Origin of the sequence: Pseudomonas sp. 86_A (assembly GCF_017491705.1) — a bacterium.
GTDB lineage: Bacteria > Pseudomonadota > Gammaproteobacteria > Pseudomonadales > Pseudomonadaceae > Aquipseudomonas > Aquipseudomonas koreensis.
Genome location: NZ_JAFGYS010000003.1, coordinates 228108 through 285778 on the forward strand (window position 1 = coordinate 228108; position 57671 = coordinate 285778).

50 protein-coding genes (2 of these 50 cut by a window edge) are annotated in these 57671 nt (G+C 60.6%); 28 read left to right on the plus strand and 22 right to left on the minus strand.

The annotated features are described in order from the left end of the window. A protein-coding gene (locus J5M57_RS06630; protein WP_207848243.1) for a retention module-containing protein crosses the window boundary here: on the minus strand, positions 1-4522 show its 5' portion. It extends 4082 nt beyond the left edge of the window; only the first 4522 of its 8604 coding nucleotides appear in the window; the start codon lies at positions 4520-4522; its stop codon lies beyond the left edge, outside the window. A 512-nt stretch (positions 4523-5034) separates the two neighbouring features. Here J5M57_RS06630 and J5M57_RS06635 point away from each other — a divergent pair. The 3 genes from J5M57_RS06635 to J5M57_RS06645 all read left to right on the plus strand — a co-directional run bounded on the left by J5M57_RS06635 (position 5035) and on the right by J5M57_RS06645 (position 10229). Next, the gene (locus J5M57_RS06635; RefSeq protein ID WP_064586502.1) at positions 5035-6393 is read left to right on the plus strand and encodes a TolC family outer membrane protein; all 1359 of its coding nucleotides are present in this window, start codon (positions 5035-5037) and stop codon (positions 6391-6393) included. A gap of 154 nt (positions 6394-6547) precedes the next feature. Further along, entirely contained in the window at positions 6548-8710 is a 2163-nt protein-coding gene (locus J5M57_RS06640; RefSeq protein ID WP_207848244.1) for a type I secretion system permease/ATPase, read from the plus strand. A gap of 160 nt (positions 8711-8870) precedes the next feature. Then, positions 8871-10229, plus strand: a complete 1359-nt coding sequence (locus J5M57_RS06645) for an HlyD family type I secretion periplasmic adaptor subunit (RefSeq protein ID WP_207848245.1) — start codon at positions 8871-8873, stop codon at positions 10227-10229. A 149-nt stretch (positions 10230-10378) separates the two neighbouring features. Here the strand turns inward: J5M57_RS06645 and J5M57_RS06650 are convergent, their stop codons facing one another. Both J5M57_RS06650 and J5M57_RS06655 read right to left on the minus strand, forming a co-directional pair. After that, positions 10379-10975, minus strand: a complete 597-nt coding sequence (locus tag J5M57_RS06650; protein WP_207848246.1) for a DTW domain-containing protein — start codon at positions 10973-10975, stop codon at positions 10379-10381. Between the two features lie 18 nt (positions 10976-10993). Further along, the gene (locus J5M57_RS06655; protein ID WP_007956593.1) at positions 10994-11887 is read right to left on the minus strand and encodes a LysR family transcriptional regulator; all 894 of its coding nucleotides are present in this window, start codon (positions 11885-11887) and stop codon (positions 10994-10996) included. A 383-nt stretch (positions 11888-12270) separates the two neighbouring features. Here J5M57_RS06655 and speB point away from each other — a divergent pair, with 383 nt between their 5' ends. The 6 genes from speB (at position 12271) to J5M57_RS06685 (ending at position 17881) form a co-directional block, all read left to right on the plus strand. Then, on the plus strand, positions 12271-13221 hold the full coding sequence (gene speB / locus J5M57_RS06660; RefSeq protein WP_003222717.1) for an agmatinase: 951 nt from the start codon (positions 12271-12273) through the stop codon (positions 13219-13221). Positions 13222-13231: 10 nt separating this feature from the next. Then, positions 13232-13654, plus strand: coding sequence for a nuclear transport factor 2 family protein (locus J5M57_RS06665; RefSeq protein ID WP_207848247.1), 423 nt, complete (start codon positions 13232-13234; stop codon positions 13652-13654). A gap of 55 nt (positions 13655-13709) precedes the next feature. Next, the gene (locus J5M57_RS06670; RefSeq protein ID WP_083366655.1) at positions 13710-15212 is read left to right on the plus strand and encodes a cytosine permease; all 1503 of its coding nucleotides are present in this window, start codon (positions 13710-13712) and stop codon (positions 15210-15212) included. Positions 15213-15397: 185 nt separating this feature from the next. Further along, on the plus strand, positions 15398-16777 hold the full coding sequence (locus tag J5M57_RS06675; protein ID WP_064586496.1) for a sodium:solute symporter: 1380 nt from the start codon (positions 15398-15400) through the stop codon (positions 16775-16777). Positions 16778-16863: 86 nt separating this feature from the next. Further along, on the plus strand, positions 16864-17589 hold the full coding sequence (locus tag J5M57_RS06680; RefSeq protein ID WP_169841016.1) for an MBL fold metallo-hydrolase: 726 nt from the start codon (positions 16864-16866) through the stop codon (positions 17587-17589). Between the two features lie 43 nt (positions 17590-17632). Further along, positions 17633-17881: an acyl carrier protein gene (locus J5M57_RS06685; protein WP_169841017.1), complete on the plus strand. Its 249-nt coding sequence runs from the start codon at positions 17633-17635 to the stop codon at positions 17879-17881. 202 nt (positions 17882-18083) lie between these two features. Here the strand turns inward: J5M57_RS06685 and J5M57_RS29070 are convergent, their stop codons facing one another. Both J5M57_RS29070 and J5M57_RS06690 read right to left on the minus strand, forming a co-directional pair. Then, positions 18084-18212: a PA1414 family protein gene (locus tag J5M57_RS29070; protein ID WP_007914492.1), complete on the minus strand. Its 129-nt coding sequence runs from the start codon at positions 18210-18212 to the stop codon at positions 18084-18086. 142 nt (positions 18213-18354) lie between these two features. Then, a complete protein-coding gene (locus J5M57_RS06690) occupies positions 18355-19248 on the minus strand; it encodes a LysR family transcriptional regulator (protein ID WP_207848248.1) in 894 nt (297 codons plus the stop codon). Positions 19249-19352: 104 nt separating this feature from the next. Between J5M57_RS06690 and J5M57_RS06695 the strand changes: the two genes are divergently transcribed. Further along, the gene (locus J5M57_RS06695) at positions 19353-20534 is read left to right on the plus strand and encodes an MFS transporter (RefSeq protein ID WP_207848249.1); all 1182 of its coding nucleotides are present in this window, start codon (positions 19353-19355) and stop codon (positions 20532-20534) included. Here J5M57_RS06695 and J5M57_RS06700 read toward each other — a convergent pair. The 3 genes from J5M57_RS06700 to J5M57_RS06710 form a co-directional block, all read right to left on the minus strand. Next, positions 20479-21411, minus strand: a complete 933-nt coding sequence (locus J5M57_RS06700; protein WP_064586491.1) for a DMT family transporter — start codon at positions 21409-21411, stop codon at positions 20479-20481. The two genes, J5M57_RS06695 and J5M57_RS06700, sit on opposite strands and share 56 nt — an antisense overlap. 268 nt (positions 21412-21679) lie before the next feature. Beyond that, positions 21680-22084, minus strand: a complete 405-nt coding sequence (locus tag J5M57_RS06705; RefSeq protein ID WP_207848250.1) for a DUF2177 family protein — start codon at positions 22082-22084, stop codon at positions 21680-21682. 102 nt (positions 22085-22186) lie between these two features. Next, on the minus strand, positions 22187-23023 hold the full coding sequence (locus J5M57_RS06710; protein WP_169841021.1) for a S1-like domain-containing RNA-binding protein: 837 nt from the start codon (positions 23021-23023) through the stop codon (positions 22187-22189). A 341-nt stretch (positions 23024-23364) separates the two neighbouring features. On the opposite strand from J5M57_RS06710, the gene J5M57_RS06715 reads away from it, so the two are divergent. The 3 genes from J5M57_RS06715 (at position 23365) to J5M57_RS06725 (ending at position 25416) form a co-directional block, all read left to right on the plus strand. Then, positions 23365-23553, plus strand: a complete 189-nt coding sequence (locus J5M57_RS06715; protein WP_016985943.1) for a hypothetical protein — start codon at positions 23365-23367, stop codon at positions 23551-23553. A 206-nt stretch (positions 23554-23759) separates the two neighbouring features. Then, positions 23760-24476 carry a TorF family putative porin gene (locus tag J5M57_RS06720; protein ID WP_064586488.1) on the plus strand — a complete coding sequence of 239 codons (717 nt, stop codon included), beginning with the start codon at positions 23760-23762 and terminating at the stop codon, positions 24474-24476. 70 nt (positions 24477-24546) lie between these two features. After that, positions 24547-25416 (plus strand): DUF6279 family lipoprotein, encoded by an 870-nt coding sequence (locus tag J5M57_RS06725; protein ID WP_083366660.1) that lies wholly within the window; start codon positions 24547-24549, stop codon positions 25414-25416. A 77-nt stretch (positions 25417-25493) separates the two neighbouring features. On the opposite strand, the gene J5M57_RS06730 is transcribed toward J5M57_RS06725, so the two are convergent. Further along, positions 25494-25886, minus strand: coding sequence for a transcriptional regulator (locus J5M57_RS06730; RefSeq protein ID WP_083366661.1), 393 nt, complete (start codon positions 25884-25886; stop codon positions 25494-25496). Between the two features lie 256 nt (positions 25887-26142). On the opposite strand from J5M57_RS06730, the gene J5M57_RS06735 reads away from it, so the two are divergent. The 3 genes from J5M57_RS06735 to J5M57_RS06745 all read left to right on the plus strand — a co-directional run bounded on the left by J5M57_RS06735 (position 26143) and on the right by J5M57_RS06745 (position 27877). After that, positions 26143-26418 (plus strand): hypothetical protein, encoded by a 276-nt coding sequence (locus J5M57_RS06735; RefSeq protein WP_169841023.1) that lies wholly within the window; start codon positions 26143-26145, stop codon positions 26416-26418. A 262-nt stretch (positions 26419-26680) separates the two neighbouring features. Next, positions 26681-27265 carry a papain-like cysteine protease family protein gene (locus tag J5M57_RS06740; RefSeq protein ID WP_207848251.1) on the plus strand — a complete coding sequence of 195 codons (585 nt, stop codon included), beginning with the start codon at positions 26681-26683 and terminating at the stop codon, positions 27263-27265. Positions 27266-27277: 12 nt separating this feature from the next. Continuing rightward, the gene (locus J5M57_RS06745) at positions 27278-27877 is read left to right on the plus strand and encodes a hypothetical protein (protein ID WP_083366664.1); all 600 of its coding nucleotides are present in this window, start codon (positions 27278-27280) and stop codon (positions 27875-27877) included. A gap of 61 nt (positions 27878-27938) precedes the next feature. Here J5M57_RS06745 and J5M57_RS06750 read toward each other — a convergent pair whose 3' ends face one another. Then, positions 27939-29279: a DEAD/DEAH box helicase gene (locus J5M57_RS06750; RefSeq protein WP_064586482.1), complete on the minus strand. Its 1341-nt coding sequence runs from the start codon at positions 29277-29279 to the stop codon at positions 27939-27941. A gap of 191 nt (positions 29280-29470) precedes the next feature. Between J5M57_RS06750 and J5M57_RS06755 the strand changes: the two genes are divergently transcribed. After that, positions 29471-30769, plus strand: a complete 1299-nt coding sequence (locus J5M57_RS06755; protein ID WP_207848252.1) for a mechanosensitive ion channel family protein — start codon at positions 29471-29473, stop codon at positions 30767-30769. A gap of 90 nt (positions 30770-30859) precedes the next feature. Here the strand turns inward: J5M57_RS06755 and J5M57_RS06760 are convergent, their stop codons facing one another. The 3 genes from J5M57_RS06760 to J5M57_RS06770 form a co-directional block, all read right to left on the minus strand. Continuing rightward, positions 30860-31717, minus strand: a complete 858-nt coding sequence (locus tag J5M57_RS06760) for a carboxylate/amino acid/amine transporter (RefSeq protein WP_083366666.1) — start codon at positions 31715-31717, stop codon at positions 30860-30862. Between the two features lie 326 nt (positions 31718-32043). After that, positions 32044-32643, minus strand: a complete 600-nt coding sequence (locus tag J5M57_RS06765; protein ID WP_083366667.1) for an FMN-dependent NADH-azoreductase — start codon at positions 32641-32643, stop codon at positions 32044-32046. A 229-nt stretch (positions 32644-32872) separates the two neighbouring features. Continuing rightward, on the minus strand, positions 32873-33187 hold the full coding sequence (locus J5M57_RS06770) for a 3-phosphoglycerate kinase (RefSeq protein WP_207848253.1): 315 nt from the start codon (positions 33185-33187) through the stop codon (positions 32873-32875). A gap of 49 nt (positions 33188-33236) precedes the next feature. On the opposite strand from J5M57_RS06770, the gene J5M57_RS06775 reads away from it, so the two are divergent. The 5 genes from J5M57_RS06775 (at position 33237) to aqpZ (ending at position 38513) form a co-directional block, all read left to right on the plus strand. Further along, positions 33237-34160, plus strand: a complete 924-nt coding sequence (locus tag J5M57_RS06775) for a LysR family transcriptional regulator (protein ID WP_207848254.1) — start codon at positions 33237-33239, stop codon at positions 34158-34160. Between the two features lie 14 nt (positions 34161-34174). Then, entirely contained in the window at positions 34175-34978 is an 804-nt protein-coding gene (locus tag J5M57_RS06780) for an alpha/beta hydrolase (RefSeq protein WP_207848255.1), read from the plus strand. A gap of 3 nt (positions 34979-34981) precedes the next feature. Beyond that, positions 34982-35545, plus strand: coding sequence for a peptidylprolyl isomerase (locus J5M57_RS06785; RefSeq protein WP_207848256.1), 564 nt, complete (start codon positions 34982-34984; stop codon positions 35543-35545). Positions 35546-35633: 88 nt separating this feature from the next. After that, positions 35634-37466, plus strand: coding sequence for an ABC transporter ATP-binding protein (locus tag J5M57_RS06790; protein WP_083366672.1), 1833 nt, complete (start codon positions 35634-35636; stop codon positions 37464-37466). A 351-nt stretch (positions 37467-37817) separates the two neighbouring features. Then, the gene (gene aqpZ / locus J5M57_RS06795; protein ID WP_207848257.1) at positions 37818-38513 is read left to right on the plus strand and encodes an aquaporin Z; all 696 of its coding nucleotides are present in this window, start codon (positions 37818-37820) and stop codon (positions 38511-38513) included. A 111-nt stretch (positions 38514-38624) separates the two neighbouring features. Here the strand turns inward: aqpZ and J5M57_RS06800 are convergent, their stop codons facing one another. After that, positions 38625-39749, minus strand: a complete 1125-nt coding sequence (locus tag J5M57_RS06800; RefSeq protein ID WP_207848258.1) for a GNAT family N-acetyltransferase — start codon at positions 39747-39749, stop codon at positions 38625-38627. A 279-nt stretch (positions 39750-40028) separates the two neighbouring features. Between J5M57_RS06800 and J5M57_RS06805 the strand changes: the two genes are divergently transcribed. Then, entirely contained in the window at positions 40029-41360 is a 1332-nt protein-coding gene (locus J5M57_RS06805) for a putative porin (protein ID WP_207848259.1), read from the plus strand. A 179-nt stretch (positions 41361-41539) separates the two neighbouring features. On the opposite strand, the gene J5M57_RS06810 is transcribed toward J5M57_RS06805, so the two are convergent. The 5 genes from J5M57_RS06810 to aceK form a co-directional block, all read right to left on the minus strand. Continuing rightward, a complete protein-coding gene (locus J5M57_RS06810; protein ID WP_064586470.1) occupies positions 41540-41773 on the minus strand; it encodes a zf-HC2 domain-containing protein in 234 nt (77 codons plus the stop codon). Continuing rightward, entirely contained in the window at positions 41767-42381 is a 615-nt protein-coding gene (locus J5M57_RS06815; protein WP_207848260.1) for an RNA polymerase sigma factor, read from the minus strand. The genes J5M57_RS06810 and J5M57_RS06815 overlap by 7 nt, the downstream gene beginning before the upstream one ends. Positions 42382-42501: 120 nt before the next feature. Then, positions 42502-43623, minus strand: coding sequence for a beta-ketoacyl-ACP synthase III (locus J5M57_RS06820; RefSeq protein WP_169841036.1), 1122 nt, complete (start codon positions 43621-43623; stop codon positions 42502-42504). 404 nt (positions 43624-44027) lie between these two features. Further along, positions 44028-47939 (minus strand): ATP-dependent RNA helicase HrpA, encoded by a 3912-nt coding sequence (hrpA, locus tag J5M57_RS06825; RefSeq protein WP_207848261.1) that lies wholly within the window; start codon positions 47937-47939, stop codon positions 44028-44030. Between the two features lie 213 nt (positions 47940-48152). After that, positions 48153-49874 (minus strand): bifunctional isocitrate dehydrogenase kinase/phosphatase, encoded by a 1722-nt coding sequence (gene aceK, locus J5M57_RS06830; RefSeq protein WP_207848262.1) that lies wholly within the window; start codon positions 49872-49874, stop codon positions 48153-48155. A 423-nt stretch (positions 49875-50297) separates the two neighbouring features. Between aceK and J5M57_RS06835 the strand changes: the two genes are divergently transcribed. Together J5M57_RS06835 and J5M57_RS06840 are read left to right on the plus strand one after the other, a co-directional pair. Continuing rightward, entirely contained in the window at positions 50298-51923 is a 1626-nt protein-coding gene (locus J5M57_RS06835) for a methyl-accepting chemotaxis protein (RefSeq protein WP_207848263.1), read from the plus strand. A gap of 85 nt (positions 51924-52008) precedes the next feature. Then, complete coding sequence (locus J5M57_RS06840) at positions 52009-52917, plus strand: DMT family transporter (RefSeq protein ID WP_207848264.1); 909 nt, start codon at positions 52009-52011, stop codon at positions 52915-52917. Positions 52918-53046: 129 nt separating this feature from the next. Here J5M57_RS06840 and J5M57_RS06845 read toward each other — a convergent pair whose 3' ends face one another. After that, positions 53047-53910, minus strand: a complete 864-nt coding sequence (locus tag J5M57_RS06845; protein ID WP_207848265.1) for a DMT family transporter — start codon at positions 53908-53910, stop codon at positions 53047-53049. A 555-nt stretch (positions 53911-54465) separates the two neighbouring features. On the opposite strand from J5M57_RS06845, the gene J5M57_RS06850 reads away from it, so the two are divergent. After that, on the plus strand, positions 54466-54888 hold the full coding sequence (locus J5M57_RS06850) for a hypothetical protein (protein ID WP_347709555.1): 423 nt from the start codon (positions 54466-54468) through the stop codon (positions 54886-54888). A gap of 35 nt (positions 54889-54923) precedes the next feature. Continuing rightward, entirely contained in the window at positions 54924-55082 is a 159-nt protein-coding gene (locus tag J5M57_RS06855; protein WP_207848267.1) for a hypothetical protein, read from the plus strand. A 60-nt stretch (positions 55083-55142) separates the two neighbouring features. On the opposite strand, the gene J5M57_RS06860 is transcribed toward J5M57_RS06855, so the two are convergent. Together J5M57_RS06860 and cysK are read right to left on the minus strand one after the other, a co-directional pair. Beyond that, the gene (locus tag J5M57_RS06860) at positions 55143-56081 is read right to left on the minus strand and encodes an aspartyl/asparaginyl beta-hydroxylase domain-containing protein (RefSeq protein ID WP_064586461.1); all 939 of its coding nucleotides are present in this window, start codon (positions 56079-56081) and stop codon (positions 55143-55145) included. Positions 56082-56265: 184 nt separating this feature from the next. Further along, positions 56266-57240 (minus strand): cysteine synthase A, encoded by a 975-nt coding sequence (gene cysK / locus J5M57_RS06865; protein WP_169841043.1) that lies wholly within the window; start codon positions 57238-57240, stop codon positions 56266-56268. A 127-nt stretch (positions 57241-57367) separates the two neighbouring features. Here cysK and J5M57_RS06870 point away from each other — a divergent pair, with 127 nt between their 5' ends. Then, a protein-coding gene (locus tag J5M57_RS06870; RefSeq protein ID WP_207848268.1) for a DUF748 domain-containing protein crosses the window boundary here: on the plus strand, positions 57368-57671 show its 5' end (the start). The gene runs 773 nt beyond the window's last position; only the first 304 of its 1077 coding nucleotides appear in the window; it begins with the start codon at positions 57368-57370; its stop codon lies beyond the right edge, outside the window.

Consider the following 57671-nt stretch of genomic DNA (forward strand, 5'->3'; position numbering starts at 1 on the left):
TGTAACTCACCACGCCAGTGGTGGCGTTGAAACCGGTGATGGTGAGCGTGCTGCCCAGCGGTGTGGTGACCGATTGCGGGAAACCTGCCGCAACGCCGTTGGTAACGACGGCGATGCCACCGACGGTCAGCGTGGTGACGCCGTCCAGTGCGGTGATGGTGAAGGTGCCGCTTTGGGTCAACGCTGTTGAGTCTGGCGCGCTGCCGTCGCTGAGGTTTTTCTCGTAGACAGTGAGTTCACCGCCATTCACGTCGAGGCCGCTGATGACCACTGGATCGTCGTTGTTGTGGACCTGTAGAACGAGGTTCGCAGTGCTGGTGTCGCCATCGGAATCGGTGATGGTGTAGGTGAAGGTTTCAGTGCCGTTACCACCGCCGTGCAGGTTTTTGAAGTCAGCATCGGTCGGGTTCAGCGTGTAGGTGTAAGTGCCGTCGGTTTGCAGTACCAAGGTGCCGTAAGTGCCGGTGAACGTGCCGGCTGTCACGGGCCCCGTAGGTACGCGGTCAGCGCCTTGCACGTCATTGGTCAGCACGTTGCCGGTCAGCGTCAGGTTGGTTTCTGACGCGGTGTTGGCGTTGCTGTCGTTCACTGCTTTTGGCAGGTCATCGATGATATTGACGTCGAGCGTTGCGTTGGCGGTGGTGCCGTTGTCATCCACCACCGTGACGGCGAATTGCTCGGGCAGGTTGTTTGCGCCGTTGGCGGTTGGGTGGGCGTCGTTGTGATCGAGGGTGTAGCTGTAGCTGACCACGCCAGTGGTGGCGTTGAAGCCGGTGATGGTCAGTGTGCTGCCTAGCGGTGTGGTGACCGATTGCGGGAAACCTGCGGCCACGCCGTTAGTGACCACAGCGATGCCACCGACGGTCAGCGTGGTGACGCCATCCAGTGCAGTGATGGTGAAGGTGCCACTTTGGGTCAGTGCGTTGGCATCAGGGGCGCTGCCGGTGCTGAGGTTTTTTTCGTAGACAGTGAGTTCACCGCCATTCACATCGAGGCCGCTGATGACTACCGGATCGTCGTTGTTGTGGATCTGTAGAACGAGGTTCGCAGTGCTGGTGTCGCCGTCAGAATCGGTGATGGTGTAGGTGAAATTCTCGGTGCCGTTGCCACCGCCGTGCAGGTTTTTGAAGTCGGCATCGGTGGGGTTCAACGTGTAGGTGTAGGTGCCGTCGGTGTGCAGTTCCAACGTGCCGTAAGTGCCGGTGAAAGTCCCGGCAGTGACAGGCCCGGTGGGTACGCGGTCGGCGCCTTGCACGTCGTTGGTCAGGACGTTGCCGGTCAGCGTCAGGTTGGTTTCTGACGCGGTGTTGGCGTTGCTGTCGTTCACTGCTTTTGGCAGGTCATCGATGATATTGACGTCGAGCGTTGCGTTGGCGGTGGTGCCGTTGTCATCCACCACCGTGACGGCGAATTGCTCGGGCAGGTTGTTTGCGCCGTTGGCGGTTGGGTGGGCGTCGTTGTGATCGAGGGTGTAGCTGTAGCTGACCACGCCAGTGGTGGCGTTGAAGCCGGTGATGGTCAGTGTGCTGCCTAGCGGTGTGGTGACCGATTGCGGGAAACCTGCGGCCACGCCGTTAGTGACCACAGCGATGCCACCGACGGTCAGCGTGGTGACGCCATCCAGTGCAGTGATGGTGAAGGTGCCACTTTGGGTCAGTGCGTTGGCATCAGGGGCGCTGCCGGTGCTGAGGTTTTTTTCGTAGACAGTGAGTTCACCGCCATTCACATCGAGGCCGCTGATGACTACCGGATCGTCGTTGTTGTGGATCTGTAGAACGAGGTTCGCAGTGCTGGTGTCGCCGTCAGAATCGGTGATGGTGTAGGTGAAATTCTCGGTGCCGTTGCCACCGCCGTGCAGGTTTTTGAAGTCGGCATCGGTGGGGTTCAACGTGTAGGTGTAGGTGCCGTCGGTGTGCAGTTCCAACGTGCCGTAAGTGCCGGTGAAAGTCCCGGCAGTGACAGGCCCGGTGGGTACGCGGTCGGCGCCTTGCACGTCGTTGGTCAGGACGTTGCCGGTCAGCGTCAGGTTGGTTTCTGACGCGGTGTTGGCGTTGCTGTCGTTCACTGCTTTTGGCAGGTCGTCGACCACGTTCACATCAAGGGTCGCGTTGGCCGTCGTGCCATTGTCATCGACCACGGTGACGGCAAATTGCTCTGGCAATGTGTTGGCACCATTGCCAGTCGGGTGCGCGTCGTTGTGGTCAAGGGTGTAGCTGTAACTGACCACGCCAGTGGTGGCGTTGAAGCCGGTGATGGTGAGCGTGCTGCCCAGTGGTGTAGTGACCGATTGCGGGAAGCCTGCCGCAACGCCGTTGGTAACGACGGCGATGCCGCCCACAGTCAGCGTGGTGACGCCATCGAGTGCAGTGATGGTGAAGGTGCCGCTCTGGGTCAATGCGTTGGCATCAGGAGCGCTGCCGGTGCTGAGGTTTTTCTCGTAAACCGTCAGCTCGCCGCCGTTCACATCGAGGCCACTGATGACCACGGGATCGTCGTTGTTGTGGATTTGCAGGACGAGGTTCGCGGTACTGGTGTCGCCGTCGGAATCGGTGATGGTGTAGGTGAAGGTTTCGGTGCCGTTACCACCGCCGTGCAGGTTTTTGAAGTCAGCATCGGTCGGGTTCAGCGTGTAGGTGTAAGTGCCGTCGGTGTGCAGTTCCAGGGTGCCGTAAGTGCCGGTGAACGTGCCGGCAGTGACCGGCCCGGTGGGTACGCGGTCGGCGCCTTGCACGTCGTTGGTCAGGACGTTGCCGGTCAGCGTCAGGTTGGTTTCTGACGCGGTGTTGGTGTTGCTGTCGTTCACTGCTTTTGGCAGGTCGTCGACCACGTTCACATCAAGGGTCGCGTTGGCCGTCGTGCCGTTGTCATCGACCACGGTGACGGCGAACTGCTCGGGCAGGTTGTTTGCACCGTTGGCGGTTGGGTGCGCGTCGTTGTGATCCAACGTGTAGCTATAACTCACCACGCCAGTGGTGGCGTTGAATCCGGTGATGGTGAGCGTGCTGCCCAGCGGTGTAGTGACCGACTGCGGGAAGCCTGCCGCGACGCCGTTAGTGACCACGGCGATACCGCCCACGGTCAGCGTGGTGACGCCATCGAGTGCGGTGATGGTAAACGTGCCGCTCTGGGTCAGCGCATTGGAGTCCGGCTCGCTGCCGGTGCTGAGGTTTTTTTCGTAGACCGTCAGCTCGCCACCCTCGACGTTCAAGCCATTGATCACCACCGGATCATCGTTATTGTGGATCTGCAGCACGAGATTCGCAGTGCTGGTATCGCCATCGGAATCGGTGATCGTGTACGTGAAGGTCTCAGTGCCATTGCCGCCGCCGTGCAGTGCTTTGAAATCGGCGTCGCTGGTGTTCAGGGTGTAGGTGTAGGTGCCATTGGCATTCAACACCAGGGTGCCGAACGTTCCGGTGAATGTCCCGGCGGTCACCGGTCCGGTGGGCACACGGTCGGCGCCTTGCACGTCGTTGCTCAGAACGTTGCCGGTCAGGGTCAGCAGGGTTTCCGAGGCGGTGTTGGCGTTGCTGTCGTTAACCGCCCGTGGCACGTCATCGATGATGTTGACGTCGAGTGTGCCCGTGGCCGAGTCGCCGTTGCTGTCACCCGCCACAACGGTGAATTGTTCGCTGAGGCTGTTGGCGCCGCCACCGGCCGGATGCGCGTCGTTGCCGTTGAGGGTGTAGCTGTAGCTGACCACGCCGGTCGCCGCGTTGTAGCCGGTGATGGTCAGGGTGTTGCCCAGTTGCGTGGTGATCGACTGCGGAAAACCGGCCGCCACGCCACCGCTGACCACGCTGATGCCGCCGATGTTCAGGCTGCTCAGGCCGTCCGGCGCCGACACCGTGAAGCTGCCGCTCTGGGTCAGCGCACCAGGGTTGGCCGAGGAGCCGTCAGGCAGGTTGGCTTCGTTGAGGGTCAGCTCACCACCAGGCACCGCGAGGCCGCTGAGGGTGACCAGATTGTTGACCGGAGGCGGCACGACCGGCGTGTCGTTGCCATTGTCGATGACGGCGTTATGGCGCGCCTCGGGAAACTCGGGAATGCCGTTGAATCCCGCAGTCGGGAAGCCGATGACCGGATCCACGCGCCCGCCGACTTCAGTCAGCAGCACGAAGCTGTGACCACCGCCCAGTTCCCCCGGCGCACCACCCGGTGCGTTGGGCCCTGCAGCGGTCGCTTCCGCCGCTTTGGTCGGGTCTTCGCCGGCGGCGATGGCTTTCTGGATCTGCTCGACATCGGTCAGTTGCGCTTCGCTCGGCGTCAGCACTTCGGGGGCATTGATCGGCACCGCCTGGTTGGCCAGCAGTTGCCCGGACATGGTCATGCTGCTGTCGCGACCCAGGGTCAGCTCGTGGCCGTTTTGCAGATGAACGGCGACGGCGCCTTCTGCCCCGGTGATCACTTGATCGCCGGCAAACAAACGGTCGCCTTCGACCAGGGCGCGGCGCGTGCCGTCGGTGCCCTGCGCAAAAACCTGACCAATGACTTTAGTGACGATCCCGATGAGCGTTGCCATGTGAAACTCCTCCGCTGCCGACCACCGTCGGCACTGGTTCGCGAAGCACGCCCATGGCTCAAGCGGGTTGCCGGGGTGACGCTCGCACCTCGACAGTTCGTTTCGCAGGTTGCGCAAACAAGGAAACTTCAGTGCTTTCAAGCACTTCAGAATCCTGATCACTGCAGCAAGCCCACTAGCGCTACGTAACGGTGGTGAATCACCCGAGTGACAAAAATCTGTCGCTCATCTGCCGCTACGCGTCCCTCCCCTTCAGCATTACTTCGCCGTATGTCGCAAAGTGAATGGAACTTTCCTCAAGCCTTTTTGTGCTCCCTAAAGCGCATGAAACAAAGGCTTTCGTCCTGAACAATGTGCCGGTTTTCGCTAAGCGCATAAGTTTTTTTCGGCATAAGCCTTATGAAAATTTTTTCTTAGCTACGCTTCAGGAAAGAGTGAAACGCTTACACCCCAAAATATCGTCAAATATTTGGCGACAGTAACACACCATCAGGACCAGGGAGATGCACCCCATGCGCGTTTTAACCCCCCTCTGCAGCGCGGTTTTGCTGGCCATGGCTTGCACTTCCCAAGCCCAGGCCATGAACCTGACTGAAGCGATTCAAAGCACCATCGCCACCCACCCGGAACTCGCTTCACGCGTCGACGCCAAACTGTCGGCCGATGAACAAGTGAAAGTGGCCAAGGGCGGCTTCTACCCGTCCGTCGATCTGAACGCCGCCTACGGGCGCGGGTACAGCGATAACACCAACACTCGGGCCTTCGGTAATCACCACACCGAAATTCTCAATTACACCCAGTCGGAACTGCGGCTGCGGCAAATGATCTTCGACGGTTTCAACACCGCCAACGAGGTCGAGCGGACCAAGGGCGTGTCCAATTCGCGCGCCTATTACGCTCAGGGTACCGCCCAGGATCTGGCCCTGCGCACCATCGAGGTTTACCTCGAAGTGCTCAAGCGCCGTGAATTGGTGACCCTGGCCAAGAACAACCTGCAAGCGCACTTGCGCGTCAACGATCAGATCGGCCTGCGCACCCAGCGCGGCATCGGCAGCACCGCCGACTCCGATCAGTCGGTCGCCCGCCGGGCGCTGGCGCAGAACAACCTCGACACCGCCGAAGTCGATCTGGCCGACGCCGAATCGAACTTCTACGCCGTGGTCGGGCGCATGCCCGATGAACTCGAAGCGCCACCGTCGACCCGCGGCGAAATCCCCACCAGCCTGCCGGAAGCCCAGCAGAGCATGGTCGAGAACAACCCGTACCTGAAATCCGCGCAGGCGGACGTGCAGTCGGCCGAGAGCCAGTACGAAGTCGCCAAGTCGCCGTTCTACCCACGTTTCGATGCCGAAGCGGCGGTGGGCGCGAACAACAACGTGCAGGGTGATGAAGGCCACGACAACGAATGGCGCGTGGGCGTGATCATGAACTACAACCTGTTCCGCGGTGGCAGCGACAAGGCCCGCCTGGCGTCCGATGCGCATCAGATCAACCAGGCGATGGACATCCGCAACAACGCCCTGCGTCAGTTGAACGAGAACATTCACTTGGCCTGGAACGCCATGGTCAACGCGAAGAAGCAGACCCCGACCGCCCGCGAATACGCCGAGACCACCAAACGGGTGCGCGCGGCCTATCAGGATCAGTTCGGCCTCGGCCAACGCACCCTGCTCGACTTGCTCGACAGTGAAAACGAGCTCTACAACGCCAACCGCCGCTACACCGAAATCCGTTACACCGAGGAATACTCGATGTACCGCGTGCTGGCGAACATGGGCCAGTTGCTGAGCAAGCAACGGGTGGTGCTGCCGGCGGATGCGATTGCGGCAACCGAGGTGAAGAACGAAGCACGCCTGCCTGAGCTGAAGTAAGCCCCACGCTCCATTGTGGCGAGGGAGCTTGCTCCCGCTTGAGTGCGCAGCGCTCAGATGGCCGATACCGTCAGTTCCATGGGGCTGCTGCGCAGCCCAGCGGGAGCGAGCTCCCTCGCCACAGGTTTTGGGCAAGTCTTAAGAGGCGATCAATATGACTAGCATGGCCGAAGGCGGAAACACCGGGATCGATCCGCGGCTGAGCTTCGATGATCCGTTACTCGACGGTCTGTTGATCCTCTGCAAACTCCACGGCGCGATTGTCAGTCGCGCCAGCCTGAGTGCCGGGCTGCCCCTGAACAAGCAACGCCTGAGCCTGGACCTGCTGCCCCGTGCAGCGGCCCGGGCCGGTTTGCAGGCACGCCTGTTGCGGCGTGAGCTGAAAGACATCTCCGCGCTGAATCTGCCGATTCTGCTATTGCTCAAGGACGGCCGCACCGCTGTGCTGCGGCGGTTCGCCGACGACGACAAGGCGCTGATTCTGCCCAGCGAAGCCGATGGCGGCGAGCAATGGGTCGAACGCGAAGAACTCGCCGAACACTACAGCGGCCAGGCTTTGTTCGCCCGTCCGCGCCACGAACTCGAAGACTTGCGCTCACCGCTGGTGCCGCGGGTCCACGCCTGGTTTCGCGACACCCTGAAGCTGTCGAAATGGCTGTACAGCGACGCGATCCTCGCCAGTTTCCTGATCAACTTGCTGGGCCTGATGGTGCCGCTGTTCGTCATGCAGACCTACGATCGCGTGGTGCCAAATCAGGCCACCTCGACCCTCTGGGTGTTGGCCGTCGGCCTGCTGATCGGCACCGGCTTCGAACTGGTGCTGCGGGTGGTGCGTGCGCACCTGCTCGACACCGCCGGCAAGAAAACCGACGTGATCCTTTCCGCGACTTTATTTGAACGCATCACCGGCATGGCGATGAAGGCGCGGCCGGCGACCATCGGCGGTTTCGCCCAGAGCATTCATGACTTTCAGGGCCTGCGCGAATTCCTCACCGCCGTGACCCTGACCAGCCTGATCGACCTGCCCTTCGTGGTGTTGATGCTGGTGGTGATCGGTCTGCTCGGCGGCTGGCTGGTGGTGATTCCGCTGCTGGCGTTTCCGATCACGATCATTTTTGCTTTGGCGATCCAGGTGCGCCTGCGCGACACCGTGCAGAAAAGCCTGAGCCTGGGCGCTGAACGTCAGGCGCTGCTGATCGAAACCCTCGGCGGCCTGGAAACCCTCAAGGCCTGCAGCGCCGAAAGCGAGCGCCAGCACAAATGGGAAAGCACCCACGGCGCCCTCACCCGCCTCGACAGCCATGCACGCAACCTCTCGGCGCTGGCGACCAACGGCACGCTGTTCATCCAGCAGTTTTCCGGGATGGCGACGATTGTCGCCGGGGTCTACAGCATCATCGCCGGCAACCTCAGCGTCGGTGCGCTGGTCGCCAGCTACATGCTTGGCAGCCGCGTACTCGCGCCGCTGGGGCAGATCGCCGGACTGATCACCCGCTACCAGCAAGCGCAACTGACCATGAAAAGCACCGACGCGCTGATGGGCCTGCCTCAGGAGCGCGACGGCAAGCAGCGGCCACTGGAGCGCACGCAACTGCAAGGTGCGCTGGACGTCAGCGGCGTGACCTTTCACTACAACGGCCAGAACGCACCGGCGCTGAGCAACGTCAGCTTCAGCATGAAACCCGGCGAACGCATCGGCATCATCGGCCGCAGCGGCTCGGGCAAAAGCACCCTGGCGCGACTAGTGATGGGTTTCTATGAACCCGAGGAAGGCCAGTTGTTGCTCGACGGCCTCGACCTGCGGCAACTGGATGTCGCCGACCTGCGCCAGCAGATCGGTTACGTCGCCCACGACCTGCCGCTGCTGGCCGGCAGCCTGCGCGACAACCTGACCCTCGGCGCACGCTACATCAGTGATTCGCGCATGCTCGAAGTCGCCGAACTGACCGGCGTTACCGAACTGGCGCGGCAGCATCCGCAAGGTTTCGACCGCCCCGTGGGCGAACGCGGGCAACTGCTCTCCGGTGGTCAGCGCCAGGCCGTATTGCTGGCCCGGGCCCTGCTGCTCGACCCACCGATCATGTTGCTCGACGAACCCACCAGCGCCATGGACAACAGCAGCGAAGACCTGCTGCGCCAGAAACTCCACGGGTGGGTGCAAGGCAAGACGCTGCTGCTGGTCACCCACCGCACCTCGATGCTGAGCCTGGTGGACCGGCTGCTGGTACTGGACAACGGCCGGGTCGTCGCTGACGGCCCGAAAGAAGCGGTCATCGATGCACTGCGCAAGGGCCGCGTCGGCTCGGCGGCGGTTTAGATGCGTTGCCAATCCACCACCTGTGGCGAGGGAGCTTGCTCCCGCTGGGTTGCGCAGCAGCCCCAAAGTTTTTGTGGGCGCTGCGCACCCATGCGGGAGCAAGCTCCCTCGCCACAGGTTCGCGTTGACTTGGTTTGTCTTGATTGAGAGGTATCGCCGCATGTCATCTTCATCTTCGAAAGAACGCGGCTACTTCGACAGTTTCGGCAAAAGCGCCGAAGCCGAGTTCATGCCGGAAACCGCCGGCGCGTCGTTGCAGGACTCGCCGCGCTGGTCGCGGATCACCGTGTGGCTGGCGGCGGCGCTGTTGATCAGTGCGCTGCTCTGGGCCAAGTTCGCGGTGCTCGAAGAAGTGACCATGGGCGAAGGCAAGGCGATTCCGTCGAGCAAGGTCCAGGTGATCCAGAACCTCGAGGGCGGGATCGTCACCGAGATTTTCGTGCGCGAAGGCCAGATGGTGAACAAGGGCGACACGCTGCTGCGCCTGGATGACACGCGCTTCCTGTCGAATAAGGGTGAGAGCGAAGCCGACCGTTACGCCCTGACCGCGCAAGTCGAACGCCTTTCCGCCGAAGCCGAGGGCCGGCCGCTCAAGCTGTCTGACGAGGTGATCGCCAAGGCGCCGCAGGTCGCCGAAGACGAACGGGCGCTTTACGACCAGCGCCAACGGCGGCTGGCCAGTGAGCAACGTACCCTCACCGAACAGCTGCGGCAGAAGACTCAGGAGCTGGCGGAGTTCCGCTCCAAACAGGGCCAGTACAGCTCCAGCCTGGCGCTGCTACAGCAAGAGATGAACATGTCGGCGCCGCTGGTTGGCACTGGCGCAGTGTCGCCAGTGGAAATCCTGCGACTCAAACGCAGCGCGGTGGAGATTCGCGGTTCGCTGAACGCGACAACCCTGGCGATCCCCCGGGCCGAATCGGCGATCAACGAGATCAAGAGCAAGATCGACGAATCGGAACAGACCTTCCGCTCCGACGCCGCCAAGGACCTCAATCAGAAACGCACCGACCTGTCGAAAATCACCGCGTCGAGCATCGCCATCGACGACCGCGTCAGCCGCACCACCGTGACCTCGCCGGTGCACGGGGTGATCAAGCAGCTCAAGGTCAACACCATCGGTGGCGTGGTGCAGCCGGGCAGCGACATGGTTGAAATCGTGCCGCTGGAAGACAACCTGCTGATCGAAGCCAAGGTCCGTCCGCAAGACGTCGCGTTCCTGCACCCGGGCCAGAAAGCCATGGTCAAGTTCAGTGCCTACGACTACACGATCTACGGCGGCCTGAGCGCGAAACTGGAACTGATCGGCGCCGACACCATCACCGATGACAAGGGCAACAGCTTCTACCTGATTCAGGTGCGCACCGATAAAAACCATTTGGGCGGGGATGTGAAACCGCTGCTGATCATCCCGGGGATGGTGGCGACGGTGGACATTATTACCGGGGAAAAAAGTGTGCTGGATTACCTGCTCAAACCGGTGTTGAAAGCGCGGACCGAGGCGATGCGCGAGCGCTAGCGATTTCCAAAGCATTGCTGTGATTGATCCGGCGCTTTCGCGAGCAGGCTCGCTCCCACAGGGGATTTGAGGTGTGCACAGAGTTTGTGCGCACCTTCGATCAAATGTGGGAGCGAGCCTGCTCGCGAAGAGGCCAGCCGCTTCAGCAATTATGCATCGCCATGGTTACGCTGAAAGGTCTCCTCCCCCATCGCTGCAATCTGCCCCTCGATCAACGCTTCGAACGGCTTGAGCAACGGCTCGAATGAAGCCGACGGCTCCAGCGTGTGCAACGCCTGCACAATCGCCTCGATGGTCGACAACGCCCCCGGCCCCGGTGCCTTGCGCAACCGGTACCGCGACACCCCGCCCGCGGTCAGCGTCACCCGTGGCAACGCCGCCAGCAGCGGATTGAGATGGAGCATCTTGCGCGCCTTGCGCCAGGTACCATCCGGCACCACCAACAGCAACGGTTCATCAGATTCGCTGTAAGCCTGCATCGGTTGTGCATCGTCGGCGGGAAACAGCAAGCGCGCCTGATACCCCGGCCGGTTCAACAGCGCCGGTAAATCCTCGAACACTTCACCGACAATCAACTCGGCATTGGTCAACCCCAACGCCGCCAGGCGCGCAGTATTGAGCGCGTGATTGACCTCGCTCGGGTGCTGCAACAGCAACACCCGGGTGCGGCTGTCGAGGCGCGGGATCAGTGGGCACAGGCAATGGGTTTGTGGGCGCAGGCAGCGCGGGCATTGGGGTCTGGACATACTTCTTTTTCCTACACGCTAAGCCTGATTGAGCTGTGCTTTGAGCAGATCACGAAAAGTCTGGATCAGCGGCTCGCGACTGCGGCCACGGCGCATGATCATCGAGAACGGCGCCTGATAGCCGAAGGTCGCCGGCAGCAACACGCGCAGGTCGCCCTTGTCGGCCCAGGCCTGCGCATAGTGTTCAGGCAAATAACCAATGTAGGCGCCGGACAGCACCAGAATCAGCTGCGCTTCCATACTTTCCACGGTGGCGGCACTGTGCTTGAAACCGTGGCGCGCCAGTTCGGCCTGACTCCAGTAACCGCGACCGACCATGCGTTGCTGGGTGATGACCTGCTCGGGGATCCGTCGCTCGTTGAACAACGGGTGCCGGCTACTGCAATACAGCCAGTGCTGCTCGCGGTACAGCGGCATGTAGACCAGACCGCTCATGCGCGTGGAGAACGCACCGATGGCCAGGTCGAGACGATTGTCCTGCACGCCGAGTTGCAGTTCGTAGGGGCTCATCACCGACAGGTGCAAATGCACCGCCGGGTGTTCCTGACTGTAGGCGCCGATGGCTTCGGCGAACGGCAGGGCCTTGTCGCTGACGGTAGAGTCGATCACCCCGAGGTTGAGCGTGCCACGCAGCTCGCCCTTGAGCGCGGCGGCGTATTGCTCGAAACCTTCAAGCTCGGCGAGCAGGCGCAGGGTTTCCTGATGGAACAGCTCGCCTTTGCTCGTCAGGCTGAAACCGCCGCGCCCGCGATGGCACAGCACCAGACCCAGTGCCGCTTCGAGCTGGCTCATGTAGGTGCTGATCGCCGAGGTCGACAGGTTGAGCTCCTGTTGCGCATTGGCGAAGCCCTGATGGCGGACCACGCTGACGAAGATGCGTAATAGTTTCAGGTCGGGTAAAGCGTTGGCCATCAAGTACTCCAGATACGCAGGTCATGGGCGGCGCACATATCCCTGTGACGAACACCTTTTGTGGCGAGGGAGCTTGCTCCCGCTCGGCTGCGAAGCAGTCGCAAACCCGGCAAATACAATTGATCAGGTGTACCGAGTGGCGTGGTTTTGGGGCTGCTTCGCCGCCCAGCGGGAGCAAGCTCCCTCGCCACAGGCACATCAATACAAGGCTAAAGAGTCTATCTCCAGCCTCGCCATTAGTTTAGAAAAATCTGAACTAAGTTTTTGCCCGTAGCGATTCTTCCGCCGCACTACATTTCGCAGAATCGGCCCCACAGCGGCGTCCGACCTTCACAGGCACGGTGCGCCGACATAAATAAAACAAAGACGATGAGGCCCTACCCGTGGACAAGATTCTTCACCAACCACTGGGCGGCAACGAAATGCCGCGCTTCGGCGGCATCGCCACCATGCTCCGACTCCCCCATGTACCGACCGCTGCCGGTCTGGACGCTGCCTTCGTTGGCGTGCCTCTGGACATCGGTACTTCGCTGCGCCCCGGCACCCGCTTCGGACCACGCGACATCCGCACCGAATCGGTGATGATCCGCCCGTACAACATGGCCACCGGCGCCGCCCCGTTCGACTCGCTGTCGGTCGCCGACATCGGTGACGTGGCAATCAACACCTTCAACCTGCTCGACGCCGTGCGCATCATCGAAGAAGCCTACGACAACATCCTCGAGCACAACGTGATCCCGATGACCCTGGGTGGCGACCACACCATCACCCTGCCGATCCTGCGGGCGATTCACAAGAAGCACGGCAAAGTCGGTCTGGTGCACATCGATGCGCACGCCGACGTCAACGATCACATGTTCGGCGAGAAGATCGCCCACGGTACGACCTTCCGTCGCGCCGTCGAAGAAGGCCTGCTGGACTGCGACCGCGTGGTGCAGATTGGTTTGCGCGCGCAGGGTTACACCGCTGACGACTTCAACTGGAGCCGCGACCAGGGCTTCCGCGTGGTGCAGGCCGAAGAGTGCTGGCACAAGTCGCTGGCGCCGCTGATGGCCGAAGTGCGCGAGAAAGTCGGTGGCGGCCCGGTGTACCTGAGCTTCGACATCGACGGCATCGACCCGGCCTGGGCGCCGGGCACCGGCACCCCGGAAATCGGTGGTCTGACGACCATTCAGGCGATTGAAATCGTCCGTGGCTGCCAGGGCCTCGACCTGATCGGCTGCGATCTGGTAGAAGTCTCGCCCGCGTACGACACCACCGGCAACACCTCGCTGCTGGCCGCCAACCTGCTGTACGAAATGCTCTGCGTACTGCCGGGCGTGGTCCACCGCTGAGGGTTCGGCCATGAACGAACGTGATCAGGTTCTGCAAGCGGCCGCCGATCTGGTGTCCGCCTTCGCCCGTAATGATCGCGAGGCTTACTTCGGCGCGTTCAGCGCCGATGCGAGTTTCGTGTTCTACACCCTCGAACAGCCGCTGCTGTCGCGCGACACCTATCAGGCGTTGTGGGACCGCTGGCGCGCCGAGGATGGCTTTGAAGTGCTGTCGTGCACTTCAAGCAACGCTTTCGTCAGCCTGCAAGGTGATGTGGCGATTTTCATCCATGACGTGGCCACCGAGCTGCGCATGCAAGGGGAGCAACACTTCAGCCAGGAGCGCGAGACGATTGTTTTCAAGAAACAAGCGTCGAGCCTAGAACAACAAGGCCATTGGCTGGCCTGCCACGAACATTTGTCCGCAATGCCGGAAGGGCTGCCATCCCCTTAGCCAAGACAGGTGACGCTCACGCACGATGAGCGCGCCTTTATGATCGGAGCAGATCATGAATAACAACAACAACGACCAAAGCCTTACGCAAATTGAAACCCACGGGGTCGAGCAGATCCCGGACCACGAACGCACCGCAGGCCCGACGGATTTGTTCCGGATGATCTTCGGTGGTTCGAACACCTTTGCCACCGCCGTGCTCGGCAGTTTCCCGGTGCTGTTCGGCCTGTCGTTTCAGGCCGGTGTCTGGGCGATTGTTGCGGGCGTGTTGCTGGGCTCGCTGATCCTCGCACCGATGGGCCTGTTCGGGCCGATCAACGGCACCAACAATGCCGTGTCGTCTGGCGCACACTTCGGTGTGCACGGGCGGATCGTCGGTTCGTTCCTGTCGCTGTTGACCGCTATCGCGTTTTTCTCGCTCTCGGTGTGGAGTTCGGGGGATGCGTTGATCGGTGGGGCGAAACGCCTGATCGGTCTGCCGGAAACCGACCTGACCCTGGGCCTGGCCTACGGTCTGTTCGCGATTCTGGTGCTGACCGTGTGCATCTACGGCTTCCGCTTTCTGCTGTGGGTGAACAAGATCGCGGTGTGGAGCGCCAGCCTGTTGTTCCTGCTGGGCATCTTCGCCTTCGCCGGTCCTTTCGACGTCAATTACGCCGGCACGGTGAGCCTCGGGCAACCGGGCTTCTGGGCGGCGTTCATCGGCGCCGCGCTGGTGGCGATGAGCAACCCGATTTCCTTCGGGGCGTTCCTCGGCGACTGGTCGCGCTACATCCCGCGTGACACCTCCAAGCAGCGGATCATGGCGGCGGTGGTGCTGTCGCAGATCGCCACGTTCATCCCGTTCCTGTTCGGCCTGGCCACCGCGACCATCGTCGCGATCAAGGCGCCGGACTACATCGCGGCGAACAACTACGTGGGCGGCCTGCTGGCGGTATCGCCGAGCTGGTTCTTCCTGCCGGTGTGCCTGATTGCGGTGATTGGCGGCATGTCCACCGGCACCACCTCGCTGTATGGCACCGGGCTGGACATGTCCAGTGTGTTCCCACGGGTGCTGTCGCGGGTCAAGGCGACGCTGCTGATCGGCGTGCTGTCGATTGCCTTCATCTTCATTGGGCGCTTCGCGGCAAACCTGGTGCAGAGCGTGTCGACCTTCGCCGTGCTGATCATCACCTGCACCACCCCGTGGATGGTGATCATGATCATCGGCCTGTTGGTGCGTCGCGGCTTCTACTGCCCGGATGACCTGCAAGTGTTCACTCGCGGCGAACAGGGCGGACGCTACTGGTTCAACCACGGCTGGAACTGGCGTGGCCTGGGCGCGTGGATCCCGAGCGCGGCGGTCGGCCTGTGCTTCGTCAACCTGCCGGGGCAGTTCGTCGGCCCGCTGGGCGAGATGGCCGGCGGTATCGACATCAGCTTGCCGGTGACCCTCGGTCTGGCATCGGTGGTGTACCTGACGTTGCTGAGCCTGTTCCCGGAACCGCGAGACGTGTTCGGCCCGCAGGATGCACGGAGCCAAGTCTCAGAAAAACCTGAACTGCGTCAGGCCGCCTGATCCATAAAGAAAATTTGAAGGATTGAAGTTCTTGTGGCGAGGGAGCTTGCTCCCGCTCGACTGTGCAGCAGTCGCAATGAAGTGATTGGGGCCGCTTCGCGGCCCAGCGGGAGCAAGCTCCCTCGCCACAGCGAAACATTCGATTCAGCGTTCCACATAAAAAAGACAATCGGAGACACGCCATCATGGCTTTGGATTTATTCGTCGTCCTCATCTACGCCGCCGGCATGCTCTTGCTCGGCTACTACGGCATGCGCAAGGCCAAGACCAACGAGGACTTTCTGGTCGCCGGGCGCAACCTGGGCCCGAGCCTGTACATGGGCACCATGGCCGCGACCGTGCTCGGTGGCGCGTCCACCGTCGGCACCGTGCGCCTGGGCTACGTGCACGGCATCTCCGGTTTCTGGCTGTGCGCGGCCCTCGGTTGCGGCATCGTCGCGCTGAACCTGTTCCTCGCCAAACCGCTGCTGAAACTGAAGATTTACACCGTTACCCAGGTGCTGGAAAAACGCTACAACCCGATGGCCCGCTCGGCGAGCGCGGCGATCATGCTGGCCTATGCGCTGATGATCGGCGTGACCTCGATCCTGGCGATCGGCACCGTGTTGCAAGTGCTGTTCGGTCTGCCGTTCTGGATCTCGGTGCTGCTCGGCGGTGGCGTGGTGGTGATCTACTCGGCCATCGGCGGCATGTGGTCGCTGACCCTGACCGACATCGTCCAGTTCATCATCAAGACCGTCGGCCTGATGTTCATCCTGTTGCCGATCTGCCTTTACCGCGTCGGCGGCTGGGACGAACTGGTGCTGAAGCTGCCGGCAGCGGCGTTCAACTTCACCACCATCGGCTGGGACACGATCATCACCTACTTCATGATCTACTTCTTCGGCATCCTGATCGGTCAGGACATCTGGCAACGGGTGTTCACCGTCAAGACCGCCAAAGTCGCGCAGTACGCCGGCAGCATCGCGGGCATCTACTGCATCCTCTACGGCCTGGCCTGCGCCCTGATCGGCATGGCCGCGCACGTGCTGATCCCGGATCTGGACAACGTCAACAACGCCTTCGCCGCCATCGTCAAACTGTCGCTGCCGGACGGCATCCGGGGTCTGGTGATCGCCGCAGCTCTGGCAGCGATGATGTCCACCGCCAGCGCCGGCCTGCTCGCGGCGGCCACCACCCTGACTGAAGACCTGCTGCCGAAACTGCGCGGCGGCAAACAGTCGAGCTTAGGCATCAACCGCTTGTTCACCCTGCTGACCGGTGTCGTGGTGCTGGGCATCGCGCTGGTGGTGAATGACGTGATCAGCGCCCTGACCCTGGCGTACAACCTGTTGGTCGGCGGCATGCTGATTCCGCTGATCGGCGCGATCTTCTGGAAACGCGCAACCACCGCCGGCGCCATCGCCAGCATGGGCCTGGGTTTTGCCACCGCGCTGCTGTTCATGTTCAAGGATGGTCTGGACGCCAACACGCCGATCTACTACAGCCTGGCGGTGGGCCTGATCAGCTTTGTGGTGGTCAGCCTGTTCTCGCGTCGCCCGGCGACCGTGGCGAGTGCGATCTAAGCTTTGATGTAACGACTTGATGCTTTCTTCGACGGGTGTGGCGTCGGTTGCCACACTCGTTTTTTTACGTCTGGAGAAAATGGCTTATGAAGATCGTTTCGCGCGATCAGTGGTTCGAAGTGCAAACCCTGAACGATGGCATCCGCCTGATTCACGAGCCGTACATCCGTCCCTTCTACCGCTGCAACCTATGGCATGTGCAGGGCCGCGACAAAGACTTGTTGCTGGATAGCGGTTCGGGATTGGTCAGCCTGCGCGAGCAGTTGCCGTGGATCACCGAACGGCCGCTGGTGGCTGTCGCCAGTCATTGCCACTTCGACCACATCGCCGGGCATCACGAGTTTGCCGAACGGCTGGTGCACCCGGCCGAAGCGGACATTCTGGCGGCTCCGGATGGCGAGAATGATTTGAGCCGCGCCTTCGTCGGCGACGATATGTTCGACGCGCACCCGGATTGCCCGCTGTGCTACGCCGAATACCGGGTCAAAGCCGCGCCGGCCACCGGGTTTATCGAGGATGGCGACGTGCTGGATCTGGGCAACCGCACCCTGCAGGTGCTGCACACGCCGGGGCATTCGCCGGGCGGTATCAGCCTGTATGAGGCGGCCACCGAAACGTTGTTCAGCGGCGACATCATTTACGACGGGCCGCTGATCGAAGACGCCTACCACTCCAATCTGCAGGATTACGCCGCCAGTCTGCGACGCTTGCAGGCGTTGCCGATCCGCACGGTGCATGGCGGACATTTCGGCAGTTTTTCCGGCGGGCATTTGCGTTCGATGATTGACGAATGGTTGCGCAGCCACGCCTGAGGCCTGCTGTACTCAAGCCAGACACCCCTCAGAACGATCTGCCATGAGAAGAGCTGCCGTGCGTGCCGCGGTGCACCGATACATTCGGCGCCTGCTGGAATCCCGCGAATTCAACGACCACACCAGTCTGGTGCAATTAGGCCTGGAGAAGGCGGATATCGAGGATTTGATCTTCCATCTGGAAGATGAATTCGGACTGACGGCGTTTACGGCCGAAGAGGATCACATGCTCAAGACCGCGAAGACCGCGAATGACCTGAGTCGATTTTTGCTAGAGATTGGACGGCATTGAGAGGATTTGCCAAATACATCCGTCAGGGTGAGCTGAAACCCTGTGGCGAGGGAGCTTGCTCCCGCTGGGCTGCGCAGCAGCCCCAAAACCATTCAGCCCGGTTGTGCCAGACGGACCTTGTTCAGTGACGTTACGACTGCTGCGCAGCCGGGCGGGAGCAAGCTCCCTCGCCACAACAAGCGTCACTCACCTGGAATCGTGCTTACCGGCGCCGTTGTTGACGCCGACGCTGTTCGTCATCGGTGCGGATCGGTACGGGTTGCAGAGGCGGTTCGATCAAGCCGAGGGCAACACCCAAATCGTGCAGCCAGTTCTGAATTTTCTCTTTCATCGTCATGCCCCCTTCAGGGTAGTGCTGAGCGGCCGGAATTCTGAGGCCGCTTCGCATTGATAATAGTCCTAAGTCCTACGCAATGCTCGGCCAAATCCGCAATGATCTGTTACTGAATTGAACAGAATTACAGTCGGTTGGTTCACGCCGTCTGCCGGGTTTCATTCGATGCCACGGGATAGAGCGCTTGCTGCTGTTCAATCCAGGCGTTCAGGTTGGCCCCGACCATGCCTTTACGCCACATGAGCCACGTTGTCGCACTGGCAAACGGCTCGGCCAACGGGTGCACCGCAACGCTTTCGCGCCCCGGCAGGCTGGCGAGCATCGACTCCGACATCAGCGCCACGCCGCTGCCGGCAATCACGCAGGCGAGCATGCCCTGATAGGACTCGATCTCCATCGCCCGGCCCATCGCCGCCTGATAGTGGACGAACCATGCCTCCAGCCGCGCGCGATAGGCGCAGCCATGGCGGAAGGTGAACACCGCCCTGCCCTCGACCTCCTTGGCGCTGCGGATCGGCGGGTGATCGGCCTCGCTGATCAGCACCAGACGCTCGTCACACAGCGGCACGCCGTCGATGCCCGCCAGTTGCGGCGGACCGTCCACCAGCGCCGCGTCGAGGCGGCCGGACACCAGGCCTTCGAGCAATTCGCCGCTGGGCCCCGACTGCACTTGCAGATTCACCGCCGGGTATTGCTTGTGATAGCGCGCCAACAGCGCCGGCAAATGGATTGCCGCGGTGCTGTACAGCGTGCCGAGGACAAAATCCCCCGCCGGTTGCCCGCCCATCACCGCCGCACGGGCCTGATCGCGCAAGGCGAACAGTTTGCCGGTGTAGTCCAGCAAGACTTTTCCTGCAGGCGATAACTGCAAACGCTGACGCTCACGGACGAACAGTTCGACGCCCAACTGCTCCTCCAGCTGTTTGAGCCGGGTCGATAGGTTGGACGGCACCCGGTGCAGGCGCTCCGCGGCGCGCGTGATCGAGCCTTCTTCGGCCACCGCCTGAAAGATCCGCAATTGGCTGAACTCCACGACCTTTCTCCACAACAGAACAAGTTACTCACTATTATTCAATTTTAAAGAAAGTCAATCGGTTCTAGCCTGACGGTCATTGCTCCTTCCAAGGAATCCCGACCATGTCGCCCCTGATTCGCTTGTCCGCCTGTTTCTTCGCCCTGATGATGGCCATGGGCATTGGGCGTTTCGCCCTCACCCCACAAATGCCGCACCTGCTCAGCGAAGGTCAGGTCGATCTGACCGCCGCCGGACTGATCGCGGCCGCCAACTACCTCGGTTACCTGTTGGGAGCGGTGGACGCGATGTTCGCCCACCGACCGCAGCAGGTGCAGCGCCGCTTGTACGGTGGCTTGTGGCTGTGTGTGCTGCTGACCCTGGCGTCGTTCTGGGCCAACGGTTTCTGGTCGCATCTGTTGCTGCGCTTCGGCACCGGCGTAGCGAGTGCCTGGGTGCTGGTGATGATCACCGCATTGAGTCAGCCGCTGGCGGCTGCGGCGGGCCGGCCACGGTTGGGCGCGCTGGTATTCGCCGGACCGGGGCTGGGGATTTTTCTCACAGGGCTGCTGGCACTGGTCTCACATCTGCTGCAGCAGACATCGGCCACGCTGTGGCTGATCTATGCCGGCGTGGCGTTGCTGATGCTGCTGGCGATCGTGCGAATCCTGCCGCAACCGGGCACTCACACGCCGGTCGCCAGCCTCAATGGCAGCCACTCCAATCGCGGCATTCCACGACTGGCGGCGGTGTATGCACTGTATGGGGTGGGTTACATCATCCCGGCCACGTTCCTTTCGCAAATGGCCAACGCGCAATTTCACGGGCAATGGCAGGCCGATCTGTTCTGGCCGTGCTTCGGCCTTGGTGCGGCCATTGGCGTGCTGCTGGTGAGCCTGCGTCGTCACAACCCGAACACCACGCGGCACTGGCTGACGGCTACGCTTTGGCTGCAGGCGCTTGGGGTCTTTGCGTGCCTGCTGGGCAGCGGCTACGGCCTGGCGCTGGGCGTGATGCTCTGCGGCATGCCGTTCCTGGCCTGCATGCAACTGGTGATGCAACGTTCGCGGGAACTGGCGCCGCACACCACCCAGCGCAACGCCGGCCTGCTGACTGCGTGCTTCGCCGTCGGTCAGCTCAGCGGTCCGCTGCTGGCAGCGCTGAGCAGCCATTTCAGCGGCGGCCTGCAACCGGCGCTGGTGATCGCCGGTAGCGGCTTGCTGATTGCCGGCGGGTTGGCCCTGCAATCGTCTACTGCTGGCCGAGCAGTTTGCGCAAACGCCGACGCACCCACTGCTCAGCGCTGACAAAGGTGATGCCGAGCAACACCAGCACCGCGCCGATGACGAAGTTCAGGCTCAATTCCTCACCGAGCAGCACCACGCCGAACGTGACGCCGAACAACGGCGTCATGAATGAAAACACCGCCAGATTGGCTGCCAGATAGCGGCGCAGCAGCCAGAACCAGGTCAGGTAACTGAAGAACGACACCACCAGCCCCTGGAACAACACGCTGGCCACCGCCACGGTGGTCAGGCTGACATGAGTGATCTGGCCGCTGAACAACGCGATCAACAGCAGGCCGACGAAGCCAACGATCAATTGATAGAACAGGGTCAAGGTAACCGGCGCTTCCGACAGTCGCGAGGCGCGCACCACCACGGTGGTCGCGCCCCAACAGGCGCCGGCAATAACCCCAAACGCGTCGCCCAGCAGCATGCGCCGGTCGAGGTTGTCCCACGACACGCCGCCAGCAAAAGCAATGGCGATGCCGATGAACGCGAGGAAGATCCCCAGCCATTGCACCGGCCGCAGACGCTCGCTGGCCAGCAGAAAATGCACGCCGAGCGCGGTGAAAATCGGTGCGGTGTAGAGGAACACCGACATGTGCGCGGCGGTGGTCAGTTGCAGGCCTTCGGCGATGAAGAAGAACTCCAGGCCGAACAGCGCCCCCGCCAGCAGCCCGCCGCGCCAGGTATTGCCGACCTGATCCCAGCCGCCCTTCCAGCACAGCAGCAAGCCGACCAGCAGCGCGGAAATCCCCGAACGCCCGGCCGCCTGCATCACTGGCGCGATGTCCGGCGCGGCCCATTTGATCATCACCTGCTGCACGCCCCAGATCAGGCACAGGCCGATCATCACCTGCAACGCAAAACCGTCGGCATTGCGCCGCTCGACACTCACCGCATCACCTCGAACACACACAACATGGCAGCCATCCAATGGGCAAAAATCAGTGTCGGGGATTATCAATCAGTCGGGCAGAAAAAGCCGTCTGAAAAAGACTCTGGAGGCGTCAGTAACGTCACCGGGGGAATGACGGATGGCTGCGCCATCCATCGCGAGCAGGCTCGCTCCCACAGAATTCGGCGTCGAGCTCAGAATTTGCGCACGACATCGATCCCTGTGGGAACGGGCTTGCCCGCGAAGAGGCCGGCACTTTCAACAAAAACTACAGACCAGACCTGTCCAGTCGCTTCGCCGCCAGGAAACCAACAGTACACGCCACAGCCGTGGCAAACGTCCCCCACGCCCAATCCATCAACGACACCTGCACCGACCAGCCGCGCAACGTCGCCCAATTGGTAAGGTCATACGTGCCGTACGCCACCACCCCCAACAACGCGCCCAGGCGTGCCGCGCGTTGCCAGCTCAGCGCCGGCAACACCACAAATTGCACGCAACCAACAACGTACAGGCAATAAAAAACCGCTGCCGGTAACAGCAGCGGTTTTTCGAGCATCAGCGAACCGAGCAGTTCGCGGTAGGTCGGCGCCATCAACACGCCGAGCCAGATACCGTCTAGCAACAGAAACGCCAGCAGAGTGGCGATGTAGGCGATCAGCGCTTTTTTCATTTGCGAACCCTCATGTAGGCGCTGCCGCAGGCTGCGATCTTTTGATCTTCAAAGGCAAAAGATCACAGCCTGCGGCAGCTCCTACATGGGGCCGGCGTTCACTCAGGTTAGTTCAATGCGATCAGCATGAATGACAATCTTGCCATCCTTGTACAACGAACCGATGGCCTTCTTGAAGTTGCCTTTGCTGACGCCAAACAGGCTGCTGATCAACGCTGGATCACTCTTGTCGCTGACCGCCAGCGTGCCATTGTTTTCGCGCAACTTGGCGAGGATCTTCGAACTCAGGCTGCTGGCCGCTTCCTGACCCACCGGTTGCAGGCTGAGGCTGATCTTGCCGTCGGCGCGCACTTCCTTGATGAAACCCTTCTCGCGCATGCCGGAACGCATGAACTTGAAGATCTCGTTCTTGTGGATCAAGCCCCAGTGCTTGTTGTTGATGATCGCCTTGAAGCCCATGTCGGTGGCTTCGGCCACCAGCAGATCGACTTCCTCGCCGGGGCTGTAGTTCGCCGGCGTCTTGTCGAGGTAGCGATCCAGGCGCGCGGTGGCGGTGATGCGTCGCGTGTGTTTGTCGAGATAGACGTGTACCACGCAGTATTCGCCGGCGGTCATCTGACGCTTTTCTTCGGAATACGGCAGCAACAGATCTTTCGGCAGGCCCCAATCGAGGAACACGCCGATGCTGTTGACCTCAACAACTTTCAGACTGGCAAATTCGCCGACCTGAACTTTCGGTTTTTCAGTGGTCGCGAGAAGTTTGTCTTCGCTGTCCAGATAAATAAATACGTTGAGCCAGTCTTCATCTTCGCTGGGAATATCTTTAGGGATATAACGGTTGGGCAAAAGAATTTCGCCGTCGGCACCGCCGTCCAGATATAAACCGAAGTTAGTGTGTTTAACCACTTGCAAACTGTTGTAACGCCCGACTAAAGCCATTTTCCAAAACCCTCATTGCGTGGCGGCATTCTACCCGGTTTTGCCGCAAACGTCGGGCGCCAGAGCCGCCCGTTCGGGAAAATCTGCACGAGGCCTTGATTTTCCTAGGTTGCGCATGCGGCGAGATGCCGCTCGTCAGTCCAGCGCAGACGCTGACAGCGCAACATCACAGTGCCACAACCCATAAATGTTCTTATTTAAAACAGCAGGTTAGGGAGATATTTCGAATAATTAAGCGGACATGATCCACCCACCCGCTCAGTTATTCCCGGGGATATTTATCAAGCAATTGTCAAGTGATTCCTGTACGATGCCTGGCCGAGTTACTTTTCTACAGGTTAATGGCCGCCATGCGTGTAAAAGCATCCACCAGCAAAGCAAAGCCAGCTCCAGCCGTTGAAACCAGCGAATCGATCAACGATCAGATCGCAGCGTTCCTCAAGTCCGGCGGTGAAATCCAGCAAATTGCCAAAGGCGTCAGCGGCCAGACGTTTGGTCCGTCCAAGCAGATCAGCCTGGGCAAAAAGTAATACCGGTAATACACCCGTCCTGAGACGCTTTGAGCTTCGAAGCGTCTGGACTGGCGCCCGCGCAACCCCCTCGATTCTGTTTAATCAATCTTTTGAAAATCGACGAACGGCCATCATCGCCGAGCATTCGCCGGTATCCTTGCACGCGTCTGGATCAAGCGTTTCAGCAGGCTCAAGCCCTGCCCTCGCTGTTCATGGAGTGACGCATGCTCAAATCTTCCTGTTTATTGCTTGTAGGCCTGCTGGCCTGTTCGACGGCGCACGCGCAGATTTTCCAGCGCGAGCTCGGCGACTTCGACCTCAAACTCGGGACTACGCCCAGCCGCAGCATGGCCCAGGGGCTGGTCAAGCCAGCGGCAGTCGGCTCGTTCCACGGCGGCCTCGACCTCAGCCACGACAGCGGCCTGTATGTCGGCCAGTACGCCCCCAGCATGGGCCTCACGCCGGGCAAGAACCTCGAAATCGATTCCTACGTCGGCTTCAAACAACCTTTCGATCAGACCCTCGGCTACGAAGTCGGGATGATCCACTACAGCTACCCCAAAGTGGACACGCTCGACAGCCAGGAGCTGTTCGGCGGCCTGACCCTGCTCGGCAGCCGCTTCGGTGTGGCCGTCAGCAACGACCCGGACAAACAGAACAACACGCTGTTCGCCGACCTTGGCGGCAATCAGCCGTTCGGCATCGGGATCAGCATGAAATACACCACCCACCAACTGAACACGCCCGTGTCGGTAGACGGTGGTTATGTCAGCAGCTTTACCGATTGGTCGGTGAAATTTTCCCGGCCGTTCATGGGTGTCGATCTCGACCTGATCTACAGCAATTCCAACCTCAGCGGCAGTGATTGCTCGGCCTACTCGGGACACAACAGTCAGTGTGATGGTCTTGTTACGCTGAAGGCCGAACGCGCGTTCTATTGATCGGCTGAACTGCCGGGAGCCTCCTGCGTTCACATAAGAATCAGACGTCAGGCCTCGCAAGGATTCGCTCATGTCTCGCTGGTTCAAACACCTCGCCACCCTGCTGATCTTCACCCTCGCCCTTGGCGCCTGTAGCCGTGTCGGCCTGGCCTACCGCAACCTCGACGTGATCATTCCGTGGACGCTCGGCGACTACCTGGACATGACCGGCGAGCAAAAAGACTGGTTCAACGAGCGCCTCAAGGAACACCTGAACTGGCACTGCACCACGCAATTGCCGGGCTACCTCGACTGGCTGGATCGCTTGCAAAGCATGGTCGAAACCAATCAGGTGACCGACGCGGCGCTGCAGGCGCGAACCACGGAAGCAAAAAAAGCCATCGCCGAAACCGCACGCCAGATCACGCCATCGGCCATCGAATTGCTGCAAGGGTTGGACGACAAACAGGTGGCGGAAATGAATGACGCGTTCGCCAAGGACCTGCGCAAACGTGAAAAGGAATACGTCAAACCGCCCTTGGCGCAACAGATTGCCGAACGCGGTGCGCGCATGGACAAACGCCTGACCGACTGGCTTGGCCCGTTGAGCGTCACTCAGGAACAGCGGGTGATGGCCTGGTCGACGGCACTGGGCGATCAGAACACCCAATGGATCGCCAACCGCGCGCACTGGCAGCAGCAATTCAGCAACGCCGTAGCCCAGCGCAAGAGTGCAGAATTCCCACAACGGATCGAGACGCTTCTGGTCAACCGCGAGCGTTTATGGACACCGGATTACCAGAAGGCCTACGCCAACACCGAGGCGCAGGCGCGTGCGCTGGCGGTTGATCTGATGGCCGAGAGTACGCCACAGCAACGTCAGCGGTTGTTGAAGAAGATTGAGGGTGTGCGCAAGGACTTCAATGATTTGAAATGTCTGAAGGCAGCAAAGCAGGAATAGAAGATCAAAAGATCGCAGCCTTCGGCAGCTCCTACACAAATCCTGTAGGAGCTGCCGAAGGCTGCGATCTTTGGTTTTCAGGCAATTTGCGCTTTAGAAGCCACCTCATCAAACGTCGTCTCATCCAGCGCATCTTCCTGCTCATCCAGCACTTGGCGTGGATGATCGTTGCCGGGAATGCTGCTGTCGATCAGGCTCAACAGGCTTGAGCCGCGTGGCGTCAGAATAAAATTGTTGCCGGTGCTGCCTTCATGGTCCGGACGCGGTTCGATATATCCACGGGCCAGCAGCAATTTTTCGTATTCACAGGCCACCGTTTTCAGGTGATCCAGATTCTCGATCGGCTCGCCCGCACTGGCTTTCTCCGCAGCATAGTCCTCGGCGTATTTTCGAGGAGCGAAACTTTCGCCAGCACTGTTCTGCACTTCATGCAGCAAGCGTTCAATCAAATCCCAGTTATAAGTCGTCATCCTGATTCAACCTCCGGTGCGCGTGATTTAGGGCGCTGTCATAAGTTGTGACCCGAGCGTGCCGCAGCCGTTCAGCCGCATTTCACGCCGCGAACGACCGGCGGTCCTGTGGTTTTTGTCAGGGGTCAACCCGGCTTCAACCGAGTCTTCTGCCACAGATGCTCTCAAGCCGGACACCGCGAGCCTGACTGAACTTTTCGCTGCTCCAAGGCCTCCACCGATTAACACGCCTTAACCGGAACGGAGGCCCGCCCCCATGAAAACCCTGCTCAAGCTCACCCTCGCCGCCACCCTCGCCTGCGCCCTGCCCGTCTGGGCCTGCACACCCGAGGAAGCCACGGCCAAACGAGAACAACTGGCCAAGGAAGTCGCCAAGCTCACCGAGCAGAACCCCACCAAGGCCAAGGAGATCAACGCCGAGTTGCAGAAAATGGATCTGGGCACGGCCAGCGCCGATCTGCCGGACAAGTGCCAATTGATTGATCAGCGCTTGAAGGAATTGGGGACGGCTGAGAAAAAAGCCGAGAGCTAAAAGCAAGATCAAAAGATCGCAGCCTTCGGCAGCTCCTACAACGATCCCTGTAGGAGCTGCCGCAGGCTGCGATCCTTTGACCTTGAAAATGCATTAGTGCATTTATTTTCTTGCACATATGCATATACAGACTAAGGTTACCTCGAGCAAGGAGATCGGCACTGTTCATCGCAGATGAAAACCGTTAACCACCGATCACTCGGCAATACCGCAACACAATCACAAGCTGGACGCTTGTTTTCATTCATGGAGGACTGAAAAAATGTTAACTACTCAAGCAACATCATTCACCGGCGAGAGCCTGCCAAGGTGCCTCGTCGGCCACCTGCTCGACCCGCAATTGGTCGAGGTTGAAGCCACAGCGCAAACCGCTGCGCTGGCCGCTGCCAACCTCAACTTCACCATGCAGAAACAAACCCAGACCAACTGGTGCTGGGCGGCCGTATCCGCTTCGGTCGGCAACTACTACGGCACCGGGTCCTGGACCCAGTGCGGTGTCGCCAGCACCCAACTGGACCGCAATTGCTGCAGTCAGCCGGGGCCGTGCAACGTCTACGGCTATCTGGATTCGGCCCTGCAAACCACCCGCAGCTACAACGGCATGAATCAGGGTTCGCTGCAGATGTCGGCCATCCAGAACCAGATCAACATGGGCCGCCCGGTCGGTCTGCGCTGCGCCTGGTACGGCGGCGGTGCGCACTTCCTGGTGATCTACGGCACCAATGGCAACTACGTGCTGGTCGCCGATTCGATCTACGGTTACTCGACCCGTGCGCTGAACGCGTTCCCCGCTTCGTACAACGGCGGCGGCAACTGGACTCACACTTACTTCACCGTGAAAAACTAGGAGGGCGACATCATGCAACTGACTTATCCAAAGGCGCCTTCCAACGGCGTACAAACGTTGCGTCCGGTGCTGCAAGCCGCGCTGCAAAACCAGGGCTTCGGTATCAACCGCCAGTTCGCCAACGCGACACCGGCCAAAATCAGCCTCAGCGAGGCTTATCGCGGCTACTCGCTGACACTCGACGATTTGAGCCAGGGCAAAGGGCTGAAAGATGCACGCCTCGGTGACTGGCATTACCTGGTGTTTGCCGACGGCGTGACCATTGCCGATGCGCAACTGGCCGAGGTTCGCGGCCACGTCGAGTTCGCTTCGCTGAACCACGGCAGCCGCGCCGCCGACACCGTGGGCGCGTTGAAACTGGCGGAACAGGCGCCGCAACTGCAGGGTAAAACCGTCGAATTGCGCGTGCTGTTTGTCTCGGCCCTGCACGTCGTGGCGATCTGGCTGCATGCGGACGGCGAGGATGTGCTGATCCCGATCGAGCCGACGCCAAAAGAGTTGGGCGGCTCGCGGCTGTACAGCGAAACGGCGCTGCTCGCGCTGCTCAAACCGGCAGCAGATCGCGCCAAGCAACGGTTTGACGCGGACACCAGCGGACAACTGGGAAGCTGACAAACGCTGCGCATAAAAAAACCCGGACACTGTCCGGGTTTTTTATTGGTCGCGAAACGCCTTACTCAGCCGCAGGCTCGGCCGGCTTGCGGCGCTTGAGCGGGGCCATGCCATCGGCGCTCACCAGAGAATCCGGCTTCGGACGGTTGGCGCTCTTGCGCTTGGTCGGGGTCTTGGCGGCGGTTTTCTTCTTGTCGCCCTTGGCGTCGGTCTTTTTCTTCTTCACGCCGACGGCTTTGCCCGAGGCCTTGACCTTTTTCGGTCCGCCGTAGGTGCCTTTGACTTCCTTGATGGTGCGGCGCTCGAAGCTTTGCTTCAGGTAGCGTTCGATGCTCGACATCAGGTTCCAGTCGCCGTGACAGATCAGCGAGATCGCCAGACCGTCGTTGCCGGCGCGGCCGGTACGACCGATGCGGTGCACGTATTCGTCGCCGCTGCGGGGCATGTCGAAGTTGATCACCAGGTCCAGGCCATCAACGTCCAGACCACGGGCCGCCACGTCAGTCGCCACCAGAATCTTAACGCCGCCCTGCTTCAGACGGTCGATCGCCAGTTTGCGATCCTTCTGGTCTTTCTCGCCGTGCAGCACGAACGCCTTGTATTCCTGAGCCACGAGGCGACCGTAGATACGGTCGGCCATGGCGCGGGTGTTGGTGAAGACGATGGCCTTCTGGTAGGTCTCGTTGGCCAGCAGCCAGTTCACGATCTGTTCTTTGTGCTGGTTGTGGTCGGCGGTGATGATCTGCTGACGGGTGGTCGAGTTCAGCTGGCTGACCGCGTTGAGCTGCAGGTGCTCAGGGTTGTTCAGCACCTTGGCGATCATCTCGCGCAGGCCGGAACCGCCGGTGGTGGCGGAGAACAGCATGGTCTGCTGACGGTTCGGGCATTCATCGACCAGACGCTGTACGTCTTCGGCGAAACCCATGTCGAGCATGCGGTCGGCTTCGTCGAGCACCAGCACTTCGACTTCTTTCAGGTCGAGGTTGCCGGCGTTGAGTTGCTCGATCATCCGGCCCGGGGTGCCGATCAGGATGTCCGGCACCTTGCGCAGCATCGCAGCCTGGACCTTGAAGTCTTCACCGCCGGTGATCAGACCGGACTTGATGAAGGTGAACTGCGAGAAGCGCTCGACTTCCTTCAGCGTCTGCTGAGCCAGTTCGCGGGTCGGCAGCAGGATCAGGGTCTTGATGCTGACGCGAACCTTGGCCGGGCCGATCAGGCGGTTGAGGATCGGCAGTACGAAAGCGGCGGTTTTGCCGCTACCGGTTTGCGCTGTCACCCGCAGATCACGCCCTTGGAGCGCCAGCGGAATGGCCGCGGCTTGCACAGGCGTTGGCTCGACAAATTTCAGCTCGGCCACAGCTTTAAGCAGGCGTTCGTGCAGGGCGAATTGGGAAAACACGGGTGCTACCTCGAAGATATGCAAAAAAACAGCTGCATAGGTTACCGGTTTCGAGCGCTCAGGCCGAGTTTCTTTATACAAACGGACGTAATCAGTGGCTTTTTTGTTGCTCGATTTGTCTCCAACGGTAATACACAGCGTCTTAAATGCTCTAATCGCCCATCGCGTCTTACAGAAGAATCGTTGCTCACATGGATTTCAAACAGCTCTGGCTCAACGCCCAAGACCTCTGGGGTGCCCTCGAACAGCACCCGTTCCTGCAATCCGGCCTGGCGCTGATGCTGCTCTTGGTGATCGCGCTGGTCCTCGGACGAGTGGCGCGCTATCTGATCCTGCATGCCAGTCGCATGCTCGGGCGTCAGCCGGCGCTGCACTGGATCAACGACTTCCGCCACAACAAAGTGTTTCAGCGCCTGGCGCAGATGACCCCGTCGCTGGTGATCCAGTTCGGCCTGCACCTGGTGCCGGAACTGAGCAAAACCGCGATGACGTTCCTTGGCAACGTCGCGCTGGCGTTCACCATCCTGTTCCTGCTGCTGTCGGTCAGCGCCCTGCTCAATGCGCTGCTGGACATCTACGCGCGCACCGAACACGCCCGCACCCGCTCGATCAAGGGGTATGTGCAACTGGCGAAGATGGTCTTGTACGTGTTTGGCGCGATCATCATCGTTGCCACATTGATCGACCGTTCGCCGCTGTTGCTGCTCTCCGGTCTGGGTGCGATGTCGGCGGTGATTCTGTTGGTCTACAAGGACACGTTGCTGTCGTTCGTCGCCAGCGTGCAGCTGACCAGCAACGACATGCTGCGGGTCGGCGACTGGATCGAGATGCCGCAAGTCGGCGCCGATGGCGATGTGGTCGATATCACCCTGCACACGGTCAAGGTGCAGAATTTCGACAAGACGATTGTGTCGATCCCGACCTGGCGCCTGATGTCCGAATCGTTCCGCAACTGGCGCGGCATGCAGCAGTCCGGCGGGCGACGGATCAAGCGCAGCCTGTTCATTGATGCCAGCGGCGTGCGTTTCATCCGCGACGATGAAGAAGAAAAGCTCTCCCAGGTGCACCTGCTGACCGATTACATGGGCCGCAAGAAAGCCGAGCTCAAGGCGTGGAACGCGGCGCAGGGCAACGTCGCGGCGATGTCGGCCAACCGCCGGCGTATGACCAACATCGGCACCTTCCGCGCCTATGCCTTGGCGTACCTGAAGAGCCACCCCGAGGTGCAGCCGAACATGACTTGCATGGTGCGGCAGATGCAGACCACGGCGCAGGGCATTCCGCTGGAAATCTACTGCTTCACCACGACCACGGTGTGGGCCGACTATGAGCGGATTCAGGGGGATATTTTCGACTATCTGCTGGCGGTGCTGCCGGAGTTCGGGTTGAGCCTGTATCAGCAGCCCAGTGGTGGGGATTTGCGCTCGGGGTTGTTGCCGGCGGTGCTCGGCTCGGCCAGCATTCCCGAGCCACAGAAACACCTCCTGTAACCCCAATTCTCCTGTAGGAGCTGCCGAAGGCTGCGATCTTTTGATCTTTAACGTCAAAAGATCGCAGCCTTCGGCAGCTCCTACACCGGGTTATGCGGTGCGTCGGATGCCCAATCGGCTGATCCATACGGCGGCGAGGATGACGCTACCGCCCAGCAACAACCTCCCCAGTTCCTCATGCTGATTCCAGATCAACAGGTTCAGCAGCAGCCCCACCGGCACATGCAGGTTGTTCATCACCGCCAACGTGCCGCCGTTGACCATGCACGCGCCCTTGTTCCACCAGTACATCCCCAACGCTGTCGAGACCAGCCCGAGAAACAGCAACACGCCCCACTGCAGCGGCGCTTCCGGCAGGAAGTTGGCTTTGCCGAACAGCAGGAATGCCGGCAACACCACCGCCAGTGCGCCGAGGTAGAAGAAGCCGAAACGCCGGTAATGCGGCAGGTTGCTGGGGTGTTTCGCCACCAGGTGCTTGTACAGCACTTGCCCGGCGGCGTAGGTGAAGTTGGCCAGTTGCAGCAACAAGAAGCCCATGAAGAAGTCTGGGTTGATGCTGTCGAAGCGAATCACCGCCGCACCGCCTACCGCGACCAGCGCGGCCACCAGCGCCCATGGGTTGAAACGGCGGTTGAGCGCATCTTCGATCAGTGTCACGTGCAAGGGCGTGAGGATGGTGAACAACAACACCTCCGGCACCGTCAGCACGCGGAAGCTCAGGTACAGGCAGACGTAGGTGATGCCGAACTGCAACGCGCCGATCAGCAGCATGCCGCGCATGAAGGCGGGCTCTACCGAGCGCCAGCGGGTCAACGGGATGAACACCAGCCCGGCCAGCACCACACGCACCAGCACTGCGAAATAACTGTCGACATGCCCGGCGAGGTATTCGCCGATCAGACTGAAGGAAAACGCCTGGATCAGCGTGACAAAAAGTAGATAGCCCATGGTCGCCTCTGTTTCGAATGGCGGCGACGATAGCGTTTTTTACATCCTGCAACCAACACAAATCCCCTGTAGGAGCTGCCGCAGGCTGCGATCTTTTGATCTTGTTTTTTTCAATCAAAAGATCGCAGCCTGCGACAGCTCCTACAAAGGGTTGGGTGTGAGCTACAGAATTTCCGGGCAAAAAAAAGCCCGATCTCGCTAAAGCGTTCAATCGGGCTACAGCACTCAGGAGCAACAAGTGCAAAGGGAGGTTCGATGCGCGTAGAGCCTTGAAGGGGTTGCGCCAGCTCACTAGACCATCCAGCGATTATCTGGCGATTAACATGTCAAGCGACCTGGGACAGTTTGGCGTTGGCCTGGTTGAGGCCCTTCTCCTGGAAGTCGCCGCCCAGGTTCATGCCTTCAGCGTGAATGAAGGTCACGTCGTGGATGCCGATGAAGCCCATGACCTGACGCAGGTACGGTTCCTGGTGATCCGCCGGGCCGCCGGCATAGATGCCGCCGCGAGCGGTCAGCACGTAGGCACGCTTGCCGCTGAGCAGGCCTTGCGGGCCGGTTTCGGTGTACTTGAAGGTCACGCCGGCACGCAGTACGTGGTCGAGCCAGGCCTTGAGGGTGCTCGGGATCGCAAAGTTGTACATCGGCGCAGCCATCACCAGCACGTCGGCGGCCAGCAACTCATCAGTCAATTGGTTGGAACGGTCCAGCGACGATTGCTCAAGGGCATTGCGCTGCTCAGCAGGTTTCATCCAGCCGCCCAGCAGGTTGATGTCCAGGTGCGGAACCGGGTTCACGGCGAGGTCACGCACGGTGATCTGATCGTCGGGATGCGCCGCTTTCCACTGAGCGATGAAGGTCTGGGTCAGTTGACGGGAAACCGAGTCTTGCTGGCGGGCGCTGCTTTCGATGATCAGAACGCGGGACATGGTGTGTAGTCTCCATCCGAGAATGTTGTAGGTCGATGGAGTGAAGGTTAAACAGAGTCGAATCGATGAAAAAGCGCAAATAATTGCTGCAAAGCATCGAATAATTCGTTTAGATGCTGACACGTACCCTTGTAGGAGTGAGCCTGCTCGCGATAGCGGTGTGTCAGACACATTAGGGTTACTGACACACCGCTATCGCGAGCAGGCTCACTCCTACAGGGGATCGCCGTTATTTCGGGTTGCAGGTCAGATCGATCCTCAGCCTGATGATCTCGCGGGAGAACTTGGCGGTGGCATTTTTGTGTTTGCCGGCCGGTACTTCGATGTTGCGCGTACGCGGTGCTTCCGGACCATTGTTGAAAACGACTTTGCAGTTCGCGTCGACTTCACCGAAGTTGGTGACTTTTATGGAGCCGATGTCCTTGTCGGTAGCATAGGTTTCGTAGTCGATCTTCACGCCATCGAGGTTCTTCTGCACATCGATCGGGTAAGCAAACGCCGTCAGCGGCAACAGCGCGAACACCACACAACAGAATTTTTTCATTCGCCAGTCTCCATGAGGGACGGCCAGCTTAGGACAAGAGGAGCTATTGATGAAAGCGCCCCGCGTGACCCTTGATCAATGGCGAACATTGCAGGCGGTGGTCGACCATGGCGGATTCGCCCAGGCCGCCGAGGCCTTGCACCGTTCGCAGTCGTCGGTGAGTTACACCGTCGCCCGCATGCAGGACCAGCTCGGCGTGCCGTTGCTGCGCATCGACGGGCGCAAGGCGGTGCTCACCGAAGCCGGTGGCGTGCTGCTGCGTCGCTCGCGGCAACTGGTGAAACAGGCCAGCCAACTGGAAGACCTCGCCCATCACATGGAGCAAGGCTGGGAGGCCGAGGTGCGGCTGGTGGTTGATGCGGCCTACCCGAGCGCCCGTATCGTCCGGGCGCTGACCGCGTTCATGCCGCAGAGTCGCGGCTGCCGCGTGCGTCTGCGCGAAGAAGTGCTGTCGGGTGTCGAGGAAGTCTTGCTCGAAGGGGTCGCCGATCTGGCGATCACCAGCCTGAGCATTCCCGGCTACCTCGGTGCGGAATTGAGCGACGTCGAGTTCGTCGCCGTCGCCCACCCGGATCATGCCCTGCATCGGCTCAACCGCGAACTGAGCTTCCAGGACCTGGAAACCCAGATGCAGGTGGTGATCCGCGACTCCGGGCGTCAGCAACCGCGCGACGTCGGCTGGCTCGGCGCCGAACAGCGCTGGACCGTCGGCAGCCTCGCCACGGCCGCCACGTTCGTCAGCAGCGGTCTGGGCTTTGCCTGGCTGCCGCGACACATGATCGAACGCGAATTGAAAGAAGGTTCGCTCAAGCTGCTACCGTTGGATCAGGGCGGCAGCCGCAACCCGAGCTTCTATCTGTATTCGAACAAGGACAAACCCTTGGGCCCGGCGACACAAATCCTCATCGAACTGTTGCGCACCTTCGACACCTTGCCGCTGGACGCACCGTTCGCCGCCCCTGAACAAGCCTGACACGGAGTTCACCGATGGCGTATTTCGAGCATGAAGGTTGCAACCTGCACTACGAGGAATATGGCCACGGTACGCCGTTGCTGCTGGTTCACGGGCTCGGCTCGAGCACCCTGGACTGGGAAATGCAGATCCCGGCGCTGTCAGCCCATTACCGGGTGATCGTCCCGGACATACGCGGTCACGGTCGCTCGGACAAACCTCGCGAGCGCTACAGCATCGCCGGTTTCAGTGCTGATCTGCTGGCGCTGATCGAGCACCTGAACCTCGGCCCGGTGCACTACGTCGGGCTGTCGATGGGCGGGATGATCGGCTTTCAGCTCGCCGTCGATCAGCCGCAAATGCTCAAGAGCCTGACCATCGTCAACAGCGCCCCCGAAGTCAAAATCCGCAGCCGCGACGATTACTGGCAGTGGTTCAAGCGCTGGAGCCTGATGCGCGTGCTCAGCCTGGCCACCATTGGCAAAGCACTGGGCGGCAAACTTTTTCCGAAACCCGAACAGGCCGATCTGCGGCAGAAAATGGCCGAACGCTGGGCAAGAAACGACAAACGTGCTTATCTCGCCAGCTTCGATGCGATTGTTGGCTGGGGCGTTCAGGAACGACTTTCCCGGGTGACCTGTCCAACCCTCATCGTCAGCGCCGACCGTGACTACACGCCGGTAGCGCTGAAAGAAACCTATGTAAAACTGCTGCCCGATGCGCGGCTGGTGGTGATCGCCGATTCGCGCCACGCCACCCCGCTCGATCAACCCGAACGCTTCAACCAAACGCTGCTGGAGTTTCTCGCCGCAGCCGATACTCAATCTCAGGATCACTGACCCATGCTGAAAAAACTCGCCCTCGCCGCCGGTACCGTGCTGTTTGCTGCCAACCTGATGGCTGCCACCCCGGCCAAGGCACCGCACGTATTGCTGGACACCACCAACGGTCAGATCGAAATCGAACTGGATCCGGTCAAGGCACCGATCAGTACTAAAAACTTTCTGGATTACGTCAACAGCGGCTTCTACAACAACACCATTTTCCACCGCGTGATCCCGGGCTTCATGGCTCAGGGCGGCGGTTTCACCCAGCAAATGTCGCAAAAAGAAACCAAGGCACCGATCAAGAACGAAGCCAGCAACGGCCTGCATAACGTTCGCGGTACCTTGTCGATGGCGCGCACCTCCAACCCTGACTCGGCCACCAGCCAGTTCTTCATCAACGTGGCTGACAATGCGTTCCTCGACCCAGGTCGTGATGCCGGTTACGCGGTGTTCGCCAAAGTGGTCAAGGGCATGGACGTGGTCGACATCATCGTCAACTCGCAAACCACTACCAAAAGCGGCATGCAAAACGTGCCTTCCGACCCTGTGATCATCAAGTCGGCCAAAGTCATCGACTAAGCTGTACAGGGCGCTTCGAGCGGCGTGAATTCGACCTCACGCCGTTCACACCGATAAAAGGAGAGCCCGGCTCCCGGGCGGTTATCTGATGCTCTATCGCCGTTTCGAACAACTGATCGACATATTCCGCGACGCTCCGACGGCGTCCCCTCCAGATCGTGTCTGGCCCTTCTATACCTATTACCTGAAACAAGTCTGGCCGAGCTTCGCGGCCCTGCTGGTGGTCGGCCTGTTTGCCGCGTTGATCGAAGTGGCGCTGTTCAGTTACCTGAGCCGCATCATTGACATGGCGCAGGGCACGCCCAACCCGAATTTCTTCAGCGACCACGCCCTCGAACTGACGTGGATGCTGGTGGTTGCGCTGGTACTGCGGCCGATTTTCTTCGGCCTGCACGACCTGCTGGTGCACCAGACCCTGAGCCCGGGGATGACCAGCATGATTCGCTGGCAGAACCACAGCTACGTGCTCAAGCAGAGCCTGAATTTCTTCCAGAACGATTTCGCCGGGCGCATCGCCCAACGCATCATGCAGACCGGCAACTCGCTGCGTGATTCGGCGGTGCAGGCGGTGGATGCGCTGTGGCACGTGGTGATCTACGCAATCAGTTCGCTGGTGCTGTTCGCCGAAGCCGACTGGCGCCTGATGATCCCGCTGCTGACATGGATCGCCGCCTACATCGGCGCGCTGTATTACTTCGTGCCACGGGTGAAAGAACGCTCGGTGGAAGCCTCCGACGCGCGCTCGAAACTGATGGGGCGGATCGTCGACGGCTACACCAACATCGCCACCCTGAAGCTGTTCGCCCACACCAACTTCGAACAGCACTACGCCAAGGAAGCCATCGAGGAACAGACGGTCAAGGCGCAGATGGCCGGCCGCGTGGTCACCAGCATGGACGTGGCGATCACCACCATGAACGGTTTGCTGATCGTCGGCACTACGGCGCTGGCGCTGTGGCTGTGGACGCAGTCGCTGATCACGGTCGGCGCTATCGCCCTCGCCACCGGCCTGGTGATCCGCATCGTCAACATGTCCGGCTGGATCATGTGGGTGGTCACCGGCATCTTCGAAAACATCGGCATGGTCCAGGACGGTCTGCAGACTATCTCGCAACCGGTCAGCGTCACCGACCGGGAGCAGGCCAAACCGCTGGCCGTGGCCCGTGGCGAAGTGCGTTTCGAACACGTGGATTTTCACTACGGCAAGAAGAAAGGCATCATCGGCGACCTCAATCTGAACATTAAACCAGGCGAGAAAATCGGCTTGATCGGGCCGTCCGGCGCCGGCAAATCGACCTTGGTCAACCTGCTGCTGCGTCTGTACGACGTCGAGGGCGGACGGATCATGATCGATGGACAGAACATCGCCGAAGTCGGCCAGGAAAGCCTGCGCGCGCGCATTGGCATGATCACTCAGGACACGTCTTTGCTGCACCGCTCGATTCGCGACAACTTGCTGTACGGCAAACCTGACGCCACCGATGCAGAGTTGTGGGACGCGGTGCACAAGGCCCGCGCCGATGAGTTCATTCCGTTGCTGTCGGACGCTGAAGGCCGTACCGGGTTCGACGCGCATGTCGGCGAGCGTGGGGTGAAACTGTCCGGCGGTCAGCGCCAGCGCATCGCGATTGCCCGGGTGCTGCTCAAGGACGCGCCGATCCTGATCATGGATGAAGCGACCTCGGCACTCGACTCGGAAGTCGAAGCGGCGATCCAGGAAAGTCTGGAAACGCTGATGCAAGGCAAGACCGTGATCGCCATCGCCCACCGCCTCTCGACCATCGCCCGTATGGACCGGCTGGTGGTGCTGGAAAACGGCAAGATCGCCGAGAGCGGCACCCATGCTGAACTGCTGGCTCACCGCGGGCTGTATGCGCGGCTGTGGGCGCACCAGACCGGGGGGTTTGTCGGGATCGATTGACCCCAAAAAAACCGAATCTGTGAGCGTTTGTAGCGAGGGAGCCTGCTCCCGCTCGGCTGCGCAGCCGTCGCAGAACCCGCCAACCGTGAAAGTCTGACACTACCGGCGTAGATAGTTTTGAGACAGCTTCGCTGTCCAGCGGGAGCAAGCTCCCTCGCCACACGGTGTTTATCCGCCAGGAAACCGCCAGAGCCCGCCAAACACGGGCTCTGGCGGTTTTTTCATGCCTGCTGGAAATTCATCCAAAGCGTGCTGTACTCAGCCAAGGTTCCAGCACGGAACCTGTCGTAAATCTGCAGGGACGCACAACGCGATGCAGTCTCGATAGCAGGGCTATCAAGGACGCCTCTCATGTCTCTGTTCAAACGTTCAGTCACTGAGTTTTTGGGTACGTTCTGGTTGGTATTGGGTGGTTGCGGCAGCGCGGTGATCGCCGCGTCTTCACCGTTGGGCATCGGGGTGCTGGGAGTGGCCCTGGCGTTTGGTCTGACGGTGCTGACCATGGCGTTCGCCATCGGTCACATCAGCGGATGTCATCTCAACCCGGCCGTCTCGGTCGGTCTGTTCGTCGGCGGCCGGTTTCCGGCCAAAGAATTGCCCGCCTATATCATCGCGCAGGTGCTCGGCGCGATTCTCGCAGCAGCGCTGATTGCACACATTGCCAGTGGCAAGGAGGGTTTCGATATCGCCGCCGGCCTGGCCTCCAACGGGTATGGCGAACATTCGCCGGGCAAGTATTCGATGGCGGCGGGGTTTGTCACCGAACTGGTGATGACCGGGATGTTCGTGATCATCATCCTCGGCGCCACCGACAAACGCGCCCCGGCGGGCTTGGCACCGATCGCCATCGGTCTGGGCCTGACGCTGATTCACCTGATCTCGATTCCCGTCACCAACACCTCGGTCAACCCGGCGCGCAGTACCGGGCCGGCGCTGATGGTCGGCGGCTGGGCGATCGCGCAGCTGTGGATGTTCTGGGTCGCGCCGTTGATTGGCGCGGTGGTCGGTGGCGGGATCTATCGCTGGTTGGGCAAAGAAGAAACCTGAGGGATGCCTGAGCTCCCTTTGTAGGAGCTGCTGAAGGCTGCGATCTTTTGATCTTGATGTTCAAAAAACCAGATCAAAACATCGCAGCCTTCGGCAGCTCCTACAGGGGATTCAGGTTTGGCGGTAGGGCAAGGCCGTTTTTGCTTCTTCGGCATAGGCGAGGATGCCGGCGCGTTCCTGTTTCAGGAAATCTTTCACCGCCGCTTTCAACCCCGGATGGCGCAAGTAATGCCATGAATGGGTGATCACCGGCTCGAAGCCACGAATCAGCTTGTGCTCGCCCTGAGCGCCGGCATCGAAGCGTTGATAACCCTGCGCAATCGCGTAATCCATGCCCTGATAAAAACAGGTCTCGAAGTGCAGTCGATCAAACTCCCCCAGACAGCCCCAATAGCGTCCGTAGAAACTGTCGCCACCGACCAGACTGAAGGCCATCGCCACCGGACGTGAAGCCTGCTTGGCGAAGACGACCCGAATCGACTCCGGCATCCGCGCGGCCAGCAGGCTGAAGAACTCCCGCGTCAGGTACGGCGCCTGCCGACGCACCGCATAGGTATTGGCGTAACAGGCGTAGACAAAATCCCACTGCGCCTCGTCCAGCTCGCGCCCCTCCAGCCATTCAAACGCAAAGCCCTGCCCCGCCACTTGCTCGCGTTCCTTGCGCATCTGTTTGCGCTTGCGTGAACTGAGCACGTCGAGAAAATCCTGAAAGTCGCGATACCCGCGATTCTGCCAGTGATACTGACAGCCAATGCGCTGCAGCCAACCCGGCTGCTCGGCCATCGCGGCGTCGGTGAACGGGTCAGTGAAATTGATGTGCGCGCTGGAAAGCCCCTCTATCTCCAGATAACCCGGCAGGCTCTTGAGCAGTTCGAAACCGTCCTCGACATTCGCCGCCAGCAGGCGCGGGCCACTGACCGGACTGAACGGTACCGCCGTCAGCAACTTGGGGTAGTAATCGATGCCGGCGCGGGCGCAGGCGTCGGCCCAACCGTGATCGAACACGTACTCGCCATAGGAATGCCACTTGCGGTAACTGGGCAGTGCGGCGATCAATCGGCCGTCTTCAACGTGCAGCAGATGCTCGGGTTGCCAACCGGTATGCGGGCCGACACTGCCGCTGTCTTCCAGTGCGCTGAGGAACGCATGGCGCAGAAACGGCTGGTTCTCGGGCACCAGCGCATCCCAGGTCGCGGGGGCGATTTCCGACAGGTTTTGCAGACGTTGCAACGGCATCAGCTGGCTCTCCACATCTTGGCGTCAAAGCTGCGCGAGTATCGCTGATCGGCACTCATTGCACACGCTCATTCGGGCGACAGCGCTCTGGCTCAATGGTTCACGCCCGCTGTGTATCGTCATCGACATGACATCACTTAGCCACTGCTCTGTCATAAACCATCGCGATACTCGCTCCTGTTTTTAGAGCGCCGGGTTCTACCCGGACACTGTTTTCCGACGTCCGCGTCGGTGTGCCCAGGATGGCTCAGCCATCCCCTCTCATCTTCGGAGATTGCTATGCGTCTTGCTTCCACAAAAACTGCGGCGGCCCTGTGCGGTGGCCTGTTGCTGGCCATGAGCGTTCCGGCCAGTGCTGCAGTCGACGCCAAACTGCTCGACATGCTCAAGGCTAACGGTTCCATTTCCCAGGCGCAGTACGTAGAACTGCAAACTGAACTGGCCAAGGATCAGAAGGCTCAGCAAATCGCGCAGCAGGCGCAGCAAGAGACCAACGAGCAAATCGCGGCGACCGCGAAGAAAACCAATGAGCTGAGCTCCTTCGACCAGAAACTTGCCTGGGCTGCCAAAACCCAGTTCAAGGGTGATGTGCGTTTCCGTCAGGAGACCGTCAAGAACGATGGCGTGCCGAACAGCAAGGACCAGGACCGTCAGCGCATTCGTGCCCGTCTGGGTGCCTACACCGAAATCAACCCGCAGGTGGACACCGGTATCCGTATCGCCACCGGCAGCAGCGACGACACCCGCTCCACCAACCAGGACCTGAACAACTACTTCGACAAGAAGCAGATCTGGCTCGACCAGGGTTACGTCGACTATCACCCTGACGCGATCAAGAACCTGCACCTGATCGCCGGTAAAATGAACCAGCCGTGGGTCAGCATGGGCGACATCATCTGGGACAGCGATATCAACCCGGAAGGTCTGGCCGTCACCTACAAGTATCCATTGAGCGGCAGTACCGAGCTGTTCGGTAGCGCCGGTCACTACACCCTCAAGGACAACGTCGACGGCGAAGGCGTGCAGTTCAAGCACGACCTGCGTCTGTACGCCGGCCAGTTGGGCGGTCGCTTCGCACTGACCGACAGCCTGAAACTGACCCTGGGCGGCAGTCTCTACTCCTACGACAACGACAAGGACAGCGCCTGCCCGACCACCGGCACCGTGACGGCGCCATGCGCCCTGGCCGTCAACGGCAACAGCCCGAACGAAACCTTCAAACTGTACGAAGGCTTTGGTCAACTGGACATCGCCAACCTGCCAGTGCCGCTGTCGGTCTACGGTCAGTACGTCAACAACAAAGACGCCAGCAACGACCAGGACACTGGCTGGCTGGCCGGGGTCAAGACCAAGGTCTATGGCTTCGGGATCGACTACAACTACCGCGACGTGCAGCGTAATGCGGTGGTCGGTGCCTTCACTGACTCCGACTTCGCCAACGGCTACACCGGCTCGCGCGGCAGCAAGTTGAAAGTCAGCTACGAGCTGGACAAGAACTTCACGCTGGGTGCCACCTACTTCATGGCGAACTCGGACTACACCAACGCCAGCCTGAAGAAGACCGACTCCGACATCAACACCCTGCAACTGGATGCCGAAGCGAAGTTCTAAAAAAGCGTCACTCGATAGCCTGGCGCAGGCGAAACGATCCCCATCATCCGTTCGTTTCGCCGGCGCCGGGCTATTTCTGCAGGATGCAAAAAACTGTAGGAGCTGCCGGAGGCTGCGATCTTTTGATCTTGTTTTTGAGGATCAAAAGATCGCAGCCTTCGGCAGCTCCTACAGGGGGTCTATTTTTCCTTGCGGCGCTGCTCGGCCAGACGCTCAGCCAGCGCATCCACACCCTCTTGCGGTTTCTCCGGCATCGCCTTCAGCGTGGCCTGCATCAGCCGCATCTGACGGATGAAGCGCCGGCAATTGGGGCAGAACATCAAGTGATGGCGCACCATGAGTTTCTCGCGAAAGCTCAACTGGCCATCGAGATAATCACTGGAACGCGCCACTTGTTCCTTACAGGTCAGCATTCGCCGGTCTCCTCAAAATGCTCCACCGTGGCGAAGACTTTCAGCCGCGCACGATGCAGCAGCACACGGACATTGGAGAGCGAGATCTCCAGAAGATTACAGATCTCCTCCAGCTCCAGCCCCTGGCGCTCGCGCAGCAACAGAACGCTGCTTTGCAGTTCCGACAGGCCGAGCAGGGTGTGCTCCAGACAGTCGCGCAATTCACCTTCGGTCAGCAAGGCTTCCGGCGTGTCCTGATGCCAGGCGAACGGCGCCACCAGCCAGTGGCCGTCACCGGGCGAAAAACGATCATCGTCGATGGTGCCGTGGGGCGATGGCAGGTCATCCATCAACACTTCGCGGCGGTTCTGCTTGTAGCGGCTCTTGGCCGAGTTGGCGGTGATGGTCAGCAGCCAGGTCTTGAGGCTGGAACGCCCCTCGAAGCCGCCGATATGACGCACCACCGACAGCCAGGCATCCTGCACCACTTCTTCGACATGGCGCTGGCCAACAATGGCGTACGCCACGGCGCGCATGGCGCTCTGGTAGGTGCTGACCAGCTCCTTGAAGGCTTTTTGTTCACCCGCCAACAGGCGTTCGAGCAGTTGGGTGTCGTCCGTTGCGGCCATTGACGCCTCGTTTTCAGATGGTCGAAAGCAAAAGATCGCAGGCGGCACCAGCCCCTACAAGGACAGATTCAATACCGTCAGTGTAGGAGCTGGCGCAGCCTGCGATCTTTTACGGCGAACTCAGCGCTTGCGCAGAATCACGCTGCCGATCGAGTAACCGGCGCCGAACGAGCTCAGCACGGCCAACGAACCGGCGGCCAGGTCGTCTTGATACTTGTGGAAAGCAATCACCGAACCTGCAGAGCTGGTATTGGCGTAGGTGTCGAGAATCACCGGCGCCTCTTCTTCGGTGGCCTCGCGGCCCAGCAGCTTGCGCACGATCAGATGGTTCATGCTCAGGTTGGCCTGGTGCAGCCAGAAGCGCTTGACGTCGCCAACGTTGAGTTTGTTTTCTTCCAGGTGCTCACCGATCAGTTCGGCAACCATCGGGCAGACGTCCTTGAACACCTTGCGGCCTTCCTGCACGAACAATTTGTCACGGGCGCCGATGCCCTCTTCCGCCGCGCGGTTGAGGAAGCCGAAGTTGTTGCGGATGTTGTTGGAGAACTTGGTCAGCAGTTTGGTGCTGACCACGTCGAACTGGTGTTTGGAGGTCGCCAGGTCGGCGCGCTCGATGATCACCGCCGTCGCGGCGTCACCGAAGATGAAGTGGCTGTCGCGGTCGCGGAAGTTCAGGTGGCCGGTGCAGACTTCCGGGTTGACCATCAGGATCGCCCGGGCCTGGCCCAGTTGCACGCTGTTGGCCGCAGCCTGGATACCGAAGGTCGCCGAGGAGCAGGCGACGTTCATGTCGAAACCGAAGCCCTGAATGCCCAGCGCTTCCTGGACTTCAATGGCGATCGCCGGGTAGGCGCGCTGCAGGTTGGAGCAGGCGACGATCACGCCATCGATGTCGGCGGCGGTTTTGCCGGCACGTTGCAGGGCCTGTTCGGCCGCGCCGATGGCCATCTGGCAGAGTACCGACCATTCGTCGTTGGAACGCTCCGGCAGGCGCGGGGCCATGCGCTGCGGGTCGAGGATGCCGTCCTTGTCCATGACAAAGCGGCTCTTGATGCCCGAGGCTTTTTCGATGAACGCGGCGCTGGATTCGGTCAGGGCCTGGATTTCGCCGCTGGCGATGGCTTCGGCGTTGTCGGCGTTGAACTGCTCGACATAGGTATTGAAAGACTGCACCAGCTCTTCGTTGGAGATGCTGTTGGCCGGGGTGTAGAGGCCGGTGCCGCTGATGACGACGTTATGCATGGTCGTTTCTCTAATCTGTTCAGGCAGAAAGCGCTGGCACCGACGTACCAACACACAAAGGGTCTATTCCCGTCCGGGGACGCTGACCTGGCATCTTTTATGGCCGTCCGTGACCTTGCCGAAGGCTCTGGGTCACGAAAACGGCATTTATGGTCGCGAAGTTTGCCATAAACCCGAGGTTTTGGCGCCTTTCTCAAGATCAACGCCTGTCGGGCCGTGGGTCATTATCTCTGTGGCGAGGGAGATTGTCGGATCGCCGCACCGTCCCGCTGGGTCGCGAAGCGGCCCCAAAAGAGGGACTGCTACGCAGCCCAGCGGGAGCAAGCTCCCTCGCCACAGTCACAGTGTCGGGCTTAAGTGAACAGCATTACGCTCCCACAGGGGGCATTGTGCAGGCCTGTGGATCAGGCTTCGACCTGACTCCACTGCTTGCTCAGCCGCTTGTCGGAGATCGGCGCTTTCGTCCCCAGTTGCTGGGCGAACAGCGACACCCGGTATTCCTCCAGCCACCAGCGGTACAGCTCCAGCTGCGGATCGCGTTTGCCTTCCTGTGCATGTTTGGCGGCGCGGGTCTGGTATTGCGCCCAGAGGCCGGCGAGTTCACCGCTCCAGACCCGATCCTTCTGCACCTGCGCACCGAGTTTTTCGAAGCGCTGCTCGACCGCTTTCAGGTAACGCGGCAACTCCTTGAGCCATTGCATCGGCGTTTCCCGGACAAAACCCGGATACACCAGATGACTGAGCTGTTGCTTGATGTCGTTAAGCGCCACGGCCTGAGCCAGATCGATCTTGCCCTTGAAGCGCTTTTGCAGACCGTGCCACAGCTTGAGGATCTCCAGCGTCAGGCGCGCCACGCGCTCGGCGTGTTCGGTCCAGCTGCCGCGTTTGCGCTCGGCCAATGCGGCGAGCCCGGCACCGTCACGCGGCAGCGGGTCTTCGCCTTCCAGGATGCAGCTGTCGAGGCTGGCCAGCAGAATGTCTTCGACCAGCGCATCGACCCGACCCAGCTCGCGATAGAGCAGGCCCAGCTCGGTGATGCCCGGCAGCTTGCCGCGCAAGAACTTCGCCGGTTCCGCCAGTTGTTGCAACAGCAGACGCTGCAAGGCGCGGCGATGCTGGAACTCGGCTTCGGCCGGGGTCGAGAACCGTCCTTCCTTGACCGTGCCGCCCTCTTCCACCAGCGCCGGATACACCGTCATCGACAGCCCGGCGATCTTCTGCTGCGTCTTTTCCGCCACCGGGGCGAAGACCTTGGCCTCCACCGGTTGCTGACTTTTCGCACTTTGCGGCACTGCCAACGCCGCCTGACTGGCTTCGGCAAAACGTGCGGTGAGCTCGGCCAGATCGCGGCCCTCGCCAAGGAACTTGCCCTGGCCGTCGACGATTTCGAGGTTCATCCGCAGATGCCCTTCGACCTGCTGCGCGGCTTCCGCCCACGCCTCATCGCTGACCCGCGCGCCGGTCATGCGCAGCAACTCGCGACCGAGCGCCTGGGGCAGCGAGCCCTCGGCGAAGGTCATGCGCTGCAGCGCCGCTTTAATGAAGTCCGGCACTGGCACAAAGTTCTTGCGCAAGGCTTTTGGCAGGTTGCGTACCAGGGCAATGCACTTGGCCTCGATCAGCCCCGGCACCAGCCATTCCAGGCGCTCCGGCGGCAGCATCGGCAGCAGCGGTGCCGGCACCCGCAGGGTCACGCCGTCGCGTGGGTGATTGGGTTCGAAGTGGTAGCTGAGCGCCAGCTCCAGATCGCCAATGTGCAGCGTGTCCGGGTAGTCACGCGCAGTGACTTCACTGGCCTCGCGGGCCAGTACGTCTTCTTCGCGCATGATCAGCAGCTGCGGGTCCTTCTGGCTGTTGACCCGATACCAACTGTCGAAGGTCGCGGTCTGGTGAATCTCCGCCGGCAAGCGTGCGTCGTAGAACGCGTAGAGGGTTTCTTCGTCGGCGAGGATGTCGCGGCGCCGGGCCTTGGCTTCCAGTTCGTCGAGCTGTTCGAGCAATTGTTTGTTGGCGGTCAGGCACTTGGCTTTCGACTGAATCTCGCCGCGCACCAGGCCCTCGCGGATAAACAGCTCACGCGAAACCACCGGGTCCACCGGGCCGTAATGCACCGGGCGACGGCCGACCACGATCAGCCCGAACAGGGTGATCTGTTCGTAGGCCACGACCTGGCCGCGCTTCTTTTCCCAGTGCGGTTCGAAGTGGTTTTTCTTGATCAGGTGGCCGGCCAGCGGTTCGATCCAGTCGGCGTCGATCTTGGCGACCATGCGCGCGTAGAGCTTGGTGGTTTCCACAAGTTCGGCGGTCATCAGCCATTGCGGACGCTTCTTGCCGATGCCCGACGACGGGTGAATCCAGAAACGCCGCTGACGTGCGCCGAGGTAATCGCCGTCCTCGGTTTTCTGGCCAATCTGGCTGAGCAGGCCGACCAGCACCGCTTTGTGCAGTTTCGGGTAATCCGCCGGCTCTTTATTGAGGCTCAACTGCATGTCGCGGCAGATCAGGCTCAACTGACGGTGGGAATCGCGCCACTCGCGCAGGCGCAGGTAGTTGAGGAAATTCTTCCGGCACCAATTACGCAGCGGGCTGGCGGTCAGCGCCTGGCGCTGCTCTTCAAAGCCACGCCACAGATTGACCAGCCCGGCGAAGTCCGAATCGGTGTCTTTCCACTGCGCGTGGGCCTGATCCGCCGCTTGCTGACGCTCCGGCGGACGCTCGCGCGGGTCCTGAATCGACATCGCACTGGCGACGATCAGCACTTCCTGCAGGCTGCCGAGCCTGGCCGCTTCGAGCAGCATGCGGCCCATGCGCGGGTCCACCGGCAGGCGCGCCAGCTGGCGACCGAGCGGGGTCAGCTGACTGTTGCGGTCCACCGCCGAGAGTTCTTGCAGCAGGTTGAAACCGTCGCTGATCGCCTTGCCATCCGGCGGCTCGATGAACGGGAACGCGGTGATTTCGCCGAGGCGCAGGTGCAGCATCTGCAAGATAACGGCGGCGAGGTTGGTGCGCAGAATCTCCGGATCGGTGAATTCCGGACGACCGAGGAAATCTTCCTCGCTGTACAAGCGCACGCAAATGCCCGGCTCGACCCGGCCGCAACGACCTTTACGCTGATTGGCGCTGGCCTGGGAAATCGCCTCGATCGGCAGACGCTGGACCTTGGCGCGGTAGCTGTAGCGACTGATGCGCGCGGTGCCGCTGTCGATCACGTAACGGATGCCCGGCACGGTCAACGAGGTCTCGGCAACGTTGGTCGCCAGCACCACACGCCGGCCCGGGTGCGACTGGAAAATCCGCTGCTGTTCGGCTGGCGACAGGCGCGCGTACAGCGGCAGGATTTCCGTGTGTTTGAGTTGGGCCTTGCGCAGCATGTCGGCGGCGTCGCGAATCTCGCGCTCACCGGGCAGGAACACCAGCACATCGCCGGGACTGCGACGTTCGCTGCGCTCGTAAGCGGCGATTTCGTCGAGGGTGGCGAGGATCGCTTGATCCACGGTCAGGTCGTCCTCGACGCGGTTGCCCTCCTCGTCCTGCTCCAGGGTCAGCGGGCGATACCAGGTCTCTACCGGGAAGGTCCGGCCGGAGACCTCGACAATCGGTGCATCGTCAAAATGTTTGGAGAAGCGCTCCAGATCGATGGTCGCCGAGGTGATGATGACCTTCAGGTCCGGGCGGCGTGGCAGCAGGGTCTTCAGGTAACCGAGCAGAAAATCGATGTTCAGGCTGCGTTCGTGGGCTTCGTCGACGATGATCGTGTCGTAGCGCTCGAGGTAGCGGTCGTTCTGGGTTTCCGCCAGCAGGATGCCGTCGGTCATCAGCTTGATCAGGGTGTTGGAATCGCTCTGATCCTCGAATCGCACCTGATAGCCGACCAGCGAGCCGAGCGGCGTGCCGAGTTCTTCGGCAACCCGGCTGGCAACGCTGCGCGCCGCAATTCGGCGCGGCTGGGTGTGACCGATCAAACCGTGCTGACCGCGACCGATTTCCAGGCAGATTTTCGGCAACTGGGTGGTTTTGCCCGAGCCGGTTTCGCCAGCGATGATCAGGACTTGATGCTTCTGCAGCGCAGCCTTGATTTCATCGCGCTTGGCGGCAATCGGCAGGCTGTCGTCGTAACGAATCACCGGCAGGCTGGCACGGCGCGCCAGCACCTGATCACAAGACGCCTGCATGCGCGCCACCCACTGGGCCAGCTTGGCCTCGTCGGGTTTCTTGCGCAGCTCGAGCAACTGCCGCCGCAGCCGGTGACGGTCGGCGAGCATGGCGTGATCGAGGTTTTTCAGCAGTTTGTCGATGGAGGGCGATTCGTCGGTCATCGGGTACGCAATTCGGTCGTCTGTTTATGCAGGGGGGCGATTGTCGCAGATTTGCCTCCTACTGTGGCGAGGGAGCTTGCTCCCGCTCGGTTGCGCAGCAATCGTAATTCGGTTCTCGGGATGCCACTGACAGGACGCGGTGGACGGTTTCAGGGCCGCTTCGCAGCCCGGCGGGAGCAAGCTCCCTCGCCACAAATTCGTCATGTTCCGGGATTATTCGTTGTCGAGGCCTTTACGCCGATAAGGAAAGACATCGATGACCTTCCCCGCCCGGATCGCCTCCTGCAAACCCTTCCAGTAATCCGCGTTATACAACTCGCCATGCAATTGGTCGAACAGCTTGCGCTGCCCGGCATCGGCGAACAGGAACGGCGGAAACTCCTCCGGAAACACATCCAGCGGCCCGATCGAATACCACGGCTCCGAGGCCATTTCGTCCTCGGGGGTGCGCGGTGCGGGGATGTGGCGGAAGTTGGCTTCGGTCAGGAAACAGATTTCATCGTAGTCATAGAACACCACCCGACCGTGACGGGTTACACCGAAGTTCTTCAACAGCATGTCGCCGGGGAAGATATTGGCCGCCGCCAGCTGCTTGATCGCCAGACCGTAATCCTCCAGCGCCTCGCGCACCTGAGCGTCGTTGGCGTTTTCCAGATAGAGGTTGAGCGGCGTCATCCGGCGCTCGGTCCAGCAGTGGCGGATCAGCACCGTGTCGCCTTCGACCGAGACCGTGGACGGCGCCACTTCCAGCAGTTCTTCAAGGCACGCCGGATCGAACTTGCTCAGCGGAAAACGAAAATCGGCGAACTCCTGGGTATCGGCCATGCGCCCCACCCGGTCGACGCTTTTCACCAGCCGATACTTCTCGATCACCGTTGCCCGGTCGACGTTTTTCGACGGCGAGAAACGGTCCTTGATGATCTTGAATACCGTGTTGAAGCCCGGCAGGGTAAACACACTCATGACCATGCCGCGCACGCCGGGGGCCATGATGAACTGATCGTCGGTGTTGGCCAGGTGATTGATCAGCGCGCGGTAAAACTCGGATTTGCCGTGCTTGTAGAAACCGATCGAGGTGTACAGCTCGGCGATGTGCTTGCCCGGCAGGATGCGCCGCAGGAAGCCGATGAATTCCGCCGGCACCGGTACATCGACCATGAAGTAGGAACGGGTGAAGGAGAAGATGATCGACACATCGGCTTCGTCGGTGATCAGCGCGTCGATCTGAATCCCGCGGCCCTCGCGGTGCAACAGCGGAATCACCAGTGGCCACTGTTCGTCGCGGGTATAGATGCGCCCGACCAGGTACGCGCCTTTGTTGCGGTACAACACCGAGGAGAACAGCTCGACGCTCAGCTCCGGGTCCTTGCACACCCAGTCCGGCAGGTTCTCGCGCAATTGCGACTCGAGGCGCTGCAGGTCGCCGGGCAAATCGGCGTAGTCCTCACTGAAGCGGTAGTCGGCAAAGATGCTGGCGAGCATCGACGACAACTGCCCTTGCGGCTTGTAGATGCGGGTTTGCGCAGCCCGGGCGCGGCGCAGGCTGGGCCGGGTGGTGTGGATGAACATGCAGCCGTCGCTGATCAGGTCATGGCTGAACAGCCCGCAGAAGATCGAGTTGTACCAGGTCTCGGACAGTTCATCGTCGAAGCGCAGGTCGATAAGGCTGATGTAGGCGCTTTTCACCAGCGGCCAACTGCCGACATTCATCAGTGTCTCGTCGTCGAAATGCTCGCGCAGGCGGGCGATGGTTTCGCCGACCTTTTCTTCATAGAGGTTGATCCGCGCCGCCGAGGCGGTTTGTGTCTCCTGCCAGCGCGCTTGCTCGAAGCGCTCGCGCGCACCGTCGGTGATCCGCCGGAAATGCTCGCGGTAATCGTCAAAGCCATCGAGGATCATGCGGGCGATGTCGGTGGCTGGCCATGGCTGCGGCATAGATGAGACCTCGGCGTGCAAGTGGAAATCTGTGCCTGAGCTTAGCCACGGATGCCCATGCAGGAGAAGTGCAATTTCTGCCAAATGCGCGGCAGGCTTGTACAGCGACACAGTTTTTATCAAAGTTTTTTGAGTCGACCGTTCGGTCAGAAAAGCCCCGGGCAGTCGGCAAGGACACCCGCCACCCGGGCAATGCAGAGCCGCGCATTCATTGGCTTTCGGATCCAATGATCGCGCTAAGCGCTCTGTTCCGCACCTCTCGCGCCACCCCTCCAGACATCTGAGCCGCTACACGAGCGCCGCAGATTGGTCTTACCAAAATAGTGGCACTTTGATATATAGCCCGCCATCACCTCTTCCTCACAACAAGATCCCCGGCCTACGAGGACGACCTCTTCCCCTCAAAGATCAAGGAGCACATTGATGTCTATCCGCAATCTGCGCATCGGTTTGCGCGCCGGTTTGAGTTTTGCCGTGCTGGCCAGTCTGTTGGTGATCGTCGGCCTGTTTGGCCTGGGTCAAATGAAAACCCTGCGTGAAAGCGCAGCGGTCATCGAACAATCGTGGATGCCGAGCATCGAGAGCGTTCATGACGCCGCGGCGAACATCGCCAGCATCCGCCTCGAATCGCTGCGCCTGATCACCAGCACCCAGCCCGCGGTGCGTGAGCGCAGCAAAGGGTTGATCAAGGCGCAGCGCGAAGAATTGCTGAAGCGCCTCAAAGACCATGACGCCTTGCTCAGCAGCGATCAGGAACGGGCGATGCTCGCAGGCTTGAATGCCGACACCGGCAAGTACATGGGCATCCTCGACCAGATCATCAGCCAGATCGACGCCGGACAAAGTGAGCAGGCCTACACCCGCCTGAACAATGAGCTGGCGCCCCAGGGCCGAGTGCTCGACAAGACGCTGGAGCAGATGATCAGCCTCAACCAGCAAGGCGCCGACGCCGCTGCGCAGGCTGCGGCGCAAATGTACCAGCGCGCGCTGTGGATCGTTGCGACGATCATCGTTGTCGCGCTGATCGCCACACTGCTGCTCGCCTGGCTGCTGACGCGCAGCATCACCACGCCGATCAATCAGGCGCTTGCGGTGGCACGGCGGATTGCCGCCGGCGATCTCAGCGGCCAGATCGTCAGCAGCGGTCGCGATGAAGCGGCACACCTGCTCGACGCCCTGGCGGACATGCAGGGCAACCTGCGCTCAACCATTCGCGGCATCAGCGAATCGGCGCAACAACTGGCTTCCGCCGCCGAGGAAATGAGTTCGGTGATGGAACAAAGCACCCGTGGCCTGCAACAGCAAAACGATCAGATCGAACAGGCCGCCACCGCCGTCACAGAAATGAGCACCGCGGTGGATGAGGTGGCGGCCAATGCGGTGTCCAGCGCCGAGGCCTCCGAAGCGTCGAACGAGGACAGCAAGCACGGGCACGTGCAGGTCAGCGAAACCATCAACTCGATTCAGGAACTGGTCGGCGCGGTACTCGGCGCCTCGGAACAGGCCGAAGGCCTGGCCACTCAGGCCCAGGACATCAGCAAGGTGCTGGAAGTGATTCGCGGGATTGCCGGGCAAACCAACCTGCTGGCGCTCAATGCTGCGATTGAAGCGGCACGCGCCGGTGAGGCCGGACGCGGTTTTGCGGTGGTGGCCGATGAGGTGCGTTCGCTGGCGCAACGCACGCAGAACTCCACCGAAGAAATCGAGCTGATGATCAGCAGCATCCAGCAAGGCACCGGCGCCACCGTCGGCGCTTTGCAAAGCAGTGCCGAGCAGGCCAGCCACACGCTCCGACGGGCCAACAGTGCCGGTCAGGCACTGGAGAAAATCACCGCGTCGATCTCGCAGATCAACCAGCGCAACCTGGTGATCGCCAGCGCGGCCGAGCAGCAGGCGCTGGTCGCGCGCGAGGTTGATCAGAATCTGGTGACCATCCGCGATCTCTCGACCCAGACCGCCGCCGGCGCTACCCAGACCTCCGCCGCAAGCCAGGAACTGTCGCGGCTGGCGATCGACCTCAACGGGCTGGTCACGCGCTTCGTGCTCTGAATGAAAAATTAAATGCCCGATTGACGGTTGCCATCGACAGAGCGCTCGGCAACACTCTCGTCCCGATCAAGGAAGGAGTGCCACCGTGAGCGCTGTCGATATTTTCCGCATGCTGTCGCTGGCAGCTATCTGGGGCGCGAGCTTCCTGTTCATGCGCATTATTGCGCCAGTGATCGGCACCATTCCGACCGCGTTTTTTCGGGTTTCGATTGCTGCCGTCGGTCTGTTGGTGATTCTCGGGCTGATGCGCATCAGCTGGGATTTCAAGGGCAAGCTGAAAACCGTGATGTTGCTGGGCGTCATCAACTCGGGGATTCCGGCGACGCTGTATTCGGTTGCCGCGCAAGTTTTGCCGGCCGGTTACTCGGCGATTTTCAACGCCACCACACCGCTGATGGGCGTGCTGATTGGCGGCTTGTTTTTCAGTGAAAAACTCACTGTCGCGAAACTGACCGGGGTGTTTCTCGGCTTGTTCGGTGTCGGCGTGCTGACGCGTGCAGGGCCGGTGGCTTTCGATCTGCAATTGCTGATGGGCGCCCTCGCCTGCCTGCTCGCCACCACTTGCTACGGTTTTGCCGGATTCCTCACGCGTCGCTGGCTGGACCATAGCGGCGGGCTCGACAGTCGTCTCTCGGCCGTGGGCAGCATGCTCGGCGCCACGCTGTTTCTGTTGCCGCTGTTCGGCTACAGCGTGATCACCGCACCACCGGCAAGCTGGGGTGGGTGGAGCGTCTGGCTGTCGCTGCTGGGCCTGGGCCTGGGTTGCACGGCGTTCGCCTACATCATTTATTTCCGCCTGCTCAGCTCCATCGGCCCGGTCAAATCGATGACCGTGACCTTCATGATCCCGGCGTTCGGCGTGTTGTGGGGGGCGTTGCTGCTGGATGAGCCGTTGTCGATGGCGCATCTGTATGGCGGGGTGTTGATTGCGCTGGCGTTGTGGCTGGTGTTGAAGCCTGCGGTGGTGAAGCCTTCTGCAGCGCCAGCCCGATGATTTTGCGGCGTTAATCCGTCCGTATTCGCGAGCAGGCTCGCTCCCACATGGGATCTGGGAACAGCATGGATCCCTGTGGGAGCGAGCCTGCTCGCGATGGCGGCTGTTTAGCCGCTATCGCGCTACAGGTCAGCCGGTTTTACGGAACACAAACGCCAGACCAACAATGATCAACAGCATCCCCAGCACACTCAACGCCGCCAGACGATTGCCGAAAATCAGATAGTCCATCACTGCCGTCACCGCTGGCACCAAGTAGAACAGACTGGTGACATTCACCAGATTGCCCCGGGCGATCAGGCGATAGAGCAACAGCGTCGCCAGCACTGACACCACCAGACCCATCCACAACACCGGCACGATGAACCCCGCGCTGCGCTCGAAGTGGAACGGCTGAAACGGCACAAAGATTGCGCACAACAACAGCCCGGCCAGGTACTGCACCGGCAGCGTGCCGAGGGGATTGTCTGTGATGCGTTTCTGCATGATCGAGCCCAGGGTCATGCTCGCCAGCGCCAGCAGGCCGAACAGCATGCCCGTCCAGGACATCCCGGCCAGGCCGATCCCCTGATAGACCACCATGATCAGCCCGGCCAGGCCCAGCGCCAGACCGAACATCCGGCTGGCCGAACGCTGGCGCTCCATCAATACCACGGTGAGGATCGGCTGCACGCCCATGAGGGTCGCCATCACCCCCGGCGTGACTTTGGTGTTCAGGGCCAGCAGATAGAAAATCTGATACGCCCCCAACAACACCACGCCCGTTGCAATCGCAAACAGCATCGGCCGACCGCCCTTGGGCAGCCTCAACTTGAGCAGCGGCGCCAACAGCAACAACCCGCACAGGGCGATCGCAAAGCGAATCAGCAGAAAGGCAAAGGGTGACGCGTGGGCCAGGCCCCATTTGGAGAAGATCGCCCCGCTGCTCCACAGCAGAACGAACAGGCTCGTGGACGTCGCCGCGAGCGCGGATTTTTTCGAAAGGACAAACATGAATACCACCTGTAGTCAGGCACATAGCCAACTCAGCCGAAGCTGAAATTCAGTAGGTTTTTCTGGCGGGCGCAGGGGTCAGCAGAGAATGCCGATCAGCCCGAAACGCCAACGCCCGGCGGTGATACGACTGCGCACACCGGCGTGCTACTGACAGGTGGAGGGTAATGACTGATCTGCCCAGGCTGCTGATTCCCGCACGGCACGACGCCAGCGTTGACCGCTGAATCGACTACCGCGTTGATGAGGGATCCAGGCATTGGGGCTAATCTTTGTTGAGGGTCTGGAAGGTGAATCGCCTGATTCACGAGCGCCGACTATAACCAGCGCGGGACATGGATTGCAATGATTTGGACAAAGGGCCAGCAGGGACAGCTCGAAGGCAGGCGCATAGGCTGATGAGCAACGGATAGGCCCATTGATGGGGAGACAGGGAATGCTCGAAATCACATGCCAAGGGAACGGACGAATTTGCGGTATCAGTTGTACAGATCGCAGGCCAGGAAACAGGCAAGCATCGCCAAAGCTCTATTACAACTACCAGCGCGGCAAGACTTGTCGAAAGTACGCTTCGAACCCATCGACGCCGTAGCACTGAGCGCGTTCGAGCTCTGGGAGAATCCACTTTTTTGCTGGCGAGAGGTTGTCGCATGGAAGTCACGAGAACCCCTTTCCCTGGATATCGCGATCTGGTTCGAAGAACAGCTATGCGGACTGTGTTTCGTCAATCCGAACAAAAGCCGCCAACGTATTCGAATCGTACGATTAGAAGGGCGACCCGGAGATGCTCACCCGCTGAAAAATCGTATCGGGACCTTGGCGATGATGGTCATCGATGAGTTCGCCCAAATAATCGGCAGCAAGTTCATTGAAGTCCATGAGCCGATGCAAGGAGCAATTCCTGTTTATACAAAGCTCGGCTTCAAATTTGATTTGGAAGGTCGTCTTGTCCTCGCAGTGGAGAGTAAAGTATGGTGAAAACAGTTCAAGTAATGATCAATGAGGGAGGGAGCATGCGCAAATCAGTCAAGAAATCCCCCGCCAAGAAAAGATCAATCAAAGCAGAAGAAAAAATTGTTTCATCCGAGCTATCAGTCAATCAGCAGCGCTTTCTGCAGCTACTGATTACAGGCATTGAAGACGAACCCAACGTTCTTGCTGGACGCCGCTGACTCACAGACAATAAAAAACCGCTCACCAGGAGCGGTTTTTTTTCATTACAACGTTCAGCCTCAACCAAACAACCAATACCCCAGCAACGTCAGCACCACCACCGCCAGGATCGGGCGCATGATGCGGTAGGCCTTGGGATTGCGGCGTTTCCACTGTTTGACCACGCCGCTGAACCTGTCGCTGAAGTTCTTGCTCCAGGCGTAGGCCTGGTTGATCCCGCCGACGCGTTCGTCGTCAAGGTTCTGCGGGGCGGTGGCACGTCCCAGCCAGGCGCTGATGGCGCGGTTGATGCGGGTCATGAAGCGGTTGCTCAGCGGACGTTCGACGTCGCAGAACAGGATGACCCGGGTCTTTTCGGTTTCGTTCTTGACCCAATGCACGTAGGTCTCGTCGAACATCACGTCTTCACCGTCGCGCCAGGCGTAGACCTGACCGTCCACGAAGATCCGGCAATCGTCGGAGTTCGGTGTCGACAAGCCCAGGTGATAACGCAGCGAGCCGGCAAACGGATCGCGGTGCGGGTTCAGGTGGCTGCCACCCGGCAACAGCGCGAACATCGCGCCTTTGACATTGGGAATGGCACTGACCAGCGCCACGGTTTTCGGGCACAGGGTTTCGGCCGACGGCAGCGGTTTGTCGTACCACTTGAGGTAGAAACGCTTCCAACCCTTCTTGAAGAACGAACCGAAACCGGCGTCATTGTTCTTTTCGGCGGCGCGGATGTAGCCCTCGTCGAACAGGTGCATCGCCTCGTCGCGAATGGTTTCCCAGTTGTCGCGCAACACATCCAGCTCCGGAAACTTGCTGCGATCCAGATACGGCTTGGACGGCACGCCGGAGAACAGGTACATCAGCGCGTTGTACGGAGCGAACAGCGCCGAGTGGTTGACGAACTGACGCAGGACCGGCAAACGCGCCTTGCCGCGCAAATGCACATAGAGGATGCTGCCCACGAACAGCAGCAACACCAACACCTTGGCGGCTAACGAAAAGGTCATCAACGACTCCTTGAATAAAGACAACGCTGCGCAATGCCCTTGACCCGGCATGGCAGCCGGCCATGATAAACACTACCGGCCTCGGGCAAAACCCGCCCAACCCAAGATTCAGTGTTAAGAATTGCGCAACAAAGCATTAATTAACATAAGGCTCCTGAACCTGGGCTGATCTGAATCAATTGGCTTACTGCTGATTCTCCTGTTCGGTGAACAGATCGCTGAACAACATGCTCGACAGATAGCGCTCGCCAGAGTCCGGCAAAATCACCACGATGGTCTTGCCCTGCATCTCCGGGGTTTCTGCCAGCCGCACCGCGACCGCCATGGCTGCACCGCACGAGATGCCGCACAAGATCCCCTCTTCCTGCATCAATCGCCGCGCCATAACCTTGGACTCGTCGTCCGTGACCTGCTCCACCCGGTCGACCATCGACAAATCGAGGTTTTTCGGCACGAAACCGGCGCCAATCCCCTGAATCTTGTGTGGGCTTGGCTTGATCTCTTCGCCCGCCAGCGCCTGACTTATGACCGGCGAAGACACCGGTTCCACCGCCACCGACAGAATCGGTTTGCCCTGGGTCTTCTTGATATACCGCGACACGCCAGTGATGGTTCCGCCGGTCCCGACACCAGCTACCAGCACATCCACCGCACCATCGGTGTCGTTCCAGATTTCCGGACCGGTGGTTTTCTCGTGAATCGCCGGGTTGGCCGGATTGTCGAACTGCGCCGGCATAAAATATTTGTCGGCATCGCTGGCAACAATTTCGGCGGCCTTCTCGATCGCGCCTTTCATGCCCTTGGCCGGTTCAGTCAGGACCAGCTCTGCGCCCAGCGCCTTGAGCACCTTGCGCCGCTCGATACTCATCGAGGCCGGCATGGTCAGCATCAGCTTGTACCCTCGGGCCGCCGCAACAAAGGCCAGGCCAATGCCGGTGTTGCCCGAGGTCGGCTCGACAATGGTCATGCCCGGCTTGAGTTTGCCGCTGCTTTCGGCGTCCCAGATCATGTTCGCGCCGATCCGGCACTTGACCGAATAACCGGGGTTGCGCCCCTCGATCTTGGCCAGAATGGTCACGCCACGCGGCGCAATGCGGTTGATCTGCACCAGCGGCGTATTGCCGATGGAATGGGCGTTGTCAGCGAAAATACGGCTCATGGCTGGGTCCTTATGCAGCGTTGAATTCAGCCTTGCAAGGTATGCCTGTTGCCTGGCGCAGTCCAGTCGGGTCGAACGTCTGCGTCACGCAACAGTCAATCGCTTACATCGTCAAGGAATTGCCGCCATGAAGCGTCGCTACAGTTGGCCACTAGGGATTTTCGCCGTCGTCGTTGTGTTGCTGATCGCGCTGCACATCGCCCTGCCCTACATGGTGCGCGACTATCTGAACGGCAAACTGGCGGACATGGGTGATTACCGCGGCCAAGTCACCGACGTCGATCTGGCGCTGTGGCGCGGCGCCTACCGGATCAACGGGCTGAAAATTGTCAAGGTCGACGGCAAGGTGCCGGTGCCGTTCGTCAACGCACCGCTAATCGATCTCGCCGTCAGCTGGCACTCGCTGTGGTACGACCATGCCGTGGTGGCGC

Bases quoted from the DNA above. Each gene is read 5' to 3' on its own strand.
- J5M57_RS06635 (WP_064586502.1), top strand. From the start codon at position 5,035: ATGCGCGTTTTAACCCCCCTCTGCAGCGCGGTTTTGCTGGCCATGGCT.
- J5M57_RS06640 (WP_207848244.1), top strand. From the start codon at position 6,548: ATGACTAGCATGGCCGAAGGCGGAAACACCGGGATCGATCCGCGGCTG.
- J5M57_RS06645 (WP_207848245.1), top strand. From the start codon at position 8,871: ATGTCATCTTCATCTTCGAAAGAACGCGGCTACTTCGACAGTTTCGGC.
- J5M57_RS06650 (WP_207848246.1), bottom strand. From the start codon at position 10,975: ATGTCCAGACCCCAATGCCCGCGCTGCCTGCGCCCACAAACCCATTGC.
- J5M57_RS06655 (WP_007956593.1), bottom strand. From the start codon at position 11,887: ATGGCCAACGCTTTACCCGACCTGAAACTATTACGCATCTTCGTCAGC.
- J5M57_RS06665 (WP_207848247.1), top strand. From the start codon at position 13,232: ATGAACGAACGTGATCAGGTTCTGCAAGCGGCCGCCGATCTGGTGTCC.
- J5M57_RS06670 (WP_083366655.1), top strand. From the start codon at position 13,710: ATGAATAACAACAACAACGACCAAAGCCTTACGCAAATTGAAACCCAC.
- J5M57_RS06675 (WP_064586496.1), top strand. From the start codon at position 15,398: ATGGCTTTGGATTTATTCGTCGTCCTCATCTACGCCGCCGGCATGCTC.
- J5M57_RS06680 (WP_169841016.1), top strand. From the start codon at position 16,864: ATGAAGATCGTTTCGCGCGATCAGTGGTTCGAAGTGCAAACCCTGAAC.
- J5M57_RS06685 (WP_169841017.1), top strand. From the start codon at position 17,633: ATGAGAAGAGCTGCCGTGCGTGCCGCGGTGCACCGATACATTCGGCGC.
- J5M57_RS29070 (WP_007914492.1), bottom strand. From the start codon at position 18,212: ATGAAAGAGAAAATTCAGAACTGGCTGCACGATTTGGGTGTTGCCCTC.
- J5M57_RS06695 (WP_207848249.1), top strand. From the start codon at position 19,353: ATGTCGCCCCTGATTCGCTTGTCCGCCTGTTTCTTCGCCCTGATGATG.
- J5M57_RS06705 (WP_207848250.1), bottom strand. From the start codon at position 22,084: ATGAAAAAAGCGCTGATCGCCTACATCGCCACTCTGCTGGCGTTTCTG.
- J5M57_RS06710 (WP_169841021.1), bottom strand. From the start codon at position 23,023: ATGGCTTTAGTCGGGCGTTACAACAGTTTGCAAGTGGTTAAACACACT.
- J5M57_RS06715 (WP_016985943.1), top strand. From the start codon at position 23,365: ATGGCCGCCATGCGTGTAAAAGCATCCACCAGCAAAGCAAAGCCAGCT.
- J5M57_RS06720 (WP_064586488.1), top strand. From the start codon at position 23,760: ATGCTCAAATCTTCCTGTTTATTGCTTGTAGGCCTGCTGGCCTGTTCG.
- J5M57_RS06725 (WP_083366660.1), top strand. From the start codon at position 24,547: ATGTCTCGCTGGTTCAAACACCTCGCCACCCTGCTGATCTTCACCCTC.
- J5M57_RS06730 (WP_083366661.1), bottom strand. From the start codon at position 25,886: ATGACGACTTATAACTGGGATTTGATTGAACGCTTGCTGCATGAAGTG.
- J5M57_RS06735 (WP_169841023.1), top strand. From the start codon at position 26,143: ATGAAAACCCTGCTCAAGCTCACCCTCGCCGCCACCCTCGCCTGCGCC.
- J5M57_RS06740 (WP_207848251.1), top strand. From the start codon at position 26,681: ATGTTAACTACTCAAGCAACATCATTCACCGGCGAGAGCCTGCCAAGG.
- J5M57_RS06745 (WP_083366664.1), top strand. From the start codon at position 27,278: ATGCAACTGACTTATCCAAAGGCGCCTTCCAACGGCGTACAAACGTTG.
- J5M57_RS06755 (WP_207848252.1), top strand. From the start codon at position 29,471: ATGGATTTCAAACAGCTCTGGCTCAACGCCCAAGACCTCTGGGGTGCC.
- J5M57_RS06760 (WP_083366666.1), bottom strand. From the start codon at position 31,717: ATGGGCTATCTACTTTTTGTCACGCTGATCCAGGCGTTTTCCTTCAGT.
- J5M57_RS06765 (WP_083366667.1), bottom strand. From the start codon at position 32,643: ATGTCCCGCGTTCTGATCATCGAAAGCAGCGCCCGCCAGCAAGACTCG.
- J5M57_RS06770 (WP_207848253.1), bottom strand. From the start codon at position 33,187: ATGAAAAAATTCTGTTGTGTGGTGTTCGCGCTGTTGCCGCTGACGGCG.
- J5M57_RS06775 (WP_207848254.1), top strand. From the start codon at position 33,237: ATGAAAGCGCCCCGCGTGACCCTTGATCAATGGCGAACATTGCAGGCG.
- J5M57_RS06780 (WP_207848255.1), top strand. From the start codon at position 34,175: ATGGCGTATTTCGAGCATGAAGGTTGCAACCTGCACTACGAGGAATAT.
- J5M57_RS06785 (WP_207848256.1), top strand. From the start codon at position 34,982: ATGCTGAAAAAACTCGCCCTCGCCGCCGGTACCGTGCTGTTTGCTGCC.
- J5M57_RS06790 (WP_083366672.1), top strand. From the start codon at position 35,634: ATGCTCTATCGCCGTTTCGAACAACTGATCGACATATTCCGCGACGCT.
- aqpZ (WP_207848257.1), top strand. From the start codon at position 37,818: ATGTCTCTGTTCAAACGTTCAGTCACTGAGTTTTTGGGTACGTTCTGG.
- J5M57_RS06800 (WP_207848258.1), bottom strand. From the start codon at position 39,749: ATGCCGTTGCAACGTCTGCAAAACCTGTCGGAAATCGCCCCCGCGACC.
- J5M57_RS06805 (WP_207848259.1), top strand. From the start codon at position 40,029: ATGCGTCTTGCTTCCACAAAAACTGCGGCGGCCCTGTGCGGTGGCCTG.
- J5M57_RS06810 (WP_064586470.1), bottom strand. From the start codon at position 41,773: ATGCTGACCTGTAAGGAACAAGTGGCGCGTTCCAGTGATTATCTCGAT.
- J5M57_RS06815 (WP_207848260.1), bottom strand. From the start codon at position 42,381: ATGGCCGCAACGGACGACACCCAACTGCTCGAACGCCTGTTGGCGGGT.
- J5M57_RS06820 (WP_169841036.1), bottom strand. From the start codon at position 43,623: ATGCATAACGTCGTCATCAGCGGCACCGGCCTCTACACCCCGGCCAAC.
- hrpA (WP_207848261.1), bottom strand. From the start codon at position 47,939: ATGACCGACGAATCGCCCTCCATCGACAAACTGCTGAAAAACCTCGAT.
- aceK (WP_207848262.1), bottom strand. From the start codon at position 49,874: ATGCCGCAGCCATGGCCAGCCACCGACATCGCCCGCATGATCCTCGAT.
- J5M57_RS06835 (WP_207848263.1), top strand. From the start codon at position 50,298: ATGTCTATCCGCAATCTGCGCATCGGTTTGCGCGCCGGTTTGAGTTTT.
- J5M57_RS06845 (WP_207848265.1), bottom strand. From the start codon at position 53,910: ATGTTTGTCCTTTCGAAAAAATCCGCGCTCGCGGCGACGTCCACGAGC.
- J5M57_RS06855 (WP_207848267.1), top strand. From the start codon at position 54,924: ATGCGCAAATCAGTCAAGAAATCCCCCGCCAAGAAAAGATCAATCAAA.
- J5M57_RS06860 (WP_064586461.1), bottom strand. From the start codon at position 56,081: ATGACCTTTTCGTTAGCCGCCAAGGTGTTGGTGTTGCTGCTGTTCGTG.
- cysK (WP_169841043.1), bottom strand. From the start codon at position 57,240: ATGAGCCGTATTTTCGCTGACAACGCCCATTCCATCGGCAATACGCCG.